Raw genomic sequence first — 57,671 nt, 5'->3', positions numbered from 1 at the left:
AGGTCGAAGCTAAAATCAAGCAGGACGCTTTAAACGAACTTGAGAAAATTCAGCTGGACGAAACTGAATTGCCGGCTGCATTAATCATGTTTGAACAGCATTGGCATCAAGGTGTCATTGGTATTGTGGCGGGGCGTCTAAAAGAGCAGTTCCATCGTCCGAGTATTGTCTTTGCGGCAGATGAAGATGGAATACATATCAAGGGTTCAGCGCGTTCGATTGAAGGGATTCATATCCGTGATGCGATTGAACAGGTGGCGGAGCAATATCCACATTTAGTCAGTCATTTTGGCGGGCATGCAGCGGCAGCGGGTTTAACCCTGAAAAAAGAAAATTTTGCTGAATTTAAGCAGGTCTTTGAAGCGCTGATTGCTACGATGGACGCGGATTTATTCACTGCGACTTTATGGACGGATGGGGAGCTATCCGCTTCGGCTTTCCAGATCGAAACAGTCGATATCCTGCAACATTTAAGTCCGTGGGGGCAAAAATTCCCTCCACCTATTTTTGAAGGGATCTTTAAGATTATGGACTATCGTTGGCTCAAAGATGTACATCTTAAATTACGCGTGGCTTTGGAAAATGGGCAGGTGATTGATGCGATCGCCTTCAATGCAGCCGATAAATATGAATTTGATCCGATGAAAGATACGCGCTTGGTGTATGAGCTGGATAAAAATGTCTTTAATGGCAATGTCAGCCTGCAAATGCGGATTATACATTTAGAACAATAGACCATAAAAAACCGCTCACTTGAGCGGTTTTTTTTTTGCTTTTAATCGGAGTGATTAGAAGCGGTATGCACCACGTACGCCGAAAACATTACCTGCATCAGCAAAATCAATAGAACCTTCTAGGCTAACTTGCTGATTAAAGAATTTCTTGGCACGAATAGTAAATACATCACTATTTTCTAGGTCAGAATCAGAGAACCCAAGACCGATACTAAAAGTTTTGTCGAGGTATAAATCTGCACCTAGGTTATACGCATCTAGATCACCGAAGCTGGCTCCACCTTCAAAGTTCATATCGTAAGCACCAACTTGGCTTACATATTTCGCACGTAAAGTTGGATCGACATCATCACCTGCATCATTGTCATAACCTAAAAGACCAACAGCAACCAATAAACCAGGTACAGGTAAATAACCTAATTCAGCAGCATATACTGTTGTATCGAAATCTTCGAATCCTGTCTCTTTTTCCTGATTTTGGCCAATCATACCGCTGATATAAAAATCAGAATTCGGTACAAAATATTCAACGCCTACACCAAAAGTAGTTTCTTCAAACCAGTCATAATCTATATAAGAAATAGCTGCATTAATATTACTGGCACGGTTTAAAAAAGCTGCTTCATTCAAAGGCGAGTTCTTTACTTGCACTGGATTGAAATAATAAGTTCCATCAATCGCAAAACCAGTAGAAGTATCCCCATTATCTGGATCTACAAGAGCAATCGTGCCCCCGATTTCAGCTTGGTAAGCATGTGCAGTTCCTAGGCTAGCAAGAAGTGCTGTAGTAAGAGCAAGTTTCTTAAACATTTAGATTTTCTCTCTTTGTTATAAAAATATGACTGTATTATTAACAGTTGTAATAAATTGTACAGTTTATATTCGCCCAGTCAATGTGCAAAAAATACCTAAATGCTGATTAAAAGTGCAATAAAAAAACCCATCCGAGGATGGGTTTTTTTATAAATGGCTAATCTGTGGTTTTAGATTAGAAGCGGTATTTCGCTGCTACACCAAATTTGTTGTAATCATTGTTGCCTACTTCACCAAAACCAACTCGACCTTCCAGGCTCACTTGCTGGTTAATGAATTTACGAGCACTGATCCCGAACTCATTGGTATCTGTAGGGCCAAGATCTTTACTTGCGTAATCTACACCAACACTGAGTGTCTTATCGATAAAGTAGTCTGCTGCCAGATTGTATTCATCTAGATCACCAAAGCCTGCGCCAGCTTCCAGGTTGATATCTTTACCATTACTAAGTGTAGTCACATATTTAGCACGTAATGTTGGATCTACGCCGTCATCATAGTCATTATCATAACCTTTTAAACCGGCAGCAATTAATAGGCCCGGTGCTGGAAGGTAACCGATTTCAGCACCATAAACGGTTTGATCAGAGTTAGGGCCAACGTCGCGTTTAACATCATCACGACCAACATTACCACTTAGGTAGAAGTCTGAATTTGGTACAAAATATTCAGCGCCTACGCCGTAACGATGACGGTCATCATTACCGATTTCATCATATTGATATTGAGCGCTTACATTGCTGGCACGATCAAGGAAAGCTGCCTCTGCTAATGGTGCATTACGTGTTTGAACTGGATTGAAGTAATATGTACCATCAACACCGAAAGAGCCACTGGTTCCACCGTTATCAGGATCAAATACGCCTGCTGATGCACCAATTTCTGCCTGGTAAGCATGTGCTGCTGTACCTGTCATTGCTATTGCTGAAAGTAGTGCCGAAGCAATCGCTAATTTTTTCATGGTTACTACCCCTCAAATCTTTAGTTAAAAACATTACACTTTTTGTTACAACTTTCAGTCTAGAGCAATTTCAAAGATCGTCAATCAAAGGAAAGTTACAGCAATGTGAATAGCGTAATCTTATGTAATATTTTCTAAATAAGTAACTGAATAATAGAATTAAATTTATAATGTAGTGTTTTATTAAAACTGTGTAGATATTGTGGAATGTATTGAATTTGCTGATTTTTTATTCAATTTGGTAGGTGTTTTTAGACGATAAAATCAAATGAAAAAGTATATTTTGATAATGAATGCGAGATGCGAAATCCGATCAAGCTTCAGATCAAAACGACATTTAATAACCGATTCAATTGTCAAAAATTTTCTGACGAAAACATAACTCTAAATTGGGATGACATTCGAGCTTTGGACTGGATCCATCACACTGAAATAGCAGAAATAGACTGTGCTATAATATGGGGCTAAATAATTTGTGCCTAATTTTGATTGAGAGTAATTCACGTGGAAATTAATCCGTATCTAAACCAATTAAAAGACTTAAACGAACGTGGTCAAACACTACGGGGGTATCTTTGACTACGATCTGAAAAAAGAGCGTTTAGAAGAAGTCCTGCGTGAATTAGAAGATCCCACCATCTGGAATGACCAGAGTCGTGCTCAGGCCATGGCCAAAGAAAAAGGCGAACTTGAGAACGTATTAAATGTGCTGGATGGTTTGACCACACAGCTTGAAGATGCGCAGGCCTTGCTTGATCTGGCAGTGGAAGCGGATGATGAAGGCTTACTGGAAGATGTACAGGCTGAACTGACTACAGCTGAAGAAGAACTGGCTAAACTTGAATTCCGTCGTATGTTCAACAATCCGATGGATCCTAATCCTTGTTATTTAGAAATTCAGGCCGGTTCGGGTGGTACTGAAGCGCAGGACTGGGCATCCATGCTCATGCGGATGTACCTGCGCTGGATTGAACGTCATGGCTTTAAAGCAGAAATCATGGAAGAATCGGACGGCGATGTCGCAGGGCTTAAATCAGCGACGATTCGTGTAGACGGTGAATATGCCTATGGCTGGTTACGTACAGAATCTGGGGTGCACCGTTTAGTGCGTAAATCGCCATTTGACTCGGGCAACCGTCGTCATACCTCGTTCTCGGCTGTGTTTGTTTCGCCTGAAGTCGATGACAATATTGAGATCGAAATTAATCCGGCAGATGTGCGTACCGATACCTATCGTGCATCGGGTGCCGGTGGTCAGCATATTAATAAAACAGATTCTGCGGTTCGTTTAACGCATGCACCGACCGGGATTGTAGTGGCCTGTCAGAACCAGCGTTCACAGCATGCCAACCGCGACCATGCCTGGAAGCAGTTACGCGCCAAACTTTATGAACGTGAAATGCAAATTCGTAATGATGCTGCAAAAGCGCTGGAAGATACCAAGTCTGATATCGGCTGGGGAAGCCAGATTCGTTCATACGTTCTGGATGATTCACGTATTAAAGACTTACGTACCAGTGTCGAAAGTTCCAATACCGGCGCGGTTCTGGATGGCGATCTGGATAAATTTATCGAAGCAAGCTTGAAACAGGGCTTGTAAGAAATCGTTTAAGCTTGTAAGAAATCGTTTAAATAGCTGGCGTAACCAAGTTAGTACAGACTGTGACTCTTATATCTAAATTTATCGATATATAAATCGATAAAATGCGATATAATCGGTTTAGATGCTGAAACAAGTTTTGTTACGCCACAGATTGTGATGTACCTATGGATCTTGATCTAATTTTTAAAGCCTTAGCCAATCCGATACGTCGGCAGATTCTGGAATGGTTGAAATCGCCAGAACAATATCTGTCTGTGGAAGAGTGTGGTGGCTTTCAACGCGGGGTTTGTGCAGGGCAGATTGAAAAGTTAGGACAAGTCTCTCAGTCCACCATGTCCAATCATTTGTCTGTCTTGCAGCAGGCCGGTTTAATCACCGCGACCAAGCACGGACAATGGTCTTATTTCTCGCGTAATGAAGCTTTGATTCAGCAATATATCGACTATATGCAACAACACCTTTAATCCAACAGGTGGGAGTACCGATGGCTGAATTAAATTCTCCTTTAACGCTTGGCGCGTTAGAACTTAAAAACCGTGTCATCATGGCGCCGCTTACGCGTAGTCGTGCAACTGACGACCGCGTACCAACGCCAATGATGGCCGAATATTATGCACAACGTGCAAGTGCCGGTTTAATCATTTCTGAAGCCACGGTGATTTCTGAAGAAGCCAATGGTTACCGTAATACTCCTGGTCTCTTTACTGATGCGCAGGTAGCAGGCTGGCAGCAGGTGACTCAAGCGGTACATGACCAAGGTGGCCTGATTGTGGCGCAGCTGTGGCATGTGGGTCGTGTGTCTGATCCAGAACTGTTAAATGGTGAAACGCCAGTATCGGCGAGCAGTGTACAACAGGCCGGTCATGTCAGTTTATTACGTCCAAAACGTCCTTATGTGTTGCCGCGCGCGCTGGAAATTTCTGAAATTCATGCGATTACCGAACAATATAAACAGGCGGCAATTTGCGCCAAAGCTGCCGGTTTTGATGGAGTTGAACTGCATGCCGCCAATGGTTATCTGATTGACCAGTTCCTGCAAACCAAGACCAACCAGCGTGAAGATGAATACGGTGGTTCAGTCGAAAACCGTGCCCGTTTCCTGCTGGAAGTCATGGATGCACTGATTGATGTCTGGGGTGCAGGCCGTGTCGGAATTCATTTGGCACCGCGTGGCGATGAACACGATATGGGCGACAATGATCCACGTGAAACCTTTGGTTATGTGATGGAACAGTTGGGCAAGCGCCAGATCGCGTTCTTCTTTACCCGTGAATATCTGGCGGAAGACAGTATCTCGGAGTATATGAAACAGCGTTCAAACGGCGTGCCGTATATGGCCAATATGCGTTTAAGTCGTGACGATGCGATTGAATTGCTGGCTTCAGGCAAAGCAGATGCGGTAGCTTTTGGTAAGGCTTATATTGCCAATCCGGATTTATACGAGCGCCTACTCGAAGATGCACCGCTAAATGAACTAAAGCTGGAAAATATGATCGGAACCAATGCCGCAGAAGGCTATATTGATTATCCGACATTGGCTGAAGCAGACGCTTTAATTACTGTAGAATAATCTAAAAATGAGCCACATCGATTAACATGTCGATGTGGCTCTGTTATATTTTGTCGATTGAATCTGTTTCGAGGCGCATTTGGCTACTCCATTTTGGTATAACGCAGCGTTAGCTCTGATTAAACCCTTATATCAATCGCGTATTCGTAAACGTGCGACCGATCCTGAACAATTACAACAAGAACTGACAGAACGTTTCGGCCCATTTCAGCCGCCCAAAAATCTGCATGCCATCTGGTTTCATGTGGTCTCGGTCGGTGAGACCAATGCTGCCCAGCCTCTCATCGAACATTATTTAAAATCGGGTCATCCGGTGCTGGTCACCAATACCACCAAAACCGGTCAGGCACGGGCCAAATCACTTTTTTTAAAAGCACCTTATCTGGATTTATTTCAAGCGGTCTATTTACCTGCTGATCAGAAAGTACTGATCCGTGATTTTTATCAGCAGTATCAGCCAAAACTGTTATTGCTGATGGAAACCGAGCTTTGGCCGAATCTGCTGGATCAGGCACCAGAGTTTGATGTAGCCACGATTTTGTTAAATGCGCGTCTTTCGGAAAAGTCGGCCAAGGGCTATGCCAGGGTTAAAGGTCTGACCCGGAGCATGCTACAGCAGTTAAGTCAGCTTTTGGCACAAGATACTGCCACCCAGCAGCGTTATATCGAGTTGGGGATCACCGCCGAAAAAACCCAGGTTTTGGGCAATATCAAATTTGATATTACTGCACCACAAAGTTTTGTAGAACATGCTGCAAACTTGAAGCAAGAATGGCAACTGGCAGGTCGCAAAATTATGATACTGGCCAGTACCCATGCGCCTGAAGAAAAAGAAATTCTAAGCGCTTTAAAATCGGCTTTAGATAGCAACCCAAAACTTTTATGTATCGTCGTACCCCGTCATCCGGAACGTTTTGATGAGGTGTTTCAGGCTGCACAGAGTTTAAATTTAATAACTCAGCGCCGTAGTTTGGCCCAGAACATTGAAGCAGATACCCAGGTTTATCTGGCGGATTCGATGGGGGAAATGTGGCTCTGGTATGCTTTGAGTCAGGCCTGTTATGTCGGTGGCTCACTGAATGAGCCGGGTGGCGGGCATAATATTCTGGAGCCGATTGCTTTGAATGTATCGACTGTTTTAGGCAAAAACTATTTTAATTTTCAGACCATTGTCGATGAATTCGTTCAAGCAGATGCAGTAGAAGTTGTGCAGGATGCGCAGCAGGCGGCAGAGGTATTGCTGGAACTTTTGCAAGATCAAATCAAGGCACAACGTTTAAATACAGCAGCGCAGAGAATTATGCAGTTAAATACGGGATCGCTTGCCAAGCATATTCAGGTGATTGATCAGTATCTTTAATTGATATTGATAAGTAACAGATATTGGATTTACCAAGACGGCAAGGATGCCGTCGTTAGGCTGTGTGGATTGAAGTTTTTTCAATATTTCTAAGCTGGCTTATCTAGCCTACTTTTCAAAGATGAAAAGTAGCAAAAATCTTTTGTATCACTGAAGGGATGTCCTTATCCCTCAGGGATACGCGCGACATCCATGTCGCCACCCTCTAGCGGATAGAGGTCATTCAACAGTTCTTCGGTATAAAATCTTCTATGAATATTGTCCTTCTTGACCATCGACAAACACAATCGGATCTCTGGACGATTTCATCGAAACGTCAACTGGAACATTTACAGCAGCATGTGCAGATTCAAGTTGGAGATACCTTAAAAGTGGGAGTGCTGGAAGGTCAGCGCTATCTCACCGAGATTGTCGAGATTTCTGAAAAAGCAGTGCGACTAAAACCGCTTCAAGAAGATGCTATTCCAAAAAAATTACCCGTAACTTTAATTGTGGCCTTGCCACGGCCGAAAGTGCTGCGCCGTCTGATCATGGACAGTGTCACTTTGGGCGTGGAAAAAATCATTTTACTGCATAGTTATCGCGTCGATAAAAGCTACTGGCAAACCCCATTTTTACAGCAGTTAAATCATTATATCGAGCTGGGACTGGAACAGGCCGGGGATACAATAGCTCCGAAAATCGAGCTGTATAAACGTTTTAAACCTTTTGTTGAAGATATTTTGCCAGGCTTGATTACGGCTGACCGACCCGCTTATGTGGCACATCCTTATGCCGAACAATCCATGCCTTTTGCGATTCCGCATCCTTGTACGATGATCATCGGCCCGGAAGGCGGATTCATTCCGTATGAAGTAGATTTACTGGTTAAAAACGGCTGTCAGGCTGTGAGTCTGGGCAACCGTATTCTCCGCACTGAAACCGTGATTCCCTATGTCCTAGGTCGTCTGTTTAGCACGAGCTGAGGCATCTTCATTGCCTTCGCCGCGATAGACTTTGACTTCCTGTACCGGATAAGGAATTGAAATATGATGTTCGGCAAACGCCTGAATCACGCGTTCCTGCACCGCACTGATTGAGGTTCCTGTGCCTGTCTCAGTGGTATCGACCCACCAGAGCGCTTTTAAGGTAATGGAAAAATCAGCCAGCGCCGTGACATTGACACTAAAGCCCGGCTGACTGAGGATGGTCGGGTCTTTATCTAAAATGGCGGTAATCAGGTCTTTGGCTTTCTGGATATCATCTTCATAGCCAATACCCACTACAAACTCACAGCGACGGCGGGTATAGGCCGTGTTTACCGTCACGGCACTGGTATAGACCGTGGCATTGGGAATCACGATACGGCGGCCATCCGGTGAACGCAAAAAAGTCGCACGAATCTGGATATCTTCGACTGTGCCTTCCATGCCATTGACGATAATATCATCGCCAATCTTGAATGGTTCACCGAGTAAAATCAGCACACCAGAAAGCAGGTTCTGGAAAATATCCTTGAAGGCAAAACCAATGGCGACTGAACCAATCCCGAGGGCACTCATGAGCTGACCCGGGGTAAAGCCAGGCACGGCAATGACCAGTCCAATCAAAACACCAAAGAAAATAATAAAGGTACTGCCGACACGGTTCAGGACCAATACCAGATTCTGGCGGGTATAAGAGCGGTTCTCTAAAGTTTTGCGCACAAAAAACTTAAACAGTTTTGACAATAGCCAGAAGATGACAATGACCACCAGCGCAATACAGAAATAAGGCACACGCTCCCAGAAACCTTCCATGATCTTGTCAATGGTGCTATAGGCATCGTTGTACTTGGCAGTATGTTCAATCACGGTCTGGGTGGTTTTTTCAGTTGCCTGATGCAACAACTCCGTGGTGCCCTCAGTGACCTGGCTTAAGGTATTATTTTGCTCTGCCACAAAAATTCCATCATTTAAATTTTGCCTATTTTGCCTGATGTTGAGCAAAAAATTAAGAAGCGCTATCCGCCAGGAATGGATATTTCCTAAAAATAAGCAGACAGTTGTTAAAAATATTGTGTGGTTTTTTGCATGATCTCAGGCGGGATATGTGGCTGTTCTCCACCGCTCATATAACCCAATAAAGCCAGCGACCCAAATAGGCTCAGTAGTATCAGGACAATCATCAGCCAGGCCAGCATCTTTTCCCAGAGCAGGGTCATCCGCGCAGGACCGTAGTCATTTATGCCGCGATCTCCCGAACCAAAAACGATATAAAGCCATACAAAAATGTTCACCAAGGGCAGCAACAGCAGCAGCGCCCACCAGCCACTGCGGTTCATGTCATGCAAACGGCGAACGGTCACCACTAAAGCGAAATAGGCATAGACCAGAATCATGATCAGCACGCCGATACCGGCCAAGCCTTGTAGTGAAAGCAGCCAGTTAGAATCCATTGAATGGACTGCAATATTCACAATATCAATACTTAAGCCCAGCGCAATACTGCTAAACAGGAAGATGAAATGTAGAAATGCTGACCACGCAATAAAACTCAGACGCCCGAAACGGCCTTTTATCGACAAGGGATGATCCGTTGCCACTAAAGCGGGAGGGGTGAAATAGGGAGATTCTGGCGATTTCATAAATATGATCCTGAACTGAACAAGACGAAATAAGAGCGAGAGCTAAATTCTATTTTTTAAAGGGCATTGCTACAGATCATACACAGTTATGCAGAATATTCTGTACTGTAAGTTGTGCTTTATTTTGTTTGAATTTGAATAAATAATCTACGACGAAAGCATGATTGCCGGATTCGAAATAAGCAGGCCATACTGCCATTATGCATAAAAAACAATCAACGACACAGCATTAACCTCTCGTGATGAGATAGAACAAAATCAAGGAAGTGACATATGCAAGAGATCTATCCAGTACCCGAAGATTTTAAAAAAACAGCACGCACGCTTGAAGACCAGTATTTCGAACGTTATCAACATTCCATCGAGCAGCCAGAAGCATTCTGGACAGAACAGGCACAACGTCTGGACTGGATCAAGCCTTTTACCCAAGTCAAAAATACCAGTTTCGATCCCGACAATTTTAAAATTGAATGGTTTGCTGATGGTCAGCTCAATGTCAGCGCCAACTGTCTGGACCGTCATCTGAAAGAACATCCCTATAAGCCGGCCATTATCTGGGAAGGGGATCATCCTTCACGGCACAAGATTATTTCTTTTGCCGAGTTGCATGACGAAACCTGCCGTTTCGCCAATGTGCTGAAAAAAAATGGCATTGCTAAAGGCGACCGGGTGATGCTGTACATGCCCATGGTCTCTGAAGCCGCGATTGCCATGCTGGCCTGCGCGCGTATCGGGGCGGTGCATTGCGTGGTATTTGGTGGATTTTCACCGGATTCTCTGGCCAGCCGGATTGAAGACTGTCAGGCCAAAATGGTGATTACGGCCGATTCCGGTATGCGCGGCGGGAAACCGATTCCGCTGAAAGCCAATGTTGATGAAGCCCTGAAACTGGCTGGTACAGACTCCATTCAAAATGTAATAGTGGTACATCGCACCGGCAACCCGATTGAAATGCAAGAGGGGCGCGACCTGTGGTATCACATGGAAATCATGTCGGTGAATGACATTTGCCCACCGGAACCGATGAATGCCGAAGATCCGCTATTTATCCTGTATACCTCAGGTTCGACCGGCAAGCCCAAGGGCGTGATGCATACCACGGGCGGTTATTTGACTTATGTGAATTGCAGTTTCCGCGAAGTGTTTGACATCAAACAGGATGATATCTTTTGGTGTACCGCAGATGTCGGCTGGATTACCGGACATTCCTATGTGCTGTATGGCCCCCTGTCGAATGGCACCACGACTCTTATGTTCGAGGGTGTTCCGCAGTATCCGAGCTGGGCGCGTACCGGACACATTGTCGATAAGCATAACGTCACCATTCTCTATACCGCACCGACAGCCATCCGCGCCATGATGCGTGAAGGCGATGCCTTTGTGCGGGAAAGTGACCGCAGCAGCCTGAGAATTTTAGGTTCGGTGGGTGAGCCGATCAATCCTGAAGCCTGGAACTGGTATTACACCGTGGTCGGTGAAAGTCGCTGTCCCGTCATTGATACCTGGTGGCAGACGGAAACCGGCGGTTTTATGATTACGCCATTGCCAGGCGCGACTGATTTGAAACCGGGTTCTGCAACACGGCCTTTCTTTGGGGTACAACCTGCGATTGTCGATGCAGATGGCAAGGAGCTGGAAGGCGAAGCTGAAGGCAATCTGGTGATTAAAGATTCCTGGCCGGGCCAGATGCGAACCATCTGGGGTGATCCGGAACGTTTTATCGAAGCCTATTTCTCGACTTATCCGGGTACTTATTTTACCGGAGATGGCGCGCGTCGCGATAAAGACGGTTATTACTGGATTACTGGCCGGGTCGATGATGTGCTGAATGTGTCCGGACACCGTTTAGGCACAGCTGAAGTTGAAAGTGCGTTGGTGGCCCATGAAGCAGTGGCTGAGGCTGCTGTGGTGGGTATGCCGCATGACATTAAAGGGCAGGGAATTTGTGCCTTTGTCACCTTACAGGCCGACGTGACCAGTTCAGATGAATTGCGTGCTGAACTGGTGAGCTGGGTGCGCAAGATTTTGGGGCCAGTGGCGACACCTGATGCACTGTACTGGGCACCCGCTTTGCCCAAAACCCGTTCAGGGAAAATCATGCGCCGGATCTTGAGAAAGATTGCAGCCAATGAGCTGGATAGCCTGGGCGATACCTCGACATTGGCTGAACCACAAGTGGTGGATCATCTGATTGCAGAAGTACAAGCCAATCATCGTTAAAAATAGCTAAAGTCCACAAGCAAAATACCGGCTGCACGCAGCCGGTATTTTTAGATCAGGAATAAGCTCTGCATGCTTTCGAATATAGCGCAACGTCTTGATCTGCTAAGCTGCCCACATGCTGAACATGAGTTAAAATAATGAATGTACGATCACCATATTTAGGTCAATCTCCTGTCGATATTGCCCAGAAACTGGCAGAACAATTTGCCCAAACTGCCGCAGTGCGAGACAAGCAGGGCGGTAATCCCAAGCATGAACGAGACCTGATCCGTAACAGTGGTCTGCTCGGCTTGTCTATTCCTGTGGCCTATGGTGGACAGGGTGCAGACTGGCGGACAATTTTTAAAACCATTCAGACCCTGGCGCAGGTCGATAGCTCTCTGGCGCATGTTTATGGATTTCATCATTTATTGATTGCCACCGTACAGCTATTTTCCCAACCTGAGCAATATGGCAAATGGTTTGCACAGACTGCACAAAATAATCTGTTCTGGGGCAATACTCTCAATCCGCTGGATCGTCGTACCACGGCAACTCAAGTCTCAGAACATGAATATATTTTCCATGGTGATAAAAGCTTTTGTTCTGGTTCGATCGATTCGGATATGTTGCTGTGTTCAGGTTATAACGAAGCAGGAAAATTGCTGATTGGCGTGATTCCTACCCAGCGACAGGGTGTGAGCTTTCTAGGCGACTGGAACAATATGGGCCAGCGCCAGACTGACAGCGGCACCAGTCATTTTGAACAGGTCAACATTCACCGGGATGAATTGCTGCTCAATCCGGGGCCACTGAGTACGCCGTATTCCAGTTTACGTCCATTGATTGCGCAGCTGATATTTGTGCATATGTTTCTCGGTGTCGCCGAAGGGGCTTTTGAAGTTGCCAAACAGACCGTACAAACCCAAAAAGCCTGGTCAAAATCCTTGGCTGAACATGCAGTGAATGATCCTTTTACCCAAAAGCATTTTGCCGAGTTTTATGTGCAGCTGGAAAGCGTGCGTTTATTGGCAGATCAAGCCATTCAGACCTTGCAGAAAGCTTGGAATATCGGCCCTGATCTGACTGCCGAGCAGCGTGGTGAAGTCTCGATTGCGATTGCCACCGCCAAAATTGCCGCGACCAATAGCTCTTTATATATCACCCAGAATATTTTTCAGGTCATGGGTGCACGGGCAACGACTGCGCAACTGAATCTGGACCGGTTCTGGCGTAATGTTCGGACTCAAACCTTGCATGATCCGGTGGATTATAAATATCAGGAAGTGGGGGAATGGGTGCTGACCGGAAAAGTGCCTGATCCAAGTTTTTATTCCTGATCCTAATAATAAAACAGCCTCTATATGAGAAGCTGTTTTATTATTTTTAAGATGACGGGTCTTTTTTAAAGCTGCTTAAAAGCCTCGATTGCCCGGACACGGGAAGATTTTAAATCCACAAGCGGTTTTGGATAGTCCAGTTCACGGTCAGGGTTTTTGGCGTAGGGTTCATGAATGCTTTTGGCATCCAGATGCGCCAGTTCAGGCACCCACTGACGGATATAATCCCCATTCGGGTCGAACTTCTGTGACTGGCTGACCGGATTGAAAATCCGGAAATAAGGCACCGCATCCATACCCGTCGAAGCACACCATTGCCAGCCGCCATTATTGGCTGCCAGATCACCATCAATCAGCTGCTGCATGAACCAGCTTTCTCCCAAACGCCAATCGATCAGCAGGTTTTTGCACAGGAACATTGCGGTAATCATGCGCACCCGATTATGCATCCAGCCGGTGGCCAGTAGCTGCCGCATTCCGGCATCTACAATCGGGATCCCGGTTTGGCCCTGTTGCCAGGCTGCCAAATCTTCAGGTGCATGCCGCCACTGGATTTTATCGGTATTTTCTTTAAACGGGCGATGTCTGGAAACGCGGGGAAAATCGAACAGGGTATGCTGATAAAACTCACGCCACAGCAGTTCATCCAGCCAGGTTTGTTGACCGAGATCATCGATCTGGAAATAGCCATGATGTTGTTTAAACAGCGCCTGAATGCACTGGCGGATCGAGAGAATACCGATATTTAAATAAGGCGAGAGTTGACTGGTGCCATTAAGCGCTGGAATATCACGATCTGTTTGATAGCTGCTTAAGCGGTCTTCGATAAAATCATCCAGCATCTGTAGGGCATGAGTTTCATCTACGGGCCAAAGTTTTTCAGAATTTTCTATTGAATAGCGACCCGCAAACTTTTCCAGATCAAAATGTGTCAGCTCTGCAGGCAATTCGAGCAAGTCCTGAGACGCAATCACAGGATAAGCAGAAGGCACATCGAGAATCAGCCGCTCATAGCATTTTTTCTTAAAGGCACTATAGACTTGATAGGGTTGATTGGACTGATTGCGGATACTCGCCAATGGAAAGAGGGTGCGATCATGATACAGCTCGACCCGAATCTGCTGCTGTTCTAGTCGTTGCTGAACCTTGAAATCACGCTGTAGTTCATTGACCCCAACTTCAATATGTGCATGCACACTATCAATCTGCAAGTTTTGGCAGAGTGCTAACATCTCATCAGCAAGATTACGCCACAAGCCGACTTCTCGCACAATTAAAGGAATATTCAGTTGTTCTAGTTGCTGTTTGAAAACCTGTAGCCGTCGCAGATAAAAATCGATTTTGATCGGCGCATCTTGATGTAACTGCCATTGCTCAGGAGAAAGCACCACCAAAGCCACACAGGGGCCTTGTTGAGTGGCATGCCACAAAGCGGCATGGTCTTGAATTCGAAGGTCTTGGCGAAACCAGATCAGATGCATGGTACTTTCTTAAATCAGGGAGTTAGCCTGCATTTTAGGCAATCTGCTACCGATGGAATAGTATTAAAATATTAATATGATAGGAGACTGATTTTTGCACGTACCAGTCTCTTTATACCATTAAGCTTTGGCTTGATAAATATTTTCCAGAGTATCCACCAAAGTACGGGTCATCTGGTCAATTTCATAATTCACTGTATCGCCCACCTGGATGTGCTTCCAGGTGGTCAGACGCAAGGTTTCTGGAATCAGGTCAATCGAAATTTCACTGTGGGCACGATCGACACGGTTCACGGTCAGGCTGCAGCCATTTAGCCCAATAAAGCCTTTTAGGAAGAAGTACTTGATATTACCCTCTGGAATCTGTAAATCGATATGCAGGGTTTCACCGCGAGCTTCAATCTGGATGACCTTAGCCCTGCCTTCAATATGGCCATACAGATTATGTCCACCGTTTTCTGCACCGACTTTGGCAGAGCGTTCAATATTCACTTCATCACCAATTTTTAAGGCTTTCAAGGTGGTAAGCGCCAAGGTGACATTGGAAATATCAAAATGAATCTGTTTCTGCGCCCGGTCAATCGTGGTCACCGTGAGACAGACACCATTTACTGCCACACTGGCGCCAATAAACACATCTGCAAAAAAGCCGTGCTGATCACTGACCAACAGGGTAATAAAACCATCGCCTTTGCGAATCTCGATGACCTGTTCCAGGCCTTGGACAATACCGGTATACATAGTTAAAACGTCTATTCTTGCAATTGCATCCCATTGTAGGCAGGAAAGCTAAATCCGGCTAGCGCTTTACTGGACTGCTTGGTTTCTGTCCGGATAAAAAACCCCTCAAGCCGAGCCTTGAGGGGGAAATAGAGAATGTGCCGTCATTATTATAATATTTGGGCATAAGCACCACTTAGATTTAAGCGGATTTAGCCTGCACAACCTGCTGTTGTTGTGCTTCTAGCTCACGCACCAATGGCAACACCTTTTCTCCAAAATATTCAACTTCTTCAACACAGTGCAAGAAACCGGAAAGCACCAGATCGACTCCAATATTTTTTAACAGCACAATACGTTCAGCAATTTGTTGCGGTGTGCCAATTAAATTGGTCTTGAAACCGTCGTTATACTGGACTAAATCTTCAAAACTTGATTTTGCCCAGTTGCCTTCGCCTTCAGTTGTCGAGGCACCGGCTTCACGTGTCGCTTCAGCAAAATTTTTCACTGCTTTGATATTGGCCTTATCAATAATTTCCTGTAACACCGCTTTGGCTTGTTCTTCAGTATCACGTGCGATGATAAAGGCATTGACCCCAATTTTCACAGTGTGATTATTGGCCTGGGCTTTTTCGCGAATATCATCAATCTGTTTTTTCAGCTCTTCAGGCGTGTTGCCATTGGTGAAATACCAGTCTGAAACACGTGAAGCCATATCGCGCGCCGCACGTGAACTGCCACCCTGAAAAATCTCGACCGGTTTATCCGGGAGCGGTTGTGGGCGTAAGGTATAGTCTTTAAATTGATAGAACTTGCCATCAAAATTAAAGTGATCTGTATTCCAGATTCCGCGCAAACTGCGAATAAACTCTTCTGAACGGGCATAACGCTGGTCATGCTCTGGCCATTCTTCACCAATCGCATCAAACTCGCCCCGGAACCAGCCACTGACCACGTTAATCGCAATCCGGCCATTGCTGAGCTGGTTAATGCTGGCCAATTGTTTTGCCGCAAGCGCAGGTTTCCACGGCCCGGGTAAAATTGCTGCAATTAACTTGATCTTGCTGGTTTGTGCGAGCAAGGCATGACTGAAGCTGACAGATTCATGCTGGTTTTCTGCACCATAGCTTGACGCAAAACGAATCTGGGTCAGGCCATATTCAAAACCGCTTTTTTCTGCTGCTTGTGCCAGACGCACGTTATATTCATAGCTCCAGTCGGTACGCTGTTCGATGGTACTGACGACAAAACCGCCACTGACATTCGGAACCCAATACGCAAATTTGATGTCTTGCTGTATTTGCTGTTGTGACATATTTCAACCCTCGAAGTGAAAATCGCTGATCAAGCAACTTGCGTTTGCGCTGATTTTTTACTGTGCAAGCGGGATTCTGCTGCATCCAGACTTGGTACAGCCGCAGAGGGCAACACTTCTTCTTGTTCGATTTGTTTATTGATGCTCAAGTTCTGGTTGGCCTGTTGGGTTTTTGATTTAATGACTTCGGCACGTTGTCCTTTGGCCGGTGCCCATTCCAGAATAGGCAGGGCACGTGCTACTGCCAGGGTAATACGATCGCGGAGCAATTCACTGTGAATGGTATATTCAGGAGTGAAATCACGATCAGTCGCATACACGCCAATCGGTAAAGTCTGAGCCTGGAAGAAGCTGAATAATGGACGTAATTGATGTTCGAGCACCAGCGCATGTCGGTCACTACCACCTGAAGCTGCTAAAAGTACCGGTACATCGACCAGTGCAGTCTGCTCGACAAAATCAAAGAAATGTTTAAACAAGCCGGTAAATGAAGCGCGATATACGGGTGTACCAACAATCAGCGCATCTGCAGCTTCGACTGCGGCCAGATCATCCTGAACGTGCTGCGGTAATTGATTACGATAAATCGCACCACCCAAGAGCGAACCAATTTCACTAAATTTAATGAAATGTACATGAATTGGTGTCGCTTCACCCAGTTCATCAATAATGGCCTTAACCAAGGCTTCTGTTTTAGACGGATGATTTAAACCACCCGATACGGCAACAATATTTAAGGGTTTTTGCGCATTAAAATTAGACATGTTTAGAACCTGAAAAATAGGAGTAATCTCGGAATGTCCTTATTAATCCCGATTCAGTGCCGGGCTGTAAAATAACGAAAAGCTGAAAAGTTATCTGATTTTTCGATATATGAAAAAAGCCTGGTTTATAAGCATTAATTTTAATATAAGTTTTTGATATGTATATTTATATTGAATATAGCTAAGCTTTTTAATTTAGGAATACGTTATATATAAAAAAGTGATGAGAATTAAATAATTATTGAAATACCGCGAAAAATGGTGATTTTGAAGAAAAACTGCATATTATTTTAAAAATTGTAGAGTCTTGCATATCCTTAACCGGGTTGTGTGGTTAGAATAGGGTCTACCGTGCCAAGATCTCTCTCACGTTGCCTATGAATATTTTAATCGTTGATGATCATCCACTATTTCGTCATGCCTTGATTCAGGCTGTACGTTATAGTCTGCCACAAGCCCAGATTCATGAAACTGCGGCAGTCAATGAATTTTATGAACGTCTAGAAAATGGCCCCGAGCCTGATCTTGTGCTGCTGGATTTAAATTTGCCAGGCGCATCAGGTTTTTCTGCCTTGGTACACGTCCGCGCGCAATATCCGTCGCTGCCGATCATTGTCGTGTCTGCACATGAAGAAGTCAGCATTATCCAGCGTGCCATTGCGCATGGTGCCATGGGCTATATTCCAAAATCTGCCCATCCAAGCCATATTGGTGAAGCGATTCGCGAAGTGCTGGAAGGCGAGATCTGGTTGCCGCCAAATCTGCCAGCCAACATGAACTTTGACCCGCGTGCTGCCGATGAAACGGCTTTGGCGGAACGGATCCAGTCTTTGACCCCACAACAGTTCCGGGTATTGATGATGGTGGCCGAAGGCTTGCTGAATAAGCAGATTGCTTATGAACTGGACGTATCAGAAGCGACCATTAAAGCGCATGTGACTGCAATTTTCCGTAAGCTTGGCGTACAAAACCGGACACAAGCGGTATTGGCCATTAATGCACTGAATATTGAAGACCGAAAAATGTAAGTTCTGTATATCCGCATTGAAAAAGACCTCCCTGGAGGTCTTTTTTATCTGAATAATTCAGTGAAAAAGCATGCATATTAAGCAATATAATCCTGCTTGCGGGTGAAATCATCGCAGAATAACGGATTTAAAGCACATTGCAATTCATCGATCTGATCTTCGGTGACATAACCCTTGGATTTCAGATATTCTGCCACGCGATCATCTCGCAGGCTCAGGAAAGTCGCATCATAAACGCCCAGATCGACAAAGAGTGCAGCCGTTTCCAGACTGTTAAAACGGTCCAGATAGACTTCATTGTCATACATCAGGAAGATGTGATCATCGCGCGTGTTCGGATCGACATGTAAACGCTGCGCCAGCTCATGCGGGCAGGTTTTGATAAATAGTAAATCAGACAGCTCGTCAAACTGGCTGGTATCCAGACAGTTGTCTTCGTTTTTGACTTTACCCAACCAGGCCTTAAACACCAGGACGGCACCACCACGCAGCAACATGCTCCAGATCTGATGACGAGTTTGCGCCGGCAGATCCGCTGTTTCAGCTTCTAAAGACTGAAGCAATTTGTCTTCCTGCTCGGCAATCCGTTCAAACAGACCCAGTCCTTGCGGCTTGTAAGCATAAGGTTCAAAGACATCAAAATGTAATTCATCAAAGACTTGCAGTGCCAGAGGGACTGCACTCTGATACAGCGTTTCCAGCGCCTGATACTGGGCATCATTCAGCTTGCTGTATTTAAAGATCTGTGCCCAGTCAATGCTTGGCAATAAGGCATTGGCGCCATATTGACGGTGGAACTGCTGGGCCTGATTCAGGCCATGGTTTTGATCTATGTTCATGTGAAGAACTCCGATATGCAGAAAGATCAGCTACCCAAACAATCAAGGCATGTATGAGATGGAAACTGATCGTTTCTTATTCCTCTATTTTTAGAGCCAAGCATAGCTGATAAAAAATACGACTAAAGTTATAGTGCTGGAAAATTACCCTTTAATTATGAGTTAAAACAAATAGATAATTAATTGTAAATAAGTGTACTGCTGTACAGGTACAGATTGGTCATTTTTTGCCATGGTGAATTAGAAAATGAACATTTTGGTCAATTTATTCGGCTGTATTTTCGGCATATTTGCTGCTTTTAGCACATTAGAATAAATTTTATGCAAGCTAGGTGATTTTCTGTGGCAGTTGAGTATAAAAAATGCCCATTTTAAGCTTTAAAATGGGCATTCATGAATGCAATACAATCTTAGGAATCAGAAATTTTCAGTCCGGATAACCATGATCGTAAGGATGCAGGTTTCAGTGGTTTTTTCAGCAATACAATATTCAGCTCTTTCAGGCGCTGTGGCAATTCCGGATCGGAATCGGCAGTAATCAGCGCCACCGGAACATCATTGCGGCGCTGTTCCAGAATAAAGTCTAAACCGATCTTGTTCTGATTGAGATGCTGATCGACCAGCCAGACCTGAATATTTTCCTGCTGAATCAGCCTCAATGCCTGCTCTGGTTCGGTGGCTTTAAAGACTTGATAACCCCATTTGCTCAACAAGGTCGCCATCCCTTCCAGAATGGTTTCATCATTATCCAGACACAGGATTTTAAACGCCTTGGTTTTTAGTGGTACGGCCTGAACAGGTGCAGCGACGACTTTGGGTGCTGCAATGACAGGCACTTCAATCATAAAACAGGAGCCTTTGCCCAGCGCCGAATACACATGCACTGGATAGTCCAGCATGCTGGTCATGCGTTGCACGATGGCCAGACCCAGTCCAAGGCCCTGTTCACCCCATGGAGAGGTATGGCCGCAACGTTCAAACTCCTGAAACAGCTTGATACGTTGTTCTTCGGCAATCCCCGGTCCGGTATCCCAGACGCCAATGCGGATATGATTCGGTTTGGTACTGGAGCGTAAGACACCGACCATCACTTTACCTTTGGCGGTATAACGCAGCGCATTACTGACAAAGTTCTGGATAATCCGGCGAATCCATTGTGGATCGGTATCAATCCAGAACTGCGCATCATGCACACTGAATTGAATGCCACGTTGTGCCGCAATGGATTTAAACTGCAGTTCCAGATCACTGAGCAGGTCATGTAGCGGATAGGCCTGACGTTTCGGCTGAATGGTACCGCCTTCCAGTCGGGCAATATCCAGTAGCGCAGACAGCATGCTTTCTGCGCCATGCAAGGCACGATCCAGTTGCTGCAAGGTCTTGCGGTCTTCGTCATTTTGTACACTTTGTTCCAAGGCAGTACTGAACAGACGCGCCGCATGCATCGGCTGCAACAGGTCATGACTGGCGGCGGCAATAAAGCGGCTTTTCGACATATTGGCTTTGTCGGCCTGTTCACGCGCCAGTTGCTGTTCGGACAAGGCATCGGCCAGCTGTTGAGTACGATCCTGAACCCGGGCTTCCAAGACGGCTTCATTTTCACGGAAGGCAGTAATATCGGCGAAAGTGGTAACGAAACCACCCCCTTCGATCGGATTACCACGCATCTGAATGACCCGGCCATCTTTACGAATCCGTTCAAATTCATGGGCACTGCCGACCTGCATCCAGTGAATCCGCTTGCGGACATGTTCTTCGACCGAACCTGGTCCACATTCACCACGCTCGGCGTTATAACGGATCAGATCCGCGATTGGACAGCCGACATAGACAATATCGGTCGGATAATCGAACAGTTTTAAATACTGATTGTTCCAGGCCACCAGACACATGTTTTCATCGACTACGCTGACCCCTTGGGTCATGTGATCAATCATGGTCATGATCAGATTCTGGTTAAAACGTTGCCATTGCGAGGCCTGATCGAGAATATTGGCGACCTGACCCAAGGCCAGACCATTATTGACCATGGCCGTGGTCAGCAGGGTACGGGCCGAAGCTGCCCCGATGGTGCCGGCCAGATATTGTTCGGTAAAACGCCACCACATGCCATTGGCGCTGCTGTTTTCATTCAGTTCGACACTGTTTTGGGTGCAAAATTGCTGAAAAGCGCGTGTGGTCGGTCCTTCACCGGTAATCCGTTTGGCCAGGGTAATCAGATCGCCAACTTTTAAACGGGCCACATCCTGATGCGAATAACTGACTTCAGTTGAGGGACTCTGCGATGGCAGTGGCTTGGTTTCATAATAGAAGAAACTTTCAGCCTGAATCTGTTCGGCAATACTCGGACGGAAAATCCGCGAGACCCAAATATATAGGATTGTATTCAGGCCCAGTGCCCAGACCACCCCATGCGTCAGCGGATCAAACGATTCGAAACCGATCAGCGCTTCAGGACGTAACCAGTTCCAGCCAAAAGGGCCGTTAGTGAGCAGATTTTGGCTAAAGCGGTGATAGGCTTCTGGCAGGCTGCGCAGAATGGTGGGAAACAGCAGGGTATAGGACCACAAGGCAAAACCGGTCAACAGACCCGCATATACGCCCTGCTTACTACCACCGCGCCAGTACAGGCCACCGATCAGGGCAGGGGCGAATTGTGCTACGGCACTAAAGGCCAACAGGCCAAACACAGAAAGCTGATCAATATCATTAAAGAAGTTGAAGAACAGGAAGCCCATTAACATCACGCCCAGAATACAGATCCGGCGGGTAAATTTCAGTACCAGCGGCAAGCGTTTATCATGTCGGGAAATCAGTTTCAAACGCCATAGCGCTGGCATAATCAGATCATTACTGAGCATGATGGAAAGTGCCACAGAAGACACCAGCAGCATCCCGGTAGATGCGGAAAAGCCGCCCAAGAATGCCAATAAAGTGAGCCAGTCCTGATTATAGCTGAGGGGTAAGGACAGGACCGCCACATCTGGAATTGCCAGATATTGCGGCGCCGCATGCAATGCCCAGCTGGCAATCGGAATAATCGCCAGCGTGGTCAGAATCAGATAAACCGCAAACCAGCGCCGTGCACCGCGAATATGTTTTTCATCACGCAGCTCCACCACTGCCACATGGAACTGGCGTGGCAGGCAGATAACTGCCAGGGCTGCCAGCAAGGTCTGAACCCAGAAACTTTGCGGAACCCCAAACAGCTGGACATCACGGAAGGTGGTACTGATATCTGTGCTGATCTGTGCCATATTTCCTGGTGCTTCAAACATAAAGAAACAGGCGACTGCCAGCAGGGCAAAGAGCTTGACAAAGGATTCAAAGGCCACGGCCAACATCAGACCGCCATGCTGTTCAGTATTGGCAATCTGCCGGGTGCCAAAGATCATCGCCAGAATGGCCAGTACACCGGTCAAAAACAGCACCCCATTGGTGGTGTTGGCAATTCCGGCAGATGGTTCCAGAATGACTGCGGCACTCAGGGCAATGGCGCGTAGCTGTAAAGCCAGATAAGGCACAATCGCGACCACTGCCAGAATGGTGACCAGCGATGCCAGCGGGCCACTTTTACCATAGCGCGCCGCGACAAAGTCCGCGATTGAGGAAATCGCATGATGCTGTCGTACCCGTCCTAATCGGCGCCAGATATCATAACCGACGGCAACGAATAACAGCGGGCCAAGATAGATCGGCAGGAAAATAATGCCTTCCCGTACTGCAGCGCCGGTAGCGCCATAAAAGGTCCAGGATGAACAGTACACCCCTAAAGTTAAACTAAACAATAGCATGCGCCCACGGGTACTCAGCCGGCTGGCATGTTTTTCCCCGTAAAAAGCGCAGATAAAGAGCAATGCGATATAGAGGGCAAGTACCCCTATGATGAGCCAACTGTTCATATAGCCTGATGTGTGCTGAGCATGCCGCTATGATAGCGCATCATGAACGCTGCAGTTTAAATTGGTCATTTTTTAACGACCAAAGTCTAAATTACAAGAACATAGGATTCTTGTTAAGTTGTAATAGTGATAATTCGAATTAAAAATAGTCAGCCCATGGTTGGGCTACAGGAGTGTAACTATGGATGAGGCACAAGTAGATCGAATTCTACAAAATCCAAAATTCAAAGAAATGGTCCGCAAGAAAAGTATGCTGAGCTGGACCTTAACCAGCATTATGCTATTTGTCTATGTGGGTTTCATGTTGCTGGTCGGCTACAACAAAGAGTTTTTATTGTCTTCGCTTTCAGGTGGTGTAACGACTTGGGGGATACCGCTGGGTCTGAGCATCATTGTCTTGTCATTCATTTTGTGTGGCGTGTATTCCTATATTGCAAATAACACTCTCGACCAACTGACGGCAGAAGCCATACGTGAAGTAGAAGCAATTGCTCATGAAAAAGGACCACATTAAGATGAAATGGAATTCTCTTATCGCCCTTGCTGCAACCACAATGACCTCAGGTCTGGCCCTGGCTGGACCTGATCTGGGTGCAGCAGAACAGCAGGCAACCAACTGGCCTGCGATTATCATGTTCCTGATTTTTGTTGGGGCAACATTGCTTATTACCAAATGGGCAGCCAAACAAACCACCAGTACCAAAGACTTCTATACGGCCGGTGGCGGTATTTCCGGTTTTCAGAATGGCCTAGCCATTGCCGGTGACTATATGTCAGCAGCATCATTCCTGGGTATTTCCGCGATGGTATTCCTGTCTGGGTTTGATGGCTTGCTTTACTCACTGGGCTTTATGGTGGGTTGGCCGATCGTATTGTTCCTGGTGGCAGAACGTCTGCGTAACCTGGGTAAATACAACCTGTCAGACGTAGTATCTTTCCGCTTGCAGGAAAAACCGGTACGTACCTTGGCTGCTTTAAGTTCACTGGTTGTGGTGGCGTTCTACCTGATTGCACAGATGGTGGGTGCAGGTCAGCTGATCAAACTTCTATTCGGTCTGAACTATAACATTGCAGTCGTGATTGTTGGCTTGTTGATGATGGCTTATGTCATCTTCGGTGGTATGTTGGCAACCACTTGGGTACAGATCATCAAGGCAGTAATGTTGCTGTCTGGTGCGACCTTTATGGCATTCATGGTCATGAAAGGCGTGGGCTTCAGCTTTACCAACATGTTTGAACAGGCAATTGGTGTCTACTCAAAAGTACATGATTTAAGCCTGACAGATGCCACCAAGATCATGGGGCCGGGTAGTCTGGCGTCTAATCCGATTGATGCGATTTCTTTAGGTCTGGCATTGATGTTTGGTACAGCAGGTCTGCCACATATCCTGATGCGTTTCTTCACGGTAAAAGATGCCAAAGAAGCGCGTAAATCAGTCGTGGTTGCTACAGGCTTTATTGGTTATTTCTACCTGCTCACCTTCATCATTGGTTTCGGTGCGATTCTGTATGTATCGAACAACCCGCAATTCCTTGATGTTGCGAAAATGGCAGTGACTGGCAAGCTGGAGCTGGTCGGTGGTAATAACATGGCGGCGGTGCACCTGTCTGATGCAGTGGGCGGTGACCTGTTCATGGGCTTCATTTCTGCAGTTGCATTTGCCACGATTCTTGCAGTCGTTGCTGGTTTGACCCTGTCAGGTGCTTCAGCAATTTCGCATGACTTGTATGCCAACGTCTTGAAGAAAGGCCAAACCACGCCTGAATCTGAACTACGTATGTCTAAAATTGCGACTTTAGGTCTTGCGATCTTCGCGATGATTCTCGGGATTCTGTTCGAGAAACAAAACGTAGCCTTCATGGTCGGTCTGGCATTCTCGGTTGCGGCATGTGCCAACTTCCCGGTACTAGTATTGTCTATGTTCTGGAAAGGTTTGACGACACGCGGTGCAGTGATTGGCGGTGTTGCCGGTCTGGTAACCGCAGTAACCTTGATTGTGCTGTCTAAAGCAGTATGGGTCGATACTTTGGGTATTTCTGATACGCCAGTGAACCCGTTCAATGGTCCTGCAATCTTCGCGATGCCATTGTCATTCTTGTGCTGCTGGTTGTTCTCTGTGACAGATAATTCAGCACAGGCTCAAGCAGAACGCAAAGCCTTTGATGCTCAGTTTGTACGTTCACAAACCGGTATCGGTATCTCAGGAGCATCAGATCACTAAGATTTGATATCCTATAAAAAAAAGTCCCGTAAGGGACTTTTTTTTATGCCCTTATGCTCCAAATTTTTTAGAGCAAGCGCCGTACTGAATTTGGGTGCGCTAGATTTTGCTTTGATTTTTTCAATCTTTGCATACAAATCGTACAGCTATATACTGCTTTAATCATGCTATGTTAAGCCTGATAAAATAACAATATATGCGTGCATGACTAGACAAACAAGAAGGGCAGTATGAAGCAATCTTTGCAGCAGTTTTGGCACAGCTTTACCCATCTGCCCTCAGCATGGCTGCTTTGTTTGCAATTGCTGATTTTGATCTTGTCCATGTTGAGTTATGAAAACCTGCCCTATCGAGCAGTCACCTGGATGCTCGGTGTCCTGGTGTTACTGGTCATTGCCAAGGTCATTCGCCAGACGCCGATGTTTACCATTTTAGGACTTAGCTTTGTAGCCGGGGCAATTCTATTTTCTTCACTGATTGTTTTGGGCCTGCGCTATACCTGGGTCTATGTGACGGCGAATCTGTTTGAAGCCAGTGCATATTTTAGTGCTGCTTATGGCCTGTTGCGTTATATGTTTCATGACCGCTATCTTACCAAAGATGAACTCTTTGCAGCTGGAGCGGTATTTACCTTACTGGCCTGGGGCTTTGCTTTTCTTTATAGTGTCTGCCAGTTATGGGTGCCTTATAGCTTTTCAGATCCTGACTTGCAAGCCCATCAGCCTTGGTTGGATTTGATCTTTCTCAGCTTTAGTGTCCAGTCCGCCACGGGCTTGTCGGATGTGATGCCGGTCAGTCCGCTGGCACGGATGCTGGCAATTATCCAGATGTTTGTCGGGGTGATGTATTTGGCCCTGATTGTTTCTCGCCTGATTGCCTTACATTATATTTCCCATCTGCCTAAACAAAATAGTGCAGAAAATCAACATAGAAGTCCGGATGAGTAAGAGACAACCCTTGGAATGATCGGGTTACAGTAACTTCACTGCTTTATTCGTCTTTACATTTTAAAATGTTGAAAATCAAACGTATCTATTACAGCAGTAAATTCTGCGAGATCGTTTGTACTTGTCAATAATGATGTAAGCCTCACGGCAATTCAATTTATTAAAAATGGGGGATGTATGCCTTCCACAAAACCATCTTGGTTTGCCAATATCAATCCAAATGTTTTTATTAGTACCGTCACGATTATTGCGATTTTCTTAGCTTTAGTCGTCTTTGCACCAGATACTTTTTCAGTTTTCACCCAGCAACTGAACCAGTGGATTACCACCTCCTTTAGCTGGTTCTATGTATTGTCGGTGGCGATATTTCTCATCCTTCTGGTTTATATTGCCCTGTCCGATATGGGCAAAATCAAACTGGGGCCCGACCATAGCCAACCGAAATATAGCAGTGCCTCCTGGTTCGCGATGTTATTCACCGCAGGGATGGGGATTGGCCTGATGTTCTTTGGTGTGGCCGAACCGGTGATGCATTATGTCACACCACCTGCCGGTGAACCGGAAACTGTACTGGCTGCACAACAATCTATGCGGGTCACCTTTTTCCACTGGGGCCTGCATGCCTGGGCTATTTATACGCTCGTCGGTTTGTCGCTGGCTTATTTTGCTTACCGGCATCAATTGCCTTTAAAAATCCGTTCGGCCTTGTATCCGCTGATTGGTCAAAAGATCTATGGCCCAATTGGAGATGGCGTCGATACCTTTGCCACCATTGGTACGGTATTTGGTGTGGCCACCACGCTTGGTTTCGGGGTGACCCAAATCAATTCAGGTTTGAACTATTTGTTTGGCATTGAACAGGCACCCAGTACTCAGGTCATTTTGATCATTGTCGTGAGTGCCATGGCAGCGACTTCCGTATTTTTTGGATTAGACAAAGGAATTAAACGTTTATCTGAACTAAATTTGGTACTTGCACTGCTGTTGCTGATTTTTGTTTTTGTGGCAGGTCCGAGTATTTATCTGTTACAGACGACTATTCAGAATGCCGGCCAGTATGTTTCAAATCTGTTCAGTATGACCTTTAATCTGTATGCCTATCAGCCAAGTGGCTGGATTGGGGGCTGGACCATCATGTACTGGGCCTGGTGGATTTCCTGGTCGCCATTTGTCGGGATGTTTATTGCCCGGGTCTCGGAAGGGCGCAGTATTCGTGAATTTATCGTGGGTGTATTGCTGATCCCGACTGGATTTACCCTGATCTGGATGGGCTTTATGGGCAATGCTGCGCTGTATAGCATTATGCATGAAGCCAATACCAGCTTGCTAGAAGCAGTTCAACGTGATTCCTCTGTGGCTCTATTCGAATTTTTAGCTAATCTGCCTTTCAGCTCAGTGACCAGTATCATTGCGACTTTACTGGTGATGCTGTTCTTTGTGACTTCTGCCGATTCAGGAGCATTGGTGACTGATTATCTGACAGCAAAAAGTGAAAATTCACCGACCTGGCAGCGTCTGTTCTGGACCGTACTCATGGCTTTACTGGCTATCATCCTTTTACTGGCAGGAGGCTTAGAGGCTTTGCAATCGGCCACGATCATGAGTGCTTTGCCATTTACATTCATTATGCTGCTGATGTGCTGGGGATTAATCAAAGCCTTACATCTGGATGTCACCAAAATGCATGCGCTGCAAGCTGCACGGATCACCCCGCGTGCAATCCAGAATCCACGCAGCTGGCAACAGCGATTAGGCCTGATTATGCATTATCCGCACACTCAGGAAGAGGTGCAGCAGTATATTCACAATACAGTGAATAAGGCATTTCTCAGCTTTCAAAGTGAATTGAAACGGCGCCGATTACACGTGGCGATTAGCCCGCTAGAAGACGGTATACAGCTCCGTGTTGATCATCAGGATGAAATTAATTTTATCTATCAGGTCAATGCCACCCAGACTTTAAGTCCAAGCTTTATGTCTGAACTGGAGAATGCGGGCGTAGATTCCTATCAGGCAGAAGTCTTTTTAAGAGAAGGCGGGCAGGGCTATGATGTGATGGAATGGACGCAAGAAGATCTATTACAGGACATCATTGACCAATATGAACGTCATTTGCACTTCTTAAGTCTGGTACGTACACCGGAATAAGCGTATCTAAATCTGAAAATCAAGCAATAATAAAAAAGGACGCATCAAGCGTCCTTTTTTCTATTCAGCATCTAATTAAAAATTAGAAACGGAATTTAGCATTTACGCCAACAGTTTGTGTATCAAGTGCTTCGCCTTCAGCATTAGCATTTACATAAGATGCACCAACTGCAACAGCAGGAGTGATGAAGTAGTTAACGTTCGCACCCCAAGCTTTGTCTGGAGAACCAGCATAGCTAGATTCCATATAAGATGCACCAACGCTTAACTGTGGGTTAAGGAAAAGCGTAGTACCTAGGTTGTAGGCAGTGTCTTCACCATAAACTAAACCAGATTCAAAACCAATTGACATGTTTGTACCGTCAATCGCGCCTACGTATTTAGTACGTGCAGTGATTGCGTCTTGGTCTTCATTAATTGTTGCAGATTCAAGAGCAGCTTTAGCAACGCCATTAGAAACGATGTTGAAAGCGTCATAAGAAGTCTGGTCAGCAACGCTGGTATAACCAACAGCAACCAAGAAGTTAGGGATTAGTAATGCACCTAGTTCTAATGCATAACGGTCACCATTGCCGTCTACGTCACCAGCTTTATTATCAGCAATTGTATGGCTATAAGAAGCGCTTGCATAAACAGGCACAACTTTAGTTGGGATATAAGTTTCACCTTTCACGCCGTAAGTATGATTTACAGTACGTGAACGTCCAGCTTCTTCTTGACCATTTTCGCCATAGCTATACGCTAGAGCAACATTAGACGCTTGGTTTAGGAAAGCAGCTTCAGCTAAAGGACCTTTAGACGCATCTACATCTTTGAAGTAATAAGTACCTTGAACAGCACCAGTGAAGTCTTTGTCATTTGCAGTGTTATCGATGTACTCTGACTGACCTTGAACTTCGAATTGATATGCTTGAGCACCGGTCATCGCTAATAATACAGCAGTGGCTAAACCTAGTTTTTTCATGATATTTACCATTTTGTTACAAAAGATGTACAACATAGAACGTATTGTATTGTAACAATTTATTAAGTCAATCCGCTTTGAATTTAGTATTTTTTCGTCTTAAAATAATGTATTAGTTTTGTGTAATATTCATCTATTTAGCTTGAAATTGAATTTTATGTAAAATTTGTTTTATAACAAAAAGCTAGAGCTTAAAAATAGAACACTACGTCAAAGATTAAGAAGAAAATGTGTGGATATTATTATTCATTAATTAAATTGATTATTGATTTTTTATCGTAAAATTCAATTTATGTTTTAAGGATAAATTCATAAATATGTCAAAAAATATAAGATGAATTATATAATTCATCACGCTTTATTATAAATTGTACAAATTTAATGCAGAATTCCTCTAGAATTGTAATAGGTGTCTCTTTTTTGAACCAAAATGTGATGCTTTTTAATCTCGACTAGGCCAATCGGCTTTACATTGTTAATAGATTTTTACATAATATCAGTATCAGGTTAAAGTTCATGTTTCATTATGATTTAACGTGATTCTCCACAATTTTTTTATTGGCCCAGCTTTCCCCAAGGTTGGGCTTTTTTTTATCCGCATTTTTTATTTACTTTCTATTCATCTTCTAAGATAGAAACTGTTCTGTAGCAATGAACTTCAGCAATAAAAATAGTAAAAATAAAGCACTAAAATGGTGCATATTAATTCATTAATAGATGACCTAAAAATATAAGCACTAAAAAAAACCCCAGTTTTCATAGAAAACTGGGGTTTTTTCGCCAAAATTTGCGGGTAAACTAAAATATCTGCTGAGGAATAATTTAACTCGCCCTAATGCGGTGCATTATGCACCCAATTGTTGCATGTGTAAATAGTGCGGAAAGCAAGTTTTGATATTTTTTTTAATGCTTAAAAGTCCTGTATTTGTGTTGTATTTTTTGTAGGATAAAACCCATAAAACTTTAGCCTGAATTTAAAAAGTAGCGCTTTTAAAAATTAAAATCAAAAAAATATAGAAAAAACATTAACTAAGTTGAATTACCTACTTTAAGAGTATTTCATTTTATTTGTATAATAATCAATCTATTTAGCTTTGCTTGTCATATTGGGGCGTAATACAACAGCATGAATACCTTACGCTCTGAGTGGATCAGTAAACGTTTGTACTGGTCGATGTCGATTATTATTTTATGTTTACTTTGTATCTGTATTCCCTTAATTGTGAGTAGCAGTCAAAGTTATTTAAAATCCAGACAAACCTATCAACAATTGAATGCATTGCAGCAGGTCGCTGACCTGGCAAATAAAATTTCGCGTGAGCGTGCGCCTGCCAATAAGGCCATGTCCAGTTCGGTGCAGGAATTTGCCCAGCATCAGCAAGAGTTAATCAGCTACCGTCAACAGGTGGATCGGCAGCTCTCCCAGACGGCTGATGTCTTGACGGAGGTCGGTTTTAACAACCTGAGTCAGCAACTTTCACAGCTTGAGAATAGTTTGAAAAAAGGGCGTGCACAGGTTGATGCTTATACCCAGATGCCGCGTCAGCTGCGCAGTGCTCAGGAACTTGATCAGGCGATTCTGGCGATGTTTGCTGCCTGGGAAAGTTGCCGTGAACTTTTGCGTGACGTGGCGGTGGCTTCAGATAGCTCATCGACCCCTCTGAATAACTATATTAGCCAGATTCTATTTTTATCAGATTTACGTGATCAGGCCGGTCGTGTGGCCTCGTCTATCATGGCACATGTGACTTTTGAAGCTCCGCTTCCCACTGAAAATATTACCCGCTCTTTACAGACCCAACATCAGGTGCGTTATTTGTGGGCCTTGATTGATACCATTCAACCTGTTCAAGATAAGACTGAGGAATTCATCCGTTTACATCGGCGGGTAGAAACCGAGTTTATTCAGCAAGGCTTACCGATTGTGAGTGAGCTGATCAGTGACAGTCTGGAGCAACGTGACTACCGTTTGAGCGGAACAGAGCTGACTGAAGCGATCGTAGATAAATTTGCGACTGTGGTAGACCTGCAAACTTACCTGCTGCAATATAGCAGAGATGCCGCTATTCAAGAGATGAACAGCAATATGCAGCGTTTGATCTGGAGCGTGTTGGTATCGCTGATTTCATTGCTGACCGCGATTTCAACCATGATTTTTGCACGTAAACAGGTTTTTCTGCCGCTAATTCAGGCACGCCGCATGTTGTTGAGTTTGTCTAAAAACTCGGGTCGTCAGAAAATTGATATGCGGCTGCGTGAAGTGAATCATTCTGATTCTTTATTCGCTGCCATTCAGAAATTGCAACAGATGTTGCAAGAACGTGATGCGCTAGAGTTCCGTTTAAAGAATATTGCCCATTCCGATTCTTTGACCGGATTATCCAACCGTTTCGCGCTAGAAGAATATATCCGTTTTCTGGAAAATCAGCCGGGCCAACTGAGCCAAACCTGTTTGATGATTATCGATATTGATCATTTTAAACAGGTGAATGATCGGTATGGGCATATTGTGGGTGATCAGGTGATTCAACTGGTGGCCGAACGTTTAAAGGCCAATGTTCGGGCGACGGATTTGCTGGTGCGCTATGGTGGCGATGAATTTCTGGTACTGATTGAAAATATTGAGATGGATCAGGCACTGATCGTTGCAGATAAAATCCGGGCTGAAGTGGCTGAGCGCTATATTCTGACTGCGCTAGGAGATGAGATCCAGATTTCGGTCAGTATCGGGGTGGCGATTGGGGCTGTTTCCTGGATGGCTTTGTTGTCAAATGCCGATGATGCTTTGTTTAAAGCCAAAGCGAAGGGACGGAATGTGGTGGCTGAGGTTTAGTCTAAAAGATTCCTTCTCTACTTTTGACTGCACAAAAGTAGCCAAATGCATTTGTTCGACTGATGCTAAGTCCCTTTAGCACAGTCAAACGGGCAACATCCATGTTGCCAGTCATGTGATTTAATTTGGATGATCTTTAGCCTTAAGTTGACCATGTTCATGCCAAATTATTTCCAATGCATCAGACTAAAAAGACGCATGAAAACTGGCAGCCAATTCATTCTTCAATAGATAAGTATTTTGATGCCTATGAAGGTTATATCTCATCTCATGATGCTAAAAAGGTAGATGATCAAATATTGGCACAATTGGCTGAAGAAATATCGTTCAATAGGATCATGAAAAATAAAAAGCCCTCCTTGATAAAAGAAGGGCTGATAAATCTTGGATAGCTTATTTCAACAACGCATTCAAAAACTTACCCGTATGTGACGCTTTGACTTTTACCACCTGTTCAGGCGTTCCCTCAGCAACAATCATACCGCCTCCCGAACCACCTTCAGGGCCTAAGTCCACGACCCAATCGGCGGTTTTAATCACGTCCAGATTATGCTCAATCACCACAATGGTATTACCCTTATCACGTAGCTGATGCAGGATGTCCAGCAGCTTGGCAATATCATGGAAATGCAGACCCGTGGTCGGTTCATCCAGAATATATAGGGTTTGACCAGTATCGCGTTTGGCCAGTTCACGTGCCAGTTTGACACGCTGCGCTTCACCACCGGAAAGCGTGGTCGCAGACTGACCCAGACGGATATAACCCAAACCTACCTGATGCAATGTTTCCAGACGACGGTGAATGACGGGAATGGCATCGAAGAAATGCATGGCATCCTCAACGGTCATCTGCAACACATCGGAAATATTCTTGCCCTTATAGTTCACTTCCAGCGTTTCACGGTTATAACGTTTGCCATGACAGGCATCGCAAGGCACATACATATCCGGCAGGAAATGCATCGCCACCTTGATCATGCCGTCGCCTTCACAGGCTTCACAGCGACCACCTTTCACGTTAAACGAGAAACGACCCGCGGCATAACCACGTGCTTTGGCTTCCGGAGTTTGTGAAAACAGTTCACGAATCGGGGTAAATAAACCGGTATAAGTGGCCGGATTGGAACGTGGGGTTCGTCCAATCGGACTCTGGTCAATATCGACGACTTTGTCGAGGAACTGCAAGCCATCAATCGATTCAAACTTTTCCGATGTTAAAGTGGTTGCACCATTCAGTTGGGTCGCCGCCAAAGGTAACAATGTCCGGTTAATCAAGGTCGATTTACCCGAACCCGATACCCCGGTAACACAAGTCATAATGCCCAAAGGAATGGTCAGATCGACTTTTTTCAGGTTATGCCCAGATGCACCCATCAGCTTGATTTGTTGTTCAGGCTTAGGCGGTTGAATCCGTTTTTTCGGGACTTCAATTTTTAACTTGCCAGACAAATATTGTCCGGTCAGCGAGTCAGGATTAGCCAGAATTTCATCATACGTTCCTTCGGCAATTACATGCCCGCCATGCACACCGGCACCCGGACCGATATCAATAATATGATCGGCGGCACGAATCGCATCTTCATCATGCTCGACTACCAAGACGGTATTGCCCAGATCACGCAGACGGATCAGGGTCTGTAACAGACGGTCGTTATCACGCTGATGCAAACCAATTGATGGCTCATCCAGCACATACATGACGCCCATCAAACCGGCACCGATCTGTGAGGCCAGACGGATACGCTGTGCTTCACCACCAGATAACGTTTCGGCAGAACGCGACAGGCTGAGATAGTTCAGGCCGACCGAAACCAGAAAGTGCAGACGTTCACGGATTTCCTTGAAAATCTTGTCGGCAATTTCACCCCGTGCACCTTCCAGATGAATGCCTTGATAATAGCTTTCAGCATCGCCAATCGACATGCGGGTAATGTCGGCAATGGTCTTGTCCAGAATTTTCACATTGCGTGAAATTTCATTCAGGCGTGAACCATCACAGGCATCGCAGGCGGCATTGGACAGATACTGTGCCAGATCATCACGCACATAATTACTTTCGGTTTCACGATAACGGCGTTCCAGATGCGGCAAAATTCCTTCAAAGGGAATGACCCGATTATGGCGACGGCCACGTTCATCGATATAACTTAGATCAATTTTTTCTTTGCCGGTGCCGTACAGGAATTTTTTCTTGGTGTCGGCATCCAGTTCATTCCACGGCGTTTCTAAAGAAAAACCAAAATGCTCGGCGACTTTCTGGATCATGCCGTAATAATAAGGACGCTGACGGTCCCAGCCACGAATCGCACCCTGACTGACACTGACTTCAGGATTGGGAATCAGTTTATCGGCACTAAAATGACTGCGGGTGCCGAGACCATCACAGACCGGACAGGCACCAAAAGGGTTATTGAACGAGAATAAACGCGGTTCCAGTTCTGCGACAGCGCGGTCACATTCCGGGCAGGAATGCTTGGCAGAAAATACCCGATCATCATGTTCATCCTTCATCCAGGATAAAATCGCAATATCGCCACCGAGGCGCAGTGCAGTTTCAAAACTTTCTGCAATACGGTTGCCCAGATCATCACGGACTTTAAAGCGGTCGACCACGACTTCAATGGTATGTTTTTTCTTTTTGTCCAGTTCTGGTGGCGGATCAATTTCCATAATCTCGCCATCGACGCGGGCACGGACAAAACCTTGACTCTGTAACTGCTCAAATAAGGCGGTATATTCACCTTTACGCTCACGCACCACCGGGGCAAGCAGCATCAAGGCTGTGCCTTCTTCCAGCACTTTGACTGCATCGACCATTTCCGTGACGGTTTGTGCCACCATCGGCAGGTCATGTTCTGGACAGAAGGGCGTACCGACACGTGCATACAGCAGACGTAAGTAGTCATAAATTTCGGTAATGGTACCCACGGTAGAACGCGGGTTATGGCTGGTCGATTTCTGTTCAATCGCGATGGCTGGACTGAGACCTTCAATCGAATCGACTTCCGGTTTTTCCATTTGTGAAAGGAACTGGCGTGCATAGGCAGACAGCGATTCCACATATCTGCGTTGACCTTCGGCATATAAGGTATCAAAGGCAAGCGAGGACTTACCTGAACCAGACAGTCCCGTAATCACCACAAACTTGTCGCGTGGTATATCAAGGTTCACATTTTTCAGGTTATGGGTACGTGCGCCTCGAATACGGATGTGGCTTTGGCTCATGCAAGGATCCTAGAATATTCATCAAAAACCCTTATATGATACCGGATGAAAAATGTTCAAGTGCAAATAAAAGTATTTTAAACGTCAAGTTATGTCGGTGATTGGTCAATTCATCACAATACCGAGAAATATCACAGTAGATCGCTTCACTGTTCAGAATGACTAGACGTGAGGGAAGTTCTTAACAAGCTGCTGCATAGCGGCGTTCAAAGATCGATTCAACATCCTCAAAGCAGGTGTCACGTGGTATATCATGATGCAGACGTGCATAGAAATTAACTTCATTTTCCAGAATTTGCAAAAAGCCCTCATAGTCTTGTTCGAAAAAATCCAGGTCGAGCAAATCATTACGACGGGCCTGATGACAGCGGTACTTTTCAATAAATTTCAGCAGATGTTTCTGGATATGCGTGTTGGTATGGTAAATCAGGTAAGTTGCTGCTGAACCACAATCCAGACAGCCCTGTTCCAGATAAATTTCTTCATTATTCAACCAGCAACATTGCACCGTAAAAAATGCCCGAATCGCCTCGGTACCTAAAGTGTCCATATCTGATGCCTCTTTCTGGGACTAAACTATTAAATGATAATTATTCTCATTTATTGTGCGGCAATGTGTGGCGAATAGCTAGGTTTAGCTTACTCGCCACTCAGCAGTTTTGTTGTTCTTTTCCCAGACTAAGCCGTTTTTATGATCAATTGATGACAATAGATCCGATTTTAATCGATAAGATAAAGAAGCCCAATCTTCAACAGTAATACTGATCAGTTAAGGCGTTTAGAAATAGACTCTTTAATTTTTTAGTCATCCACGACGGAGTCTTAAGGTTTTAAATTAAAAAACCTGTAAATCAGTTGTTACTTTGGTTTTGCCCAGTGGGTGACTTTTCCAGCTATCAAATATGATTATAAATTTAAAAAAGAAAATGCCAGTCAATTTCTTAACTGACTGGCATTGCGGTCTTAAACAAGGCTTCTTTTGTGCATCTTATTGGTCTAGGCCAGGCCACTGGCGTTGCTCAAAGGCGCTGTCCCAGAATAACCATTCCAGACGGGCCGCATGCGTATAAGCTTGGTGCATTTTTTCCAGTGTATCGGCATCAACGCGCGCCGCAACACGGTCAATGGTCGCAATTACATTACGCACAGCCGTGTGGAATTCTTCGCCTGAATAGGTATCCACCCAGGCCTGATAAGGATTATTCGGTGCAGAATTATCGACTATATCTTTGCCGACTTCTGCATAAATCCAGAAACATGGCAGTAACGAGGCCAGCACCACCGGGTAGCTTTCTGACCAGGCAGTCGAAGTGAGATAAGAGGTATAATGATGGCAAGCCAGCGTCAGAGGAGTAGTTTCGAACTGGTCTTTGCTAATGCCAAAATCCTGCATAAAACCGTTATGCAGGCTACGCTCCACCACAATCGCAATTTTGGCGGCTTCAGCAAACTGAATTACATCATCTGCCTCAAATGCTTTGGCGGCACAGACTGCCAGTGCACGGCCATAGGCCAATAAATAATGTGCATCCTGAATCACATAATGACTAAAGGCCTCACGGCTTAATGTGCCTTGTGCCAGTTGCTGATTAAAGGGCAGAGCCAGGGTTTTCTGATAAAGCCCTAGATTACGTTGCCATAGCTCTTGTGAAAAACTCATGCGGAAATCCTTCGCAGTTCAAGTTAAACCATGCAGCACTATAGCAAAGATCGGGCTGTTGAAAAGAACGGCAGATTTTAGAAACAGAAAATAAGCTAAAACAGCTCAGGAAGTGCTTTGGTTTATGCGCTAAAAGTTTCATAATTATCCCAACTTTTTTCCATTCATATTGCTGTCCTCTGGTCGCAATATATTTATTTAATTTATCCAAGGTCGTTGTGTATGTTGAAACATTTTGGTTTCTCAATTGTATTTACGATCGTGTGTCTTGGTTTGTCTGCATATTGGGGCTATACCCACGGGCCTGAAGCAGGCTTAAAGACCATGTTTACGGTACTGACCATTACAGCCATTCTTGCTGTTATGGAAGTGTCGTTATCGTTTGATAATGCTGTGGTCAATGCCTCGGTACTACGTCATTGGGATCATTTCTGGAAAATGCTGTTCCTGACCGTGGGGATTTTGATTGCTGTTTTCGGTATGCGTCTGATTTTCCCGATCGTGATTGTGGCGGTAACGGCAGACATGGGCTTTGTTGAAGTGATTCAACTGGCATTGAATGATCCGAAAGAATATTCCGCACGTTTAATGGAACATCATCCGGAAATTGCGGCATTTGGTGGCGCATTCTTGTTAATGGTGTTCTTAAACTTCTTCTTAGATAATGAAAAAGACACCCACTGGTTCCGTCTGATTGAACGCCGTTTGGCAAATTTAGCCAGCGTCCCGGCTTTGTCGGTATTCGTGGCATTGGTGGCTTTGCTGATTATGGCAGCCAATGTCGACGAAGCGAAGCGTCTGGTGGTGACCATGGCAGGAATCTGGGGCATCGTGATTTATATTGGTGTTCAGGTCTTGAGCCATTTACTTGGTGGCGAGCCAGAAATTGATGAACATGGTAATGCCGTTGGTCATGACAGCAATGGCGTTCCAACAGGTGTCGTCAAAGCGGGTATTGGTGGTTTCCTGTATCTGGAAGTCCTCGATGCCTCTTTCAGTTTTGACGGCGTGATTGGTGCCTTTGCGATTACTTCAGATGTTGTCGTGATCATGCTCGGTCTGGCCATTGGTGCGATCTTTGTCCGTTCGATTACGATTTATCTGGTCGAAAAAGGCACTTTAGATGCTTATATCTACCTGGAGCATGGTGCGCACTACGCGATTGGTGCACTGGCATTTATTATGATTGCCAGCGGTACAGGTTTACATGTTCCTGAAGTGGTGACCGGTTTGATCGGTGTGGCATTTATTGTCTGGGCGGTTATCGCATCCATTCAGTACAAAAAACGTCAGGCAGCTCTGGGGCAATAAGTCCATTTGACTGAAATGGCAGTATAAAAAGCGTAGCTCCGGCTGCGCTTTTTTTATTTTTAGATCAGCATCATCTTTATTTCAAATAAAATTCATGTCTTCTTCATGAGCTGAATGTCCTATAATCTGGGCTCCAGATTAATTAACCCAATCGCCATAATTTATGATGAATGCTTTAGAACGTCGTTCAACCTTTGCCCTGAGCAGTATTTTTGCACTGCGCATGTTGGGGTTGTTTATGATTATCCCGGTGTTTTCTGTGGCAGGGCAGGCATATCAATATGCAACGCCTGCACTGATCGGTTTGGCGGTCGGGGTCTATGGTTTGACTCAGGCCTTATTACAGATACCATTTAGCCTGATTGCAGACCGCTATAGCCGTAAGCCTTTGATTGTTTTAGGACTGCTGCTGTTTGCCTTGGGTGGTGCGATTGCAGCCATGTCTGACAGCATTTATGGCGTGATTATCGGTCGTGCCATTGCTGGTGGTGGCGCAGTATCCGCTGTCGTCATGGCCTTGCTGGCCGATGTCACGCGTGAAGAAAACCGCATGAAAGCCATGGCAATCATGGGCATGAGTATTGGTCTGTCTTTTGTGGTGGCATTTAGTCTCGGGCCTTGGCTGACAGGTCTGGTTGGCATTTCGGGATTGTTCTGGGTCACCACGGTGATGGGATTGGCTGCCATTGCCATGCTGTTTATGGTGCCTAAAGTCACGCGCCATCATAAAAACTTTCAACAGGGTTATCTGACCCAACTGAAACAGGTGCTCCAGATTGGCGATCTGAATCGTCTGCATGTATCTGTGTTTACCCTGCATTTATTGCTCACAGCCATGTTTATTTATGTGCCTTCGCAGCTGATCGAGTTTGCAGATCTGCCACTTTCTAGTCATGGTTTGGTCTATTTACCCCTGTTGGTGCTAAGTCTGTTCTTTGCTTTTCCGAGTATCATTCTGGCAGAAAAATACCACAAAATGCGCGCGATTTTTCTGGTGGCGATTAGCGGTATTATTCTGGGTTTAATGGTGATGGTCTTTGGTTTTGAATCCAAATATATCTTGCTCATTGGCCTGGGCCTGTTCTTTATTGCCTTTAACGTGATGGAGGCCTTATTGCCTTCCTGGCTGTCTAAAGCTGCACCGATCCAGTCTAAAGCGACGGCAATGGGCGTGAATGCCAGCAGCCAGTTTTTGGGTGCCTTCTTTGGTGGGATGATCGGTGGTCAATTGTTGCTGCTCAATAATACCTCGATGGGCTGGAGTATCCTGACCGGGATTGCGATTGTTTGGCTGCTGATGAGTTTCGGGCTAGCTCAGCCACGCTATCTTTCATCACTGGTGCTGCGTTTGCCGGAAAGCAGACAAACTGACGAATGGACTTCTCAGCTTTTGGCGATTCGTGGTATTGAAGAAGTCGTGGTGATGGCTGAACAGCAAGTTGCCTATATAAAAGTCGATAAACAGCAGATTGATGATGCTTCGCGACAACAATTAACGCACTTGTTAGGTAAAGAGGTAGCCATTTAAGCATAACTCTTATAAAGTAAAATACAGAAATATATAGGAAGTAAACAGCAAATGCGTGGTGTAAATAAAGTCATCTTAGTGGGTACTTTGGGTAAAGATCCGGAAACCAAAACTTTTGCAAATGGTGGTTCTCTCACTCAATTTTCGATCGCCACTAGCGATTCGTGGACAGATAAAAGTACCGGTGAACGTAAAGAACAAACGGAATGGCACCGTATCGTGTTGCATAACCGTTTAGGCGAAATTGCGCAGCAATACCTGCGTAAAGGTTCTAAAGTATATATTGAAGGTTCATTACGTACCCGTCAGTGGACTGATCAAAATGGTCAGGAGCGCTATACAACGGAAATCCGTGGTGATCAAATGCAGATGCTGGACTCGAATCGTTCACAAGGCGAACAGGGCGACAACAGTTTTAACCAGCCACGTTTTAATAACAATAATCAGGCGAGTAACAACCAAAGTGGCGGTTATGGCAATAATCCGCAGTCGGGTTATGGTTCAGCGCCGCAGCAAGGCGGTTTCAACAACAATCAGGGTGGCGGTTATGGCAACAATAACCCGAGTGGTTTTGCGCCGAAATCTGCACCTGCACCAACAGCAGCGCCTGCAGCTGATTTAGATGATGATCTTCCGTTTTAACTTATCAAAACGGTAAATCTTCATCCAAGACCCACCTGAATCCGGTGGGTTTTTTTATATCTTGAATTTGCTTTGTTTAGTTTTGATAGAGCTCAGAGCTTTATCATTGCTAATCTAAGTTGCAAAAAATTATATTTCAACTGCTCGGCTTATGTTCCAAATTCTAGGCTCCATATTGAGCAAATCAATCAGATCAGTAATCCTCATAGAAATCTTAAATCTAAAAAAGCGATTATTTTTATAAAAACTTACGGTTTTACCTATTTAAGAAATTTTCGTATTCTATCTTCATCGAATGAACAATCTCACCAATATACGAGGAAAGGTCTCATGAGTTTAATCAATACTGAAATCAAACCATTCAACGCCACTGCTTACCACAAGGGTCAATTTGTGGAAGTGTCCGAGCAGGACATGAAAGGTAAATGGTCGGTTGTATTCTTCTATCCTGCTGACTTTACTTTTGTTTGTCCAACTGAATTAGGCGATCTTGCTGATCAATATGCTGAATTCCAGAAAATGGGCGTAGAAATTTATGGTGTATCAACCGATACGCACTTCACCCATAAAGCTTGGCACGATACCTCTGACGTAATTGGTAAAATCCAGTACCCAATGATCGGCGACCCAACCTGGACTTTGGCGAAAAACTTTGAAGTATTGATTGAAGCTGAAGGTCTGGCAGATCGTGGTACTTTCGTGATCGATCCAGAAGGTAAAATCCAGATCGTTGAAATCAATGCCGGTGGTATTGGTCGTGATGCAGCTGAACTGCTTCGCAAAGTGAAAGCAGCGCAATATGTACACGCTCACCCAGGTGAAGTATGTCCTGCGAAATGGAAAGAAGGCGAAGCGACTCTTGCTCCTTCAATTGACTTAGTGGGTAAAATCTAATTCGCTCACTTGCTTTCGAAGCAAAAAATCCAGCACTCAGTGCTGGATTTTTTTATTGGCTGCTCAGCATGACAGCGCAATTTAAATGGTATAGCCCTGATGACCTTCTGCCCGGGCACGTAAGCCTTCGACCAGATGCTCAATCAGTTTTTCCATCACCAGACGCTGACCTTTGCGTGAGGCATAGACCAGTTGTACGGTTCCCATATTGGAACACCAGTCTGGCAGCAGATGGATCAGGCGACCAGCTTTGAGATCTGCTTCCACGGTTAACAAGGGTAGATCGGCAATACCCAGGCCATCCAGGGCAGAATAGTATACGCCGGCCAGGTCATTGCTTTTGATGCGGGGTTCTAGGGGGATATCCATCTGTTCATGACTGTCGATACGATGCAGATGCCATTGATAGTGGTTTTTCTGCGTGCCTAAAACGATGGTCGGAAAGTCATTGATCTCAGTGGGGTAGTGTATCGAACGGCCTTGTAACAGCTCCGGACTGGCAACCAGACAATGCGTGGTTTTAATCACATCGCGAACGACAATGCTGGAATCTTCATTGGCTTCAAAGTTGGTGCGGATCACCAGGTCAATCTCATCGTGCAGCACATCGACACGCCGGCTGGTAATTTCCATTTCTACCTGAACCTTGGGATAAGTCTTGAGGAATTCATTCAGCAGGCTGCGGATCTGGTAGCGCATCATCACCGAAGGACAACTCAGCTTGACCAGGCCTTGTGGTTCACTTTTCTGCTTGAGCAAGACATTACGGGCACATTCCACCTGTTGAATCAGCTTTTCGCATTCCTCAAAAAATTCCTGGCCCAGTGAGGTCACCTTAAAATGTCGGGTTGAGCGTTGAATCAGGATGACATTGAAACGGGCTTCCAGCTCTAAAATACGTCGGCTGAGTTTGGACTTGGTGATTCCGGAGATGTCACTGGCTGCACTGAAGCCGCCATGCTTGACCACCAGATAAAAATAATAATAGTCATCAAAAGAATGCACCTTTCACCTCAATCGCCCTGCGTTCATACAATGCCCATCATAGGGGAAATCCGGGCCAGGCTAAACTGTTTCCAAGCCAGATTAATTTAATTGTTCCAACAAAAAGCGACCCGAAGGCCGCTTATTTTAGAGATGTGTATGGTTTATTTTTGGGCAGTATTCTGGCTATAGCTATTCATCAGGTTGCGGTAGTCAGGAATATGATTGCTGAACAGGCTGCCGAGACCTTCGATATCATTACGCCAGTCACGGTGCAGTTCACAAGCCAGACCAAACCAGGTCATCAGCTGTGCACCAGCCTGTGACATGCGGTTCCATGCAGCATCACGTGTCAGGTGATTAAAGGTACCAGATGCATCTGTCACGATGAATACGTCAAATTCTTCTTCAAGTGCAGACAGCGCCGGGGAAGGCGACACATACTTCAGTCACCACGCCAGCAATGATCAACTGTTTTTTACCCGTGGCTTTTACCGCTTTAACAAAATCTTCATTATCCCAGGCATTAATTTGCCCTGGACGAGCAATATAAGGTGCGTCCGGGAATAGCTCTTTCAGCTCAGGAACCAACGGACCATTTGGGCCTTGTTCGAAGCTGGTGGTCAAAATGGTCGGTAAATTGAAATATTTTGCTGCTGCCGCAAGCGCCAATACATTATTTTTGAATTTATCTGGGTCAATATCACGAACCAGTGACAACAAACCAGTCTGATGGTCTACAAGTAATACGGCTGCATTGTCTTTGTCTAAACGTACATAAGGTTTTGCCATTTCTCTGTTCCTCTCTATAAAATTAGCATCCCGTCTTGGATCAAACCCAGGCTGTTCCGGGACGTGGTGATTTTTATATTAGAGCTAAAAACAGGACAAAATAAGCCCAAATTCTGGGATAAATAATCTTAAAAATAGGATAATTAAAAATTTAGACCAAAATTTTAGTTTATTTGTGTTGAATTCGGGAAGTTAAAGCAGAGATTGTCTTATATATAAGATACTGTATTCCAGCTTAGGACTATCAGCGCATCTTGGCCCGGCATAAAATGGCTGCATGTTCATCCTATCGTAATAGGAGTTAAAAGATGAAAAAAGTAATTGGTGTTTACCGTAATCAAAACATGCATTGGGTCGGTGATGGCTTTCCGGTCAAAAATCTGTTTTCCTATGACCGTTTAGGTCAGGCGATCAGTCCGTTTTTGTTGCTGGATTATGCTGCGCCCTATCATTTTGATCCGACGACTGTACAACATGGCGTGGGTTCACATCCACATCGCGGTTTTGAAACAGTGACGTTAGCCTATCAGGGTGCAGTGACGCATCAAGATTCAAGTGGCGGTGGCGGCACGATTCAGGCAGGTGATGTGCAGTGGATGACCGCAGGCTCAGGTGTAGTCCATGAAGAATTTCATTCTCCAGATTTTGCCAAACATGGCGGTCTCTTTGAAATGGTACAGCTCTGGGTCAATCTGCCGGCCAAAGACAAGATGACCACACCACGTTATCAGGCGATCACTGCGGCAGCTATTCCGCGGATTGAAATGGATGAAGAGGCGGGGCATATCCGGGTGATTGCAGGTGAGTTTGCTGGTCATCAAGGTCCTGCTCATACTTTTAGTCCGATCAATGTCTGGGATGGTGAACTGAAAGCGGAATATGAAACCACATTACATATCCCTGCCGGGCATAATGCACTGTTAGTCGTGCTGAAGGGTGAGCTGGTGGTCAATGCGAGCCAGAAAGTCCTGGACAGCTCAATTATAATGTTTGCCCGTGATGGAGATCCGGCGATTCAGTTGCAAGCCTATCAGGATACCCAGTTTGTGTTACTGACAGGCGAGCCACTCAATGAGCCCATTCAAGGTTATGGCCCGTTTGTAATGAACAGCAAGGAAGAAATTATGCAGGCATTTCAAGAGTTTAATCAGGGTAAATTTGGTGAAATTGCGGTGCAGGCTGAATAGTACACCGAGCGGTTAAACAAAGAAGCCTCTGCTTTCGCAGAGGCTTTTATTTTATAAGGCGCTGTAGTTTCTTGTCGTTTTAAATAATTTACGCATAAACTCATCTTGGTGGAATCTGATGGGTTTATGGTTTTATTATGCTGTGAATCATAGATTTTTCAAGGGCGTTTGTCAACCAAAGGTTATAAAAATGGTTAATTAAGATGTTTGTTTTTAAAGTGATTTTTCTGGTTATATGGAAAAAATATGAATAAAATCCTGAGTTTGGTGAATTTTGTAACCTGTTCAAAAAAATAGTGAAAAGCAGATTTTATCCCGTCCAATTGCCTTTACGAAAAACATATATTCTGGAAGATTTTAATAACCTGTTTGATTGGCGCATGGTACATAATTTCTGTAGTTTTTCAATGACGGATGATCAGTTTGGATATCGCAGTAATTGGTAGTGGCATGGCCGGACTGGCAACAGCCAGAATTCTCCAGGATGCAGGACATCACATCACGATTTTTGAAGCACTTCCAGGTCGTGGCATGGACAGTCATAGCCTTGAATTTGAAGGGGGGCTAATTGATGCACCTTTACGTGTGATGAATCCTTATCTGTGGAAAAACACCCTGAGTCTGGCCACGTATCTGGGCATTAAAACTTATCCGGTGCGTACCTATATGGCCTGCAGCTGGTTATTTGAAGATAAAACTGAAACCTGGCTGACCACATCGCGTAGCCGTATCGGCAATATTCCAATTATCAATAACCGTAAAGGCTTGCAGCAGTACGGCTGGCGTCTGGTCAAGGGCCTGTTGCAGCTCAAAGTGGCATTAACCAAATTTTTTAAGTCGAAAAATCAGGACATCAGCCTGGCAGAATTTATCAATCGCAACGAGATTGAAGAAGTGTTCTGGCATGGCGCCGTAATGCCGGTACTGTATACCATTTGTACCTGCAATCCGAAAACCATTGGTGAATGGCCGGCGAAACCTTTATTGATTTTCCTGCGTCAATTGACTGATGGCGATGCCTTACTACGCTTGCAAGGCGGAACACCGGCGCTGGTCGACAAACTGGTGGAAGGTATTCATATTGAAGATGGTTCAGCGATTACACTGGTTCAAGAGCAGGGCGATCAGGTCAAAGTTGAAAATGCGGCCGGTTATTCAAAACTGTTTGACCGGGTCATTGTCGCGACGCCAACCACTAAAATTGAGCAATTCCTGGATCCAACCCAGTTTGCCAGCGAAATTGAATTATTGAAGAAATTCAAATTCGAACAGGGCGAACTGGTGATTCATACCGACTCCAGCGTGATGCCGCCAAAACGTAAAGACTGGGCCGTGCTTAGCTATATGATGGATCGTAAGTTTACCCGTCAGCAATTTACAGTGTGGCTCAACTCGATTGAACCTTCTCTGGTCGGCAAGTCGGCAGTGTTCCAGACCTGGCGTCCGGTGACCGAGATTGACCCGAAAAAGGTGATTACCTCGGTCATGCTGACGCGTGCGGTGGTCGATGCCAATACCGTGGCGCTGAACAAGGAATTACAGCAGCGTCATCTGGAAGCCAATCGCAAAGTCTTTTTCTGCGGTTCATGGTCATGTGACGGTTTGCCCATTCTGGAATCGGCTGTGACCTCAGCGATGAAGATTGCGGAAATTTTCGGTGCGCCTTTACCGTTTCAGGGTTTAAAACCTGTGGTCGAGGTTGCTCCGCAACTGGGTTATTAATTGATGCAATGGCTTCAGGCACTGCGTCAGCGCTTTCCTCAGCATAAATATGCAATTCATGCAGCGGCGCTGGGGGATCAGGCGCAATTGCCCTGGAGTAATTTGGGCTATTGGCAGGCAGGACAGCAGGATTATGTTGCTGCCTGTCGCACGCTGGCCGATCAGCTCGCGCAGAGTGTCAATTTGAATTCAAAAGATAAATTGCTGGATCTGGGCTGTGGTCAGGGTGCAAGTTTATTGCACTGGCAACAGCACTACCGAGTGCAATATCTGGCCGGTGTCGAAGTACAAGCGGCTTGCGTGGCCACTATTCAGCAACATCTGCCAGAACTGAATGCCATCTATCAGGCCTCGTTTCTGCGTTTAAACGAATTACAATTTTCCCAGCGTTTTGATGTGGTGCTGTGTCTGGATGCAGCTTATCACAGTCCGGTTCCGTTACTTTTGCAACAAATCAGCAGTGTTTTAAAGCCAAATGCACGAATTGGTTTTCATCATCTGGTGTTATCGGAACGTTGGCAAAATTTGAATTCATTTCAAAAGCGTAAATATCAGCTGTTACTGAAATCTGCCGATATAAATTTAAAAGAATTAATGTCTGTTGGTGCACTGTATGCGTGTCTGGATCGTTTTGAATTTAAAAATATTCAGATTCAGGATCTATCCGAGCCGGTATTTTCTGGCTTTGCGGATTATGTACAAAAAACTTTGAATTCAAAACAAGCCGGTCATCATATTCAAGGCTCAGGCTTGGATCATTTTAAAATTCAAATGACAGCAAAGCTATGCCAAAAATTATATCAGGAAGGGATCGTGAGATATGTGCAGGTAACGGCACAATCGAAGGACTAAAACAGCGTAAGAAAACGTCGAAAAATTCAAGTTTGAAAAATACCAAGCCCAGAAACATCAAAGCCTCACTAAAAAGCGAGGCTAAGATATGGTGCCGGCACACGGATTCGAACTGTGGACCTACTGATTACAAGTCAGTTGCTCTACCAACTGAGCTATGCCGGCATGGTGGAGTGCATTTTACAGAAATTCATTCGCTACGCAAGCCAAAAAATAACCGTTCAAGCTATTTTGGTACGATTTACCGTTTTTCCGGTTCATTCTATCTAAACTGTCTTTTATCGAAAGATCAAGAAAACGCCCATATAGGCAGATATGGGCGAGGGTGAATGTACAGGGTTTAGTATGGGTCAATCGCTTAAAAGGGATTATCGCTTTTTTAGGATCTGGTCTAATTCTTGTGCACATTCCTCTAAAGTAAAGGCCATATCAAACTGCATTTGAGGTTTGAGTTCTTGAGCGAGGCTTCTCCACTGTTCGATGAGTCTCAGAGCTTTTTGAATTTTATGTTTATTGATGTCTTTGGCAATGGTTGGGGTATAACCGCCACGTTTTGCATTTTTGATCTGTTTTGCATAGTTTGCGCTGTTATTCATGTTCGCTCTCCGAATAGCAGTGTATCTATTTAGCTTTAAGTTTAAATGGCTCGATCAATCCTGTATTTCTTTCTATTTTATGGTTTTTATTCTCCTCTCAGCACCTCTGTAGGCACCATAACATAGCTTTGATGACAATAGAATTAAGCTATTTTTATGCCAGTTTTTAAATTGAACCTAGAAAAGCACGGAAGCTTAAGAAAAATTTAAATATGGTGGAATAATCGTCTTAGAACAGCCATATTCCTTAGGTCATAGTAACTTTAATCATGGTGGTGATGGATTGTTTAATGATTCTAAGCAGATGCGAATTTGAATTTCAGGCAATAAAAAAACCCGAATCATGTGATTCGGGTTTTTAAATTCTGGCGGTGAGAGAGGGATTCGAACCCTCGAAACGCTATAAACGTTTACACACTTTCCAGGCGTGCTCCTTCAGCCACTCGGACACCTCACCATAGGCCGAGGATAATAGCGAAAAAAACCAGCTGTGCCAAGCTGAAACAATTGATTTGCAGAAAAACTTTTAATGTGGTGCTATGATTCGCAAAAATGCTTGTTAAAAACGAAGACAATATATGCAAAGCACTGCACAAAAAGCAGCTCTCCCGGTGATTACACTGGCTGCGCTTGGGGTCGTTTTCGGAGATATTGGCACCAGTCCACTCTATGCACTGCGCCAATGCTTCCTCACCGCACATCTCGCCATTAGCGAGGCCTCTGTACTCGGTATCCTGTCGCTGATTTTCTGGTGCATGATGCTCACCATCAGCTTTAAATATGTCACGGTCATCATGCGTGCCGATAACAACGGCGAAGGCGGGATCATGTCATTATTGGCATTAAATCTGCGTACCACACGAATTGCCGATCAAAAGAAAATTTTCCTGATTGCCTTGGGTTTTATTGGTGCATCGCTATTCTTTGGTGACGGTATTATTACTCCGGCAATTTCTGTGCTGTCTGCCATTGAAGGCTTGAGTATTGCGACACCTATTTTCAATCAATGGCTGGTACCGCTATCGATTGGAATTCTGGCGGGGCTGTTTATGGTGCAGCGTCACGGTACAGCCACCATGGGGAAATTTTTCGGGCCTTTAACCATGCTCTGGTTCCTGTCCATTGGCGGTTTTGGTTTGTGGAGCATTATCCAGACCCCGTCTGTCCTCTGGATGGTGAATCCGTACTGGGCATATCACTTTGTGGTTGATCAGCCCTACGTGGCTTTCCTGACCATGGGCGCGGTGATTCTGACCATGACCGGGGGGGAAGCAATTTATGCCGATATGGGGCATTTCGGTCGTCTGCCAATTCGTCTGGCCTGGTTTATTATTGTCTTGCCCTGTTTATTGCTGAATTATGCCGGACAGGGCGCATTGTTGTTGCGCAGTCCAGAAGCGCTGGCCAATCCTTTCTATATGCTGCTGCCAGAATGGGCTTTATTCCCGATGATTGGACTGGCCACGGCTGCAGCGGTCATTGCCTCGCAGGCGGTGATTACCGGGGTATTTTCGATGGTCAATCAGGCCATTCAACTGCGTTATTTGCCGCGTCTATCGGTCAAGCATACCTCGGCAGTCGAACGTGGCCAGATTTATCTGCCCTTTATTAACTGGCTGCTGTTTATTTCGGTCTTGATCCTGATTTTACTGTTTGAAAATAGTGCCAATCTGGCCAGTGCTTATGGTGTTGCAGTGACCATGACCATGCTCTGCGGTACTATTCTGATCTCGATTCTGGCTTATGGTTTATGGCGTTGGCCGGTCTGGAAAGTGGCATTGTTTGCTGTGCCATTTTTGGCTCTGGATTTGGTCTTTGTAGCCTCAACTTCTTTAAAAATCACCTCGGGTGGCTGGGTGCCGATTCTGATTGGTGCCGTGCTGTTTACCATTTTGATGACCTGGAAAGATGGACGCGCTTTGGTTTTGAAGCGTCTGGAACAGGATGCCTTGCCGATTGATCTGTTTATTAAAAGTATCTCAATGGGGGAAGATACCAAATATGTGCCAGGTGAGGCCATTTTCCTGACGGGTACACCGAATATTGTCCCGCATGCCATGCTGCATAATATCAAGCACAACAAAGTCTTGCATGAACGTAATATTATGCTCACGGTCATTACCCGTGATGTTCCCTTTGTAGCTAAGCAAGATCGGGTTGAACTGGAACAATTGAGTGAGCATTTTTATCGGGTATTTATCTATTATGGTTTTAAGGATCAGCCCAATATTCCAGTAGCTTTACAACAGGCTTATCGAAAATGGGGTTTTGAATATGATCTGATGCAGATCAGTTTCTTTATTTCACGTGAACGGATTATGCATACTGTGGGTGAGGGTATGGCACCGTGGCGGGAAAAACTGTTTATTTCCATGCAGCGCAATACCAGTCCGGTCAGTGATTTCTATCAGATTCCACCCAACCGTGTGGTCGAGCTGGGCACCCAGATTCAGATGTAAATAAAATTAAAAAGCATAAAAAACCAGAGACACACTCTGGTTTTTTATGGGAGAAACAGTAAATAACTGAGCTTCGGATTATTGCTCAAGTTCTACGGCAGCTGGCACTTCAGGTGCAGCATTCAAAGGCTGCTCCATCAGCACTGGTTCTGCATCGGCTTGAGCTGCAATTTCAGTTTGTGCATTCATTGCATTGGCTTCAACTACAGCAGCTTGCTGTTGCTCTTCAAGCACAGGCTGTTGTTCTGGCGCAGCCATAGATGTGGTTGCTTCGACTTCAGTACTGTTGGCCGGTTCAGCCAGATTGGCCGGCATGTCTGATTGATTCATACCCGGTTCTGCCACAGGAGGTTGTGGCGAAACCATGTCTGAATTACCTGGTGCCTGCATCATAGCTGGATCATTTGGCATCGCTGGCTGCGTATTTGGCATTGGTTGCTGTGGCGCAGCTGTACGCGGATCGACAAGGCGGATTTGACCAGAGTTGACTAGAGTTTCTAGAGAGCCTTCCTGACCATTTACCGTGGTACTAATTTTAGCTTTAGACAAGCTTTCAAGTGTTTCACCCGGTTGAACCGGTGGCTCGGCAAATGCGCCTGCGCTGATTACACTTGTGAATAATCCTAAACCTAATATTTTAGAGAGTTTGGAATTCATGATTGACACCACTGCTAATAATTGTACGAATTGGGATAGGCGCTTAGCTTTACATACTCATCCGGCAGCTCCAATCAAAGCTACTCAAAGACTGCGAAACCTCATTTAAAATGAAATAAAAAATAGACAGTTTGTTACAGCTTTCGTGGCTTTTAAGCCATTATTGTTTATTTGTTAAGCGAATGGCGGGGTCAAGATATACTTCATATACACAGCTTGTTAAGCTCGGGAAAAATCGGTATTGATCTAAAAAGTACGTGTAATAATGGCCAAGAAGCAGCGTAAATCCAAGAACTCTCTTTTTCAGTTTTTAAGTAAAAATAGTACTAAAGTCATTCTGGGTGTGGTGGCTTCGAGTAGTTTTGCCATCGCCTTTGGTCAGGAAAAAATCAGTCAATGGGTGTCTCTGCCATCTTCATCCGATTCCGCCTGTCTGACACAGTTTTATCGTGATGTTCCGCCGTATCTGATGAAAGACAGCCTGAAAAAAGACAGTTATTCACTGTGCTTTAATGGCTTTAACGTCGGTTATTCCGGTGTTTCGAAAACCCCACTTTGGGTGGCTGAAGCACTCACACCGGCACGCTTAAGCCAGAAAATTCCGCGTCAAGATAATTTTCATGAAGAGACCCAGGTTAAACCTGCGCATCGGGCGACGTTGGCGGATTATCGTGGTTCCGGTTATGATCGCGGGCATATGGCGCCAAATGCGGATATGCCCAATAAGGCTGCACAGTCAGACAGTTTCTCACTGGCCAATATGGTGCCGCAAGCACCGAAAAACAATCAGCAGGTCTGGCGTGAACTGGAAGAAGCGACCCGTGCCATTGTAACCAAACAGAAGCAGGATGTTTATGTAGTTACCGGGCCGGTATTTGCGGCGAAAAAACTAAAAACCATTGGTAATGGCGTGATTGTACCGACGGCGGTGTATAAGGCAGTTTACCTGCCGAAAACCGGTGCGATTGGTGCTTATTATGCGCCGAATGATAATTCGCTCAAAGTGCGTATTGTTAGTGTCTGTTATCTGGAAGAACAGCTCGGAATTAACCTGTTTCCACAATTGACCGAAGAGCAGAAGCGCAATACCTATCGTTTGCCATTGACGGCCAGGGCGGTCAAAGCCAATCAGAAAATCGAATATTCTAACTGGGATGCAGAAAGCCAGTGTGCGGAAGATGTCTCTAAAGAAAACTTGCAGGCACTGCAACGTGAGTTTAAATCTTCAGGTTCAAATACCTCGACGTCCTCAGCGACTGGTGGTGCAATCGATAACGACACCCAAAATACGATTGTAAAACAGCTGATAGATGCGCTATTGCAATATATTTTGCAGTTATTGAAATAAACTTGCTGAAAAAAGTGGGATTCGAGTAGCATCGATCTCACCCATTATTGAAAATAACAAAGACAGGTGGAGAGGATATGTTTAAAGCATTTGAAAATGGCAGTGAATCCCATGCCATTCATGATCTGACCTTGGAAAATGATCTGGATTGTGTCAGCCTGTATGGAAACTTGCAGATCACCAAGGATCAGGAAGGTCTTAAGGCTGCCAAGGTTTTGCAGGCTTTTGTAAATGATGTGGTGCAGCAACTGGAAAATACTGTAGATCTGCCAGAAAAGCTGCAGCGGGATGATCTGGACGAAATTGAAAATCCATTTTTATAAGATTTTTTCATTTGTTGGAGAATGTTCCATCTGGAACCAGACACAAAGCCCAATATTCCTATTGGGCTTTTTACTGTTTTTAGTCTCAGCATTGCAGCGTCTCAAGCTGTCTGAGCCAAAGATTCTAAGCGCCATTGTTGTGGCGTCAGCTGGGTCCATTGCTTAAATGCCCGCTGAAATGCACTCTGCTCGGAGTAACCAAGCAGCATGGAAATTTCCTGTAAGCTTAAATGCGGATCTTTCAGATATTGCATTGCCATCATAGAGCGGATTTCCTGCATGCATTGCTGATAGGTTTTACCCTGCTTTTGCAAATGTCGTTGTAACTGACGGACAGAGAATTTTATTTGCTGGGCAATATGTTCAATCTGGAACTGGTTTTTTTGCAGGCCCACCAGAATCGCCTGCTGTAACTGCTGGTCAACTTGGGTGGAATTGGGGAATTTTTCCAGTAAAGCTTCAGCTTGTTGTTTCAGAAGCTTTTGTAGGGTCTGATCACCCTGTTTTAAAGGCGTAGACAGCTCGCTGACCGGCATCAGGACTTGAGTCTTGGCTTGACCGAAACGAACCTTGCAGCGGAAATACTGTTCATACAATGCTATATTTTTGGGTGTTGGATGCTGAAAATGCACTTCATGCAGATGCAGATGATTATTATCCAGAATATTCGATTTAATAAATTCGATCATGAGTGCAATCGCAATTTCATCGGTCAGTTGCGTACTCATCTTAAAAGGAACCTCACCCCAGGCAATCGAAAGATGATCTCCTTGCCCCTGGATTTGTAGCGGGCTACCATCATAGATCAGGCGATGGTAGTCATGATAGCGCATGAAGGCTTCACCCAGCGTGTCACTGGAAAGTGCCAGATAACCGATAATCCCGAGATGTTTAGTCTCGACCAGTTGCGCAATTTCCAGGCCCAAAGCCGGGCGCTGCAGCTGTTGATCAAGTGTCGTCAGCAGATCACGCCACAGAGTAAAATCAAAGCGTTCCAGATTTTGAATGGCCAATAATTTCTCAGGGACTTCGAGCTGTTTCAGCTGATAATAGTCCAAAAGTAAATGTCCTAAACCACCGTATATCGAGCCTACGTAGTTTTTTAGAACCAGCATTTTTTAATTCTTTTATTTTGTCGTATTTTGTCAATCATATTGAATATTTTGGTCAATATCTAGTCTTTTACTTAGCCTATATTGAAAAATAGACCAAGAGGTAAAAGATCATGTGGAAAGGTTTTCTGGCAGGACTCGTCGTTGCCAATGGATTTGAATGGTTTGCGCATAAATATGTGTTACATGGAATTCACCGCCAAGGACAGAGCCGCTATAGTCCGGTTCCAGAAAGCATGTGTTCGCATTGGGAACATCACCGCATTGTGCGTAAAACGGAATTTTCCGATTTCGGTTATGTAGAAGGACTGAACAACTGGCGTACCCGCAATGAAATTGCTTCTCTTGCCGTGGTTGCTACAGTCTTTGGATTGACGTTTTATCCTTTTTCCAAAGGGATGACGCTGGCCGTATTATATAGTGCAGGCAATTATTATTATCGGCATCGTCGTGCCCATCTGGAGCCAGAATGGGCCAAAAAAAAGCTGCCTTGGCATTATGATCATCACATGAATAGTAATCAGGATGCCAACTGGTGTGTGACCAAACCCTGGTTCGACTATCTGCTGGGTACCCGGGTGATTTCCTCCGCAGATTTACAGGAGCAGAACCCTTTAAGTATGGTATTGCCTGCACCGATCTCGAAAAAACTGAACTATTGGGCAGACCGTTATTTTCCAGCCAAGTGGGCAGAAACTCCGGCTAAAATTGCTAAAAATCCTGCGACCAATCACTTAAATAGGCCATTAAATCGCTAAAACCCGGTTCTTGTCGTGATTTGTCAATAAAATGCAGATGTATTGTCAATATTGTCCTTTTTATTTGGCCTATATTCACGGTTGTTGGTGAGTGAAGCCACATACTGATATGTTTTAGGTGTAATGAGTTATTTTGAATACCAAGCGCTGTGGTCTAATCTTGGTTTTTACAGGGAGTCGCGAGACTCCTTTTTTTTATTTAATTTTTACTTTTGAATATCGGTCAAGATAGAGCGATCTTGTTCATCCTCATACTGGGATGAATATTGAAAGAAAATAACATCCTTTACATTTAAGCTGCTCAGCACTGGAAAGCTTGGTCCTGTCCGGCGGCTATTGATCAATAACAATCCCTAAACATCATTTTGAACATACCAGCCCTTTTCTATTAACTCTTTCTTGTCGTGTTTGCTGTTCTACTTTAATCCACAGAACGATGGATATACTTTTTCAAAGCAGTCATCATTAGAGCAAACCCGGATGTGCCACAGATGATGAGAGTATTTTCCAAATGATTTATTGCCTAGGCTTATCCTGTAGAAATAAAAAAGAGCATCGTTGTGATGCTCTTTTTTAAATACCAATTCGTTTTTGAATTAAAGGCGCATTTCAATGCCTTGCGCTGCCATATAGGCTTTGGCTTCAGGAATGGTATGTTGACCAAAGTGGAAAATTGACGCTGCCAATACTGCATCAGCACCGCCATGAATAATCCCGTCCGCCAGATGTTGTAAATTTCCTACACCGCCAGAGGCAATAGTCGGTACAGTGACGCGGTCATTGATAGCACGCATCAGGGCGATGTCATAACCGGCTTTGGTGCCGTCGGCATCCATTGAGGTAATCAGGAGTTCACCTGCGCCGTAATTGGCCATTTGTTCTGCCCATTCCAAGGCATCAATGCCGGTCGGTTTGCGGCCGCCGTGGGTGAAAATTTCCCATTTATCTTCGCCGGTTTTTTTGGCATCAATGGCGACCACGATACATTGTGCGCCAAAACGTTGTGATGCTTCCTGGACAAATTCCGGATTAAATACTGCTGCCGAGTTGATGCTGACTTTATCTGCACCAGCATTGAGTAGCAAACGGATATCTTCGACTTTACGCACACCGCCACCGACCGTCAGGGGGACGAAAACCGATTCAGCCATACGTTCTACAGTACGGTAAGTGGTGTCGCGTCCATGATGTGTAGCGGTAATATCAAGGAAAGTAATTTCATCGGCACCTTGTTCGTTATAACGACGTGCGACCTCAACTGGGTCACCTGCATCACGAATATCAAGGAATTGAACACCCTTGACCACACGACCATTATCAACGTCGAGGCAAGGAATAATACGTTTAGCTAGCATAAATTTTTCCAATTATTACAGCCGATTATGAAACTCACCCACGCAAGCGCTACACCTTGGCAGATGGAAACGGTATTCTAGCAAAATTATGTAAGTTTTTTCGCAGGTTTTCTATGTCGGTTTATACCACTTTGACTTTAAAGGAAGTTCAGGATTTTGCAGCGCCCTACGGTTTAAAGGCGGTTGATCTGATTCCGATTCAAGGCGGTATTCAAAATACCAACTATTTTTTGGTCTGCGAAGACGCACACTATGTGCTAACGGTGTTTGAGGATATGGATGAACAGGCGGCAGGGGAACTTGTGCCTGTATTACAACATTTGGGCAAAGCAGGCTTGGCCGTTCCGGTGCCTTTATCGCATTCAGGCAAGGCTATTCATAGTATTAAAGATAAACCGGCACAGATTGCACCGCGCCTATTGGGTGAGCATCCCATGCCATCGACCGTGGCACAAGTTGAAGCAATTGCAGTGGCGCAGGCAAAAATGCATGTGGCATTGCAGGACTTCAAATTAGAACGTAATTTCGTGCGTGATCATGCGTATTGGCTGGCCGTGTCCCAAGAAATCAAACCAAGTTTAAGTCCGGCCGATAAAGTGTTGCTCGGCAAGCTTTTAGGCCTGTATGACGCTTTAACAGCAGTCTATCCAGATCGTCCACGTGGCTTTATTCATTCCGATCTGTTCCGGGACAATACCTTATTTGAGGGTGATCAACTCAACGGTATTCTGGATTTTTATGAACTAAACAAAGATGAATTTTTATTTGATATCGCGATTACTTTAAATGACTTTTGCACCAACTATCCGGATGTCACTTTAAACGAAGAAAAAGCCATTGCCTTTTTAAATGCCTATGAAAGCGTCCGCCCCTTAACAGCAGATGAAAAATCATGTTTAGAGTTGTACTTGGCCATGGCCGCAGGACGTTTCTGGATGATGCGTTTACAGGTGGCACAGCGTAACGCGGCACTGGGTCGTACTGGCGAAGATATTTTGCAAAAAAATCCAGTCGAGATGCGTAATATGTTGATTGAGCGATTAAAATTCGTTACAGCTTAAATATTTAAAATTTATAAAGACAAAAGGACAGGGGATATGCGCGATCAGGGACGTTTAGTAGAGTGGTTTGATGACAAGGGTTATGGCTTTATTCAGCCCAATGATTCGGCCAAAGATCGCGTATTTCTGCATATCAAGGACTTTGCCAAGCAAGGTCCGCGTCCGATCGTCGGCTGTGCCTTAGATTACACGGTCATTTTAGATGAGCGCGGACGATACAAAGCACAGCAGGTCATGTATCTGAAAGCATCGCAAACCAAAATGTCTCAGGTTAAATTCAAACCCAAGCAACAGCAGTCACAGAAATTACAACCGATGCAGATTGCCTGTGTGGTTTATATTCTGTTGCTGACCGCATTGACTTTGGGCGGTCTGCTCAGCGGACTGGTCTTGTTGCTGATCAGTTTGATGAATGCATTGAGTTACTGGTTGTATGCGCAGGACAAGGAAGCGGCGCAATCGGGTAAGCAACGTATTCCGGAAAATACCCTGCATCTGGTGGCTTTTTTAGGTGGTTGGCCAGCAGCCTGGTTAGCCCAGCAAAAACTGCGACATAAAACACAAAAACAACCGTTCCGGCAGATATATTTTTGTACTATAGCCTTTAACATCATTTTGATTATATGGCTAATTTCCCCATTTAACAGTTTAAATATTTAGGGGAAAGATCAGGAGGGGACGTGAACTATTCCATTGATAAAGACCCAAATCGCACACTGACTTTTGCACTGTACATTTTATATATTGTGGCCATTTTTAGTGCTGGCCTCTTGGCTGTCGTGGCGTTGATCATTAACTATGTCAAACGTCGCGATGTACGTGGTTCAATTTTTGAAAGCCACTTCACCTGGCAG

Annotated in this window: 47 protein-coding genes, 2 tRNA genes and 1 pseudogene (2 of these 50 running past the window's edge); 28 read left to right on the top strand and 22 right to left on the bottom strand. The window is 45.0% G+C overall.

Translation table 11 applies throughout. The features are described from left to right. Positions 1-734 carry the 3' end of a single-stranded-DNA-specific exonuclease RecJ gene (gene recJ, locus CWI32_RS02135; RefSeq protein WP_100534749.1) on the top strand. It extends 967 nt beyond the left edge of the window, so only the last 734 of its 1,701 coding nucleotides appear in the window; its start codon lies beyond the left edge, outside the window; its stop codon occupies positions 732-734. 54 nt (positions 735-788) lie between these two features. Here recJ and CWI32_RS02130 read toward each other — a convergent pair whose 3' ends face one another. After that, the gene (locus CWI32_RS02130) at positions 789-1,544 is read right to left on the bottom strand and encodes a putative porin (RefSeq protein ID WP_100534529.1); all 756 of its coding nucleotides are present in this window, start codon (positions 1,542-1,544) and stop codon (positions 789-791) included. Between the two features lie 178 nt (positions 1,545-1,722). Beyond that, on the bottom strand, positions 1,723-2,508 hold the full coding sequence (locus CWI32_RS02125; RefSeq protein ID WP_100534528.1) for a putative porin: 786 nt from the start codon (positions 2,506-2,508) through the stop codon (positions 1,723-1,725). 504 nt (positions 2,509-3,012) lie between these two features. Here CWI32_RS02125 and prfB point away from each other — a divergent pair. The 5 genes from prfB to CWI32_RS02100 all read left to right on the top strand — a co-directional run bounded on the left by prfB (position 3,013) and on the right by CWI32_RS02100 (position 8,006). Continuing rightward, positions 3,013-4,108, top strand: a protein-coding gene (prfB, locus tag CWI32_RS02120; protein ID WP_100329506.1) for a peptide chain release factor 2 whose coding sequence is annotated in 2 segments (ribosomal slippage) — positions 3,013-3,084 and positions 3,086-4,108 — 1,095 coding nt in all. Because the reading frame shifts where the segments join, the coding sequence is not laid out codon by codon here. 167 nt (positions 4,109-4,275) lie between these two features. Beyond that, positions 4,276-4,575 carry an ArsR/SmtB family transcription factor gene (locus CWI32_RS02115; RefSeq protein WP_005173210.1) on the top strand — a complete coding sequence of 100 codons (300 nt, stop codon included), beginning with the start codon at positions 4,276-4,278 and terminating at the stop codon, positions 4,573-4,575. Positions 4,576-4,595: 20 nt separating this feature from the next. Next, positions 4,596-5,681 (top strand): alkene reductase, encoded by a 1,086-nt coding sequence (locus CWI32_RS02110; RefSeq protein WP_100534527.1) that lies wholly within the window; start codon positions 4,596-4,598, stop codon positions 5,679-5,681. Positions 5,682-5,760: 79 nt separating this feature from the next. Beyond that, complete coding sequence (locus CWI32_RS02105; protein ID WP_100534526.1) at positions 5,761-7,041, top strand: 3-deoxy-D-manno-octulosonic acid transferase; 1,281 nt, start codon at positions 5,761-5,763, stop codon at positions 7,039-7,041. A gap of 251 nt (positions 7,042-7,292) precedes the next feature. Then, on the top strand, positions 7,293-8,006 hold the full coding sequence (locus CWI32_RS02100; RefSeq protein WP_100534525.1) for a 16S rRNA (uracil(1498)-N(3))-methyltransferase: 714 nt from the start codon (positions 7,293-7,295) through the stop codon (positions 8,004-8,006). Here the strand turns inward: CWI32_RS02100 and CWI32_RS02095 are convergent. Next, positions 7,980-8,960 carry a mechanosensitive ion channel family protein gene (locus CWI32_RS02095; RefSeq protein WP_100329503.1) on the bottom strand — a complete coding sequence of 327 codons (981 nt, stop codon included), beginning with the start codon at positions 8,958-8,960 and terminating at the stop codon, positions 7,980-7,982. The genes CWI32_RS02100 and CWI32_RS02095 overlap by 27 nt on opposite strands. A 107-nt stretch (positions 8,961-9,067) precedes the next feature. Next, a complete protein-coding gene (locus CWI32_RS02090; RefSeq protein ID WP_100534524.1) occupies positions 9,068-9,646 on the bottom strand; it encodes a DUF805 domain-containing protein in 579 nt (192 codons plus the stop codon). Positions 9,647-9,919: 273 nt separating this feature from the next. On the opposite strand from CWI32_RS02090, the gene acs reads away from it, so the two are divergent. Both acs and CWI32_RS02080 read left to right on the top strand, forming a co-directional pair. Beyond that, positions 9,920-11,866 carry an acetate--CoA ligase gene (gene acs, locus CWI32_RS02085; protein WP_005095078.1) on the top strand — a complete coding sequence of 649 codons (1,947 nt, stop codon included), beginning with the start codon at positions 9,920-9,922 and terminating at the stop codon, positions 11,864-11,866. Positions 11,867-12,006: 140 nt separating this feature from the next. Further along, the gene (locus tag CWI32_RS02080; RefSeq protein WP_100534523.1) at positions 12,007-13,188 is read left to right on the top strand and encodes an acyl-CoA dehydrogenase family protein; all 1,182 of its coding nucleotides are present in this window, start codon (positions 12,007-12,009) and stop codon (positions 13,186-13,188) included. Between the two features lie 65 nt (positions 13,189-13,253). Here CWI32_RS02080 and CWI32_RS02075 read toward each other — a convergent pair whose 3' ends face one another. The 4 genes from CWI32_RS02075 to msuE all read right to left on the bottom strand — a co-directional run bounded on the left by CWI32_RS02075 (position 13,254) and on the right by msuE (position 17,468). Next, on the bottom strand, positions 13,254-14,669 hold the full coding sequence (locus tag CWI32_RS02075) for a cryptochrome/photolyase family protein (RefSeq protein WP_100534522.1): 1,416 nt from the start codon (positions 14,667-14,669) through the stop codon (positions 13,254-13,256). A gap of 120 nt (positions 14,670-14,789) precedes the next feature. Next, a complete protein-coding gene (locus CWI32_RS02070) occupies positions 14,790-15,410 on the bottom strand; it encodes a riboflavin synthase subunit alpha (RefSeq protein WP_100329499.1) in 621 nt (206 codons plus the stop codon). A gap of 181 nt (positions 15,411-15,591) precedes the next feature. Continuing rightward, positions 15,592-16,704 (bottom strand): dimethylsulfone monooxygenase SfnG, encoded by a 1,113-nt coding sequence (gene sfnG, locus CWI32_RS02065; protein ID WP_005095087.1) that lies wholly within the window; start codon positions 16,702-16,704, stop codon positions 15,592-15,594. A 29-nt stretch (positions 16,705-16,733) separates the two neighbouring features. Beyond that, entirely contained in the window at positions 16,734-17,468 is a 735-nt protein-coding gene (gene msuE, locus CWI32_RS02060; protein WP_100534521.1) for an FMN reductase, read from the bottom strand. Positions 17,469-17,845: 377 nt separating this feature from the next. Between msuE and CWI32_RS02055 the strand changes: the two genes are divergently transcribed. After that, complete coding sequence (locus CWI32_RS02055; RefSeq protein ID WP_004281370.1) at positions 17,846-18,496, top strand: response regulator; 651 nt, start codon at positions 17,846-17,848, stop codon at positions 18,494-18,496. A gap of 77 nt (positions 18,497-18,573) precedes the next feature. On the opposite strand, the gene CWI32_RS02050 is transcribed toward CWI32_RS02055, so the two are convergent. Both CWI32_RS02050 and CWI32_RS02045 read right to left on the bottom strand, forming a co-directional pair. After that, complete coding sequence (locus tag CWI32_RS02050; protein ID WP_005095093.1) at positions 18,574-19,335, bottom strand: hypothetical protein; 762 nt, start codon at positions 19,333-19,335, stop codon at positions 18,574-18,576. A gap of 410 nt (positions 19,336-19,745) precedes the next feature. Then, the gene (locus tag CWI32_RS02045) at positions 19,746-23,237 is read right to left on the bottom strand and encodes a hybrid sensor histidine kinase/response regulator (protein ID WP_100534520.1); all 3,492 of its coding nucleotides are present in this window, start codon (positions 23,235-23,237) and stop codon (positions 19,746-19,748) included. A 181-nt stretch (positions 23,238-23,418) separates the two neighbouring features. Between CWI32_RS02045 and CWI32_RS02040 the strand changes: the two genes are divergently transcribed. The 4 genes from CWI32_RS02040 (at position 23,419) to CWI32_RS02025 (ending at position 28,554) form a co-directional block, all read left to right on the top strand. After that, positions 23,419-23,751, top strand: coding sequence for a DUF485 domain-containing protein (locus CWI32_RS02040; protein WP_100534519.1), 333 nt, complete (start codon positions 23,419-23,421; stop codon positions 23,749-23,751). 1 nt (position 23,752) lies between these two features. Then, positions 23,753-25,459 (top strand): cation acetate symporter, encoded by a 1,707-nt coding sequence (locus CWI32_RS02035; RefSeq protein ID WP_005095098.1) that lies wholly within the window; start codon positions 23,753-23,755, stop codon positions 25,457-25,459. Positions 25,460-25,689: 230 nt separating this feature from the next. Beyond that, a complete protein-coding gene (locus tag CWI32_RS02030) occupies positions 25,690-26,406 on the top strand; it encodes an ion channel (RefSeq protein ID WP_100534518.1) in 717 nt (238 codons plus the stop codon). A 177-nt stretch (positions 26,407-26,583) separates the two neighbouring features. Beyond that, a complete protein-coding gene (locus tag CWI32_RS02025; protein ID WP_100534517.1) occupies positions 26,584-28,554 on the top strand; it encodes a glycine betaine transporter in 1,971 nt (656 codons plus the stop codon). Positions 28,555-28,636: 82 nt separating this feature from the next. On the opposite strand, the gene omp33-36 is transcribed toward CWI32_RS02025, so the two are convergent. Continuing rightward, the gene (gene omp33-36, locus CWI32_RS02020) at positions 28,637-29,530 is read right to left on the bottom strand and encodes a porin Omp33-36 (protein ID WP_257225538.1); all 894 of its coding nucleotides are present in this window, start codon (positions 29,528-29,530) and stop codon (positions 28,637-28,639) included. A gap of 1,114 nt (positions 29,531-30,644) precedes the next feature. Here omp33-36 and CWI32_RS02015 point away from each other — a divergent pair. Next, on the top strand, positions 30,645-32,351 hold the full coding sequence (locus tag CWI32_RS02015; protein WP_100534515.1) for a GGDEF domain-containing protein: 1,707 nt from the start codon (positions 30,645-30,647) through the stop codon (positions 32,349-32,351). 393 nt (positions 32,352-32,744) lie between these two features. Here the strand turns inward: CWI32_RS02015 and uvrA are convergent, their stop codons facing one another. From uvrA to tenA, 3 genes are all read right to left on the bottom strand, one after another. Then, positions 32,745-35,576, bottom strand: a complete 2,832-nt coding sequence (gene uvrA, locus CWI32_RS02005) for an excinuclease ABC subunit UvrA (RefSeq protein WP_100534514.1) — start codon at positions 35,574-35,576, stop codon at positions 32,745-32,747. A 181-nt stretch (positions 35,577-35,757) separates the two neighbouring features. Next, positions 35,758-36,126: a hypothetical protein gene (locus tag CWI32_RS02000; RefSeq protein ID WP_005095110.1), complete on the bottom strand. Its 369-nt coding sequence runs from the start codon at positions 36,124-36,126 to the stop codon at positions 35,758-35,760. Between the two features lie 438 nt (positions 36,127-36,564). Next, positions 36,565-37,236, bottom strand: a complete 672-nt coding sequence (tenA, locus tag CWI32_RS01995) for a thiaminase II (RefSeq protein WP_100534513.1) — start codon at positions 37,234-37,236, stop codon at positions 36,565-36,567. A gap of 222 nt (positions 37,237-37,458) precedes the next feature. On the opposite strand from tenA, the gene CWI32_RS01990 reads away from it, so the two are divergent. The 4 genes from CWI32_RS01990 to ahpC all read left to right on the top strand — a co-directional run bounded on the left by CWI32_RS01990 (position 37,459) and on the right by ahpC (position 41,611). Further along, positions 37,459-38,547 (top strand): DUF475 domain-containing protein, encoded by a 1,089-nt coding sequence (locus CWI32_RS01990; RefSeq protein ID WP_005173187.1) that lies wholly within the window; start codon positions 37,459-37,461, stop codon positions 38,545-38,547. A gap of 163 nt (positions 38,548-38,710) precedes the next feature. Further along, a complete protein-coding gene (locus CWI32_RS01985) occupies positions 38,711-40,075 on the top strand; it encodes an MFS transporter (protein ID WP_100534512.1) in 1,365 nt (454 codons plus the stop codon). A 51-nt stretch (positions 40,076-40,126) separates the two neighbouring features. Then, positions 40,127-40,717 (top strand): single-stranded DNA-binding protein, encoded by a 591-nt coding sequence (ssb, locus tag CWI32_RS01980; RefSeq protein ID WP_005095120.1) that lies wholly within the window; start codon positions 40,127-40,129, stop codon positions 40,715-40,717. A gap of 330 nt (positions 40,718-41,047) precedes the next feature. Then, complete coding sequence (gene ahpC / locus CWI32_RS01975; RefSeq protein ID WP_005095146.1) at positions 41,048-41,611, top strand: alkyl hydroperoxide reductase subunit C; 564 nt, start codon at positions 41,048-41,050, stop codon at positions 41,609-41,611. Positions 41,612-41,692: 81 nt separating this feature from the next. Here ahpC and CWI32_RS01970 read toward each other — a convergent pair whose 3' ends face one another. Together CWI32_RS01970 and ycaC are read right to left on the bottom strand one after the other, a co-directional pair. Further along, entirely contained in the window at positions 41,693-42,616 is a 924-nt protein-coding gene (locus tag CWI32_RS01970) for a LysR substrate-binding domain-containing protein (protein WP_100534511.1), read from the bottom strand. A 143-nt stretch (positions 42,617-42,759) separates the two neighbouring features. Next, positions 42,760-43,387: pseudogene (gene ycaC, locus CWI32_RS01965) on the bottom strand (isochorismate family cysteine hydrolase YcaC). A 308-nt stretch (positions 43,388-43,695) separates the two neighbouring features. Between ycaC and CWI32_RS01960 the strand changes: the two are divergent. The 3 genes from CWI32_RS01960 to CWI32_RS01950 all read left to right on the top strand — a co-directional run bounded on the left by CWI32_RS01960 (position 43,696) and on the right by CWI32_RS01950 (position 47,148). Next, positions 43,696-44,574 carry a pirin family protein gene (locus CWI32_RS01960; protein WP_005095152.1) on the top strand — a complete coding sequence of 293 codons (879 nt, stop codon included), beginning with the start codon at positions 43,696-43,698 and terminating at the stop codon, positions 44,572-44,574. Positions 44,575-44,988: 414 nt separating this feature from the next. Further along, positions 44,989-46,296 (top strand): FAD-dependent oxidoreductase, encoded by a 1,308-nt coding sequence (locus tag CWI32_RS01955; RefSeq protein WP_074383894.1) that lies wholly within the window; start codon positions 44,989-44,991, stop codon positions 46,294-46,296. Between the two features lie 3 nt (positions 46,297-46,299). Then, positions 46,300-47,148: an SAM-dependent methyltransferase gene (locus CWI32_RS01950; protein WP_100356958.1), complete on the top strand. Its 849-nt coding sequence runs from the start codon at positions 46,300-46,302 to the stop codon at positions 47,146-47,148. A gap of 89 nt (positions 47,149-47,237) precedes the next feature. Here the strand turns inward: CWI32_RS01950 and CWI32_RS01945 are convergent. The 3 genes from CWI32_RS01945 to CWI32_RS01935 all read right to left on the bottom strand — a co-directional run bounded on the left by CWI32_RS01945 (position 47,238) and on the right by CWI32_RS01935 (position 48,201). Continuing rightward, positions 47,238-47,313, bottom strand: a tRNA-Thr gene (locus CWI32_RS01945). A gap of 203 nt (positions 47,314-47,516) precedes the next feature. Then, entirely contained in the window at positions 47,517-47,744 is a 228-nt protein-coding gene (locus tag CWI32_RS01940; protein ID WP_005095157.1) for a hypothetical protein, read from the bottom strand. 366 nt (positions 47,745-48,110) lie between these two features. Next, positions 48,111-48,201, bottom strand: a tRNA-Ser gene (locus CWI32_RS01935). Between the two features lie 121 nt (positions 48,202-48,322). On the opposite strand from CWI32_RS01935, the gene CWI32_RS01930 reads away from it, so the two are divergent. Continuing rightward, complete coding sequence (locus CWI32_RS01930; protein ID WP_100534510.1) at positions 48,323-50,203, top strand: potassium transporter Kup; 1,881 nt, start codon at positions 48,323-48,325, stop codon at positions 50,201-50,203. A gap of 78 nt (positions 50,204-50,281) precedes the next feature. On the opposite strand, the gene CWI32_RS01925 is transcribed toward CWI32_RS01930, so the two are convergent. After that, the gene (locus CWI32_RS01925; RefSeq protein ID WP_005173169.1) at positions 50,282-50,860 is read right to left on the bottom strand and encodes a hypothetical protein; all 579 of its coding nucleotides are present in this window, start codon (positions 50,858-50,860) and stop codon (positions 50,282-50,284) included. Between the two features lie 265 nt (positions 50,861-51,125). Here CWI32_RS01925 and CWI32_RS01920 point away from each other — a divergent pair, with 265 nt between their 5' ends. Next, a complete protein-coding gene (locus tag CWI32_RS01920; RefSeq protein WP_100534509.1) occupies positions 51,126-52,208 on the top strand; it encodes a DNA/RNA non-specific endonuclease in 1,083 nt (360 codons plus the stop codon). A gap of 77 nt (positions 52,209-52,285) precedes the next feature. After that, positions 52,286-52,531, top strand: coding sequence for a hypothetical protein (locus CWI32_RS01915; RefSeq protein WP_005095167.1), 246 nt, complete (start codon positions 52,286-52,288; stop codon positions 52,529-52,531). A gap of 101 nt (positions 52,532-52,632) precedes the next feature. Here the strand turns inward: CWI32_RS01915 and CWI32_RS01910 are convergent, their stop codons facing one another. Beyond that, positions 52,633-53,646: an AraC family transcriptional regulator gene (locus tag CWI32_RS01910; RefSeq protein WP_100354911.1), complete on the bottom strand. Its 1,014-nt coding sequence runs from the start codon at positions 53,644-53,646 to the stop codon at positions 52,633-52,635. Between the two features lie 110 nt (positions 53,647-53,756). On the opposite strand from CWI32_RS01910, the gene CWI32_RS01905 reads away from it, so the two are divergent. Continuing rightward, on the top strand, positions 53,757-54,401 hold the full coding sequence (locus CWI32_RS01905) for a hypothetical protein (protein ID WP_100534508.1): 645 nt from the start codon (positions 53,757-53,759) through the stop codon (positions 54,399-54,401). A gap of 596 nt (positions 54,402-54,997) precedes the next feature. Here the strand turns inward: CWI32_RS01905 and hisF are convergent. Then, positions 54,998-55,756, bottom strand: coding sequence for an imidazole glycerol phosphate synthase subunit HisF (gene hisF / locus CWI32_RS01900; protein WP_005095173.1), 759 nt, complete (start codon positions 55,754-55,756; stop codon positions 54,998-55,000). Positions 55,757-55,869: 113 nt separating this feature from the next. Between hisF and CWI32_RS01895 the strand changes: the two genes are divergently transcribed. The 3 genes in view from CWI32_RS01895 to CWI32_RS01885 are tightly spaced (at most 36 nt apart) and all read left to right on the top strand, a layout consistent with a single transcriptional unit that may run on beyond the window. Further along, positions 55,870-56,817 (top strand): homoserine kinase, encoded by a 948-nt coding sequence (locus tag CWI32_RS01895; RefSeq protein ID WP_100354909.1) that lies wholly within the window; start codon positions 55,870-55,872, stop codon positions 56,815-56,817. Positions 56,818-56,853: 36 nt separating this feature from the next. Continuing rightward, positions 56,854-57,477, top strand: a complete 624-nt coding sequence (locus tag CWI32_RS01890; protein WP_100534507.1) for a DUF1294 domain-containing protein — start codon at positions 56,854-56,856, stop codon at positions 57,475-57,477. A gap of 20 nt (positions 57,478-57,497) precedes the next feature. Further along, on the top strand, positions 57,498-57,671 hold the beginning of the coding sequence (locus tag CWI32_RS01885; protein ID WP_005095179.1) for a DUF4870 family protein. Its footprint extends 222 nt past the window's final position; 174 of the gene's 396 nt are visible here — the first part of the coding sequence; the start codon lies at positions 57,498-57,500; its stop codon lies off the right edge, out of view.

This window comes from Acinetobacter pseudolwoffii (assembly GCF_002803605.1).
Lineage (GTDB): Bacteria > Pseudomonadota > Gammaproteobacteria > Pseudomonadales > Moraxellaceae > Acinetobacter > Acinetobacter pseudolwoffii.
The sequence above is the reverse complement of the archived record's forward strand: the minus strand, read 5'-3'. Positions and strand labels throughout refer to the sequence as shown.

Excerpts from the sequence above, each read along its gene's own strand:
- CWI32_RS02015 (WP_100534515.1), top strand. The coding sequence starts at position 30,645 with ATGAATACCTTACGCTCTGAGTGGATCAGTAAACGTTTGTACTGGTCG.
- hisF (WP_005095173.1), bottom strand. The coding sequence starts at position 55,756 with ATGCTAGCTAAACGTATTATTCCTTGCCTCGACGTTGATAATGGTCGT.
- CWI32_RS01895 (WP_100354909.1), top strand. The coding sequence starts at position 55,870 with ATGTCGGTTTATACCACTTTGACTTTAAAGGAAGTTCAGGATTTTGCA.
- omp33-36 (WP_257225538.1), bottom strand. The coding sequence starts at position 29,530 with ATGGTAAATATCATGAAAAAACTAGGTTTAGCCACTGCTGTATTATTA.
- CWI32_RS02080 (WP_100534523.1), top strand. The coding sequence starts at position 12,007 with ATGAATGTACGATCACCATATTTAGGTCAATCTCCTGTCGATATTGCC.
- CWI32_RS01960 (WP_005095152.1), top strand. The coding sequence starts at position 43,696 with ATGAAAAAAGTAATTGGTGTTTACCGTAATCAAAACATGCATTGGGTC.
- CWI32_RS02045 (WP_100534520.1), bottom strand. The coding sequence starts at position 23,237 with ATGAACAGTTGGCTCATCATAGGGGTACTTGCCCTCTATATCGCATTG.
- CWI32_RS01890 (WP_100534507.1), top strand. The coding sequence starts at position 56,854 with ATGCGCGATCAGGGACGTTTAGTAGAGTGGTTTGATGACAAGGGTTAT.
- CWI32_RS02030 (WP_100534518.1), top strand. The coding sequence starts at position 25,690 with ATGAAGCAATCTTTGCAGCAGTTTTGGCACAGCTTTACCCATCTGCCC.
- CWI32_RS01950 (WP_100356958.1), top strand. The coding sequence starts at position 46,300 with ATGCAATGGCTTCAGGCACTGCGTCAGCGCTTTCCTCAGCATAAATAT.
- CWI32_RS02000 (WP_005095110.1), bottom strand. The coding sequence starts at position 36,126 with ATGGACACTTTAGGTACCGAGGCGATTCGGGCATTTTTTACGGTGCAA.
- CWI32_RS01925 (WP_005173169.1), bottom strand. The coding sequence starts at position 50,860 with ATGAATTCCAAACTCTCTAAAATATTAGGTTTAGGATTATTCACAAGT.
- CWI32_RS02110 (WP_100534527.1), top strand. The coding sequence starts at position 4,596 with ATGGCTGAATTAAATTCTCCTTTAACGCTTGGCGCGTTAGAACTTAAA.
- sfnG (WP_005095087.1), bottom strand. The coding sequence starts at position 16,704 with ATGTCACAACAGCAAATACAGCAAGACATCAAATTTGCGTATTGGGTT.
- acs (WP_005095078.1), top strand. The coding sequence starts at position 9,920 with ATGCAAGAGATCTATCCAGTACCCGAAGATTTTAAAAAAACAGCACGC.
- CWI32_RS02130 (WP_100534529.1), bottom strand. The coding sequence starts at position 1,544 with ATGTTTAAGAAACTTGCTCTTACTACAGCACTTCTTGCTAGCCTAGGA.
- CWI32_RS02075 (WP_100534522.1), bottom strand. The coding sequence starts at position 14,669 with ATGCATCTGATCTGGTTTCGCCAAGACCTTCGAATTCAAGACCATGCC.
- CWI32_RS02040 (WP_100534519.1), top strand. The coding sequence starts at position 23,419 with ATGGATGAGGCACAAGTAGATCGAATTCTACAAAATCCAAAATTCAAA.
- CWI32_RS01910 (WP_100354911.1), bottom strand. The coding sequence starts at position 53,646 with ATGCTGGTTCTAAAAAACTACGTAGGCTCGATATACGGTGGTTTAGGA.
- CWI32_RS01920 (WP_100534509.1), top strand. The coding sequence starts at position 51,126 with ATGGCCAAGAAGCAGCGTAAATCCAAGAACTCTCTTTTTCAGTTTTTA.
- CWI32_RS02115 (WP_005173210.1), top strand. The coding sequence starts at position 4,276 with ATGGATCTTGATCTAATTTTTAAAGCCTTAGCCAATCCGATACGTCGG.
- CWI32_RS02025 (WP_100534517.1), top strand. The coding sequence starts at position 26,584 with ATGCCTTCCACAAAACCATCTTGGTTTGCCAATATCAATCCAAATGTT.
- CWI32_RS01915 (WP_005095167.1), top strand. The coding sequence starts at position 52,286 with ATGTTTAAAGCATTTGAAAATGGCAGTGAATCCCATGCCATTCATGAT.
- CWI32_RS02050 (WP_005095093.1), bottom strand. The coding sequence starts at position 19,335 with ATGAACATAGATCAAAACCATGGCCTGAATCAGGCCCAGCAGTTCCAC.
- CWI32_RS02090 (WP_100534524.1), bottom strand. The coding sequence starts at position 9,646 with ATGAAATCGCCAGAATCTCCCTATTTCACCCCTCCCGCTTTAGTGGCA.
- CWI32_RS02035 (WP_005095098.1), top strand. The coding sequence starts at position 23,753 with ATGAAATGGAATTCTCTTATCGCCCTTGCTGCAACCACAATGACCTCA.
- tenA (WP_100534513.1), bottom strand. The coding sequence starts at position 37,236 with ATGAGTTTTTCACAAGAGCTATGGCAACGTAATCTAGGGCTTTATCAG.
- ahpC (WP_005095146.1), top strand. The coding sequence starts at position 41,048 with ATGAGTTTAATCAATACTGAAATCAAACCATTCAACGCCACTGCTTAC.
- ssb (WP_005095120.1), top strand. The coding sequence starts at position 40,127 with ATGCGTGGTGTAAATAAAGTCATCTTAGTGGGTACTTTGGGTAAAGAT.
- CWI32_RS01990 (WP_005173187.1), top strand. The coding sequence starts at position 37,459 with ATGTTGAAACATTTTGGTTTCTCAATTGTATTTACGATCGTGTGTCTT.
- CWI32_RS01930 (WP_100534510.1), top strand. The coding sequence starts at position 48,323 with ATGCAAAGCACTGCACAAAAAGCAGCTCTCCCGGTGATTACACTGGCT.
- CWI32_RS02055 (WP_004281370.1), top strand. The coding sequence starts at position 17,846 with ATGAATATTTTAATCGTTGATGATCATCCACTATTTCGTCATGCCTTG.
- msuE (WP_100534521.1), bottom strand. The coding sequence starts at position 17,468 with ATGTCTAATTTTAATGCGCAAAAACCCTTAAATATTGTTGCCGTATCG.
- CWI32_RS02100 (WP_100534525.1), top strand. The coding sequence starts at position 7,293 with ATGAATATTGTCCTTCTTGACCATCGACAAACACAATCGGATCTCTGG.
- CWI32_RS01905 (WP_100534508.1), top strand. The coding sequence starts at position 53,757 with ATGTGGAAAGGTTTTCTGGCAGGACTCGTCGTTGCCAATGGATTTGAA.
- CWI32_RS02070 (WP_100329499.1), bottom strand. The coding sequence starts at position 15,410 with ATGTATACCGGTATTGTCCAAGGCCTGGAACAGGTCATCGAGATTCGC.
- CWI32_RS02125 (WP_100534528.1), bottom strand. The coding sequence starts at position 2,508 with ATGAAAAAATTAGCGATTGCTTCGGCACTACTTTCAGCAATAGCAATG.
- CWI32_RS01940 (WP_005095157.1), bottom strand. The coding sequence starts at position 47,744 with ATGAATAACAGCGCAAACTATGCAAAACAGATCAAAAATGCAAAACGT.
- CWI32_RS01985 (WP_100534512.1), top strand. The coding sequence starts at position 38,711 with ATGATGAATGCTTTAGAACGTCGTTCAACCTTTGCCCTGAGCAGTATT.
- uvrA (WP_100534514.1), bottom strand. The coding sequence starts at position 35,576 with ATGAGCCAAAGCCACATCCGTATTCGAGGCGCACGTACCCATAACCTG.
- CWI32_RS01955 (WP_074383894.1), top strand. The coding sequence starts at position 44,989 with ATGATCAGTTTGGATATCGCAGTAATTGGTAGTGGCATGGCCGGACTG.